The 44,857-nt window shown below is 70.5% G+C and carries 33 protein-coding genes and 1 riboswitch; of the genes, 18 read left to right on the forward strand and 15 right to left on the reverse strand.

The window, feature by feature from the left end:
* Positions 1-203 precede the first annotated feature (203 nt).
* On the forward strand, positions 204-965 hold the full coding sequence (locus tag AB0F72_RS39250) for a M15 family metallopeptidase (RefSeq protein WP_360443303.1): 762 nt from the start codon (positions 204-206) through the stop codon (positions 963-965).
* Between the two features lie 19 nt (positions 966-984).
* Here the strand turns inward: AB0F72_RS39250 and AB0F72_RS39255 are convergent, their stop codons facing one another.
* On the reverse strand, positions 985-1,368 hold the full coding sequence (locus AB0F72_RS39255) for a tyrosine-type recombinase/integrase (RefSeq protein ID WP_360443306.1): 384 nt from the start codon (positions 1,366-1,368) through the stop codon (positions 985-987).
* A 246-nt stretch (positions 1,369-1,614) separates the two neighbouring features.
* Between AB0F72_RS39255 and AB0F72_RS39260 the strand changes: the two genes are divergently transcribed.
* A complete protein-coding gene (locus AB0F72_RS39260; protein WP_360443309.1) occupies positions 1,615-2,172 on the forward strand; it encodes a GNAT family protein in 558 nt (185 codons plus the stop codon).
* Positions 2,173-2,275: 103 nt separating this feature from the next.
* Here AB0F72_RS39260 and AB0F72_RS39265 read toward each other — a convergent pair whose 3' ends face one another.
* Complete coding sequence (locus AB0F72_RS39265; RefSeq protein WP_360443312.1) at positions 2,276-3,094, reverse strand: hypothetical protein; 819 nt, start codon at positions 3,092-3,094, stop codon at positions 2,276-2,278.
* A gap of 619 nt (positions 3,095-3,713) precedes the next feature.
* On the opposite strand from AB0F72_RS39265, the gene AB0F72_RS39270 reads away from it, so the two are divergent.
* Positions 3,714-3,983: a hypothetical protein gene (locus tag AB0F72_RS39270; RefSeq protein ID WP_360443315.1), complete on the forward strand. Its 270-nt coding sequence runs from the start codon at positions 3,714-3,716 to the stop codon at positions 3,981-3,983.
* Positions 3,984-4,443: 460 nt separating this feature from the next.
* On the opposite strand, the gene AB0F72_RS39275 is transcribed toward AB0F72_RS39270, so the two are convergent.
* The 3 genes from AB0F72_RS39275 to AB0F72_RS39285 all read right to left on the reverse strand — a co-directional run bounded on the left by AB0F72_RS39275 (position 4,444) and on the right by AB0F72_RS39285 (position 10,957).
* Positions 4,444-9,498, reverse strand: coding sequence for a diguanylate cyclase (locus AB0F72_RS39275; protein ID WP_360443318.1), 5,055 nt, complete (start codon positions 9,496-9,498; stop codon positions 4,444-4,446).
* A gap of 74 nt (positions 9,499-9,572) precedes the next feature.
* Positions 9,573-10,343, reverse strand: coding sequence for an MBL fold metallo-hydrolase (locus AB0F72_RS39280; RefSeq protein WP_360443321.1), 771 nt, complete (start codon positions 10,341-10,343; stop codon positions 9,573-9,575).
* Complete coding sequence (locus tag AB0F72_RS39285; protein ID WP_360443324.1) at positions 10,343-10,957, reverse strand: TetR family transcriptional regulator C-terminal domain-containing protein; 615 nt, start codon at positions 10,955-10,957, stop codon at positions 10,343-10,345. The genes AB0F72_RS39280 and AB0F72_RS39285 overlap by 1 nt, the downstream gene beginning before the upstream one ends.
* A gap of 115 nt (positions 10,958-11,072) precedes the next feature.
* Here AB0F72_RS39285 and AB0F72_RS39290 point away from each other — a divergent pair, with 115 nt between their 5' ends.
* From AB0F72_RS39290 to AB0F72_RS39300, 3 genes are all read left to right on the forward strand, one after another.
* The gene (locus AB0F72_RS39290) at positions 11,073-11,903 is read left to right on the forward strand and encodes a hypothetical protein (RefSeq protein WP_360443327.1); all 831 of its coding nucleotides are present in this window, start codon (positions 11,073-11,075) and stop codon (positions 11,901-11,903) included.
* Positions 11,904-12,085: 182 nt separating this feature from the next.
* The gene (locus AB0F72_RS39295; protein ID WP_360443330.1) at positions 12,086-13,282 is read left to right on the forward strand and encodes an alpha-amylase family protein; all 1,197 of its coding nucleotides are present in this window, start codon (positions 12,086-12,088) and stop codon (positions 13,280-13,282) included.
* On the forward strand, positions 13,279-13,740 hold the full coding sequence (locus AB0F72_RS39300) for a hypothetical protein (RefSeq protein ID WP_360443333.1): 462 nt from the start codon (positions 13,279-13,281) through the stop codon (positions 13,738-13,740). The genes AB0F72_RS39295 and AB0F72_RS39300 overlap by 4 nt, the downstream gene beginning before the upstream one ends.
* Before the next feature lie 354 nt (positions 13,741-14,094).
* Here the strand turns inward: AB0F72_RS39300 and AB0F72_RS39305 are convergent, their stop codons facing one another.
* The gene (locus tag AB0F72_RS39305) at positions 14,095-15,180 is read right to left on the reverse strand and encodes an MFS transporter (RefSeq protein WP_360443392.1); all 1,086 of its coding nucleotides are present in this window, start codon (positions 15,178-15,180) and stop codon (positions 14,095-14,097) included.
* 185 nt (positions 15,181-15,365) lie between these two features.
* Positions 15,366-15,533, reverse strand: coding sequence for a hypothetical protein (locus tag AB0F72_RS39310; RefSeq protein ID WP_360443336.1), 168 nt, complete (start codon positions 15,531-15,533; stop codon positions 15,366-15,368).
* Between the two features lie 251 nt (positions 15,534-15,784).
* Between AB0F72_RS39310 and AB0F72_RS39315 the strand changes: the two genes are divergently transcribed.
* The 5 genes from AB0F72_RS39315 (at position 15,785) to AB0F72_RS39335 (ending at position 22,329) form a co-directional block, all read left to right on the forward strand.
* Positions 15,785-16,789: a TerC/Alx family metal homeostasis membrane protein gene (locus AB0F72_RS39315; RefSeq protein WP_360443339.1), complete on the forward strand. Its 1,005-nt coding sequence runs from the start codon at positions 15,785-15,787 to the stop codon at positions 16,787-16,789.
* Positions 16,790-16,900: 111 nt separating this feature from the next.
* Entirely contained in the window at positions 16,901-18,400 is a 1,500-nt protein-coding gene (locus tag AB0F72_RS39320; RefSeq protein ID WP_360443342.1) for an ABC transporter substrate-binding protein, read from the forward strand.
* A 4-nt stretch (positions 18,401-18,404) separates the two neighbouring features.
* Positions 18,405-19,346, forward strand: coding sequence for an ABC transporter permease (locus tag AB0F72_RS39325; protein ID WP_360443345.1), 942 nt, complete (start codon positions 18,405-18,407; stop codon positions 19,344-19,346).
* Positions 19,343-21,352, forward strand: coding sequence for a dipeptide/oligopeptide/nickel ABC transporter permease/ATP-binding protein (locus tag AB0F72_RS39330; RefSeq protein WP_360443348.1), 2,010 nt, complete (start codon positions 19,343-19,345; stop codon positions 21,350-21,352). Before AB0F72_RS39325 ends, AB0F72_RS39330 begins: the two co-directional genes overlap by 4 nt.
* A gap of 20 nt (positions 21,353-21,372) precedes the next feature.
* Positions 21,373-22,329, forward strand: coding sequence for an ABC transporter ATP-binding protein (locus AB0F72_RS39335; RefSeq protein ID WP_360443351.1), 957 nt, complete (start codon positions 21,373-21,375; stop codon positions 22,327-22,329).
* Here the strand turns inward: AB0F72_RS39335 and AB0F72_RS39340 are convergent.
* Complete coding sequence (locus AB0F72_RS39340) at positions 22,287-25,499, reverse strand: PAS domain S-box protein (RefSeq protein WP_360443354.1); 3,213 nt, start codon at positions 25,497-25,499, stop codon at positions 22,287-22,289. The genes AB0F72_RS39335 and AB0F72_RS39340 overlap by 43 nt on opposite strands.
* A 250-nt stretch (positions 25,500-25,749) precedes the next feature.
* Here AB0F72_RS39340 and AB0F72_RS39345 point away from each other — a divergent pair, with 250 nt between their 5' ends.
* Positions 25,750-27,771, forward strand: a complete 2,022-nt coding sequence (locus AB0F72_RS39345) for a response regulator (protein ID WP_360443357.1) — start codon at positions 25,750-25,752, stop codon at positions 27,769-27,771.
* An 84-nt stretch (positions 27,772-27,855) separates the two neighbouring features.
* The gene (locus tag AB0F72_RS39350) at positions 27,856-29,730 is read left to right on the forward strand and encodes a VanW family protein (protein WP_360443361.1); all 1,875 of its coding nucleotides are present in this window, start codon (positions 27,856-27,858) and stop codon (positions 29,728-29,730) included.
* A 48-nt stretch (positions 29,731-29,778) separates the two neighbouring features.
* Here the strand turns inward: AB0F72_RS39350 and AB0F72_RS39355 are convergent, their stop codons facing one another.
* Together AB0F72_RS39355 and AB0F72_RS39360 are read right to left on the reverse strand one after the other, a co-directional pair.
* On the reverse strand, positions 29,779-30,864 hold the full coding sequence (locus AB0F72_RS39355; RefSeq protein ID WP_360443363.1) for a class I SAM-dependent methyltransferase: 1,086 nt from the start codon (positions 30,862-30,864) through the stop codon (positions 29,779-29,781).
* On the reverse strand, positions 30,861-33,833 hold the full coding sequence (locus tag AB0F72_RS39360; RefSeq protein ID WP_360443366.1) for a BTAD domain-containing putative transcriptional regulator: 2,973 nt from the start codon (positions 33,831-33,833) through the stop codon (positions 30,861-30,863). The genes AB0F72_RS39355 and AB0F72_RS39360 overlap by 4 nt, the downstream gene beginning before the upstream one ends.
* Positions 33,834-34,321: 488 nt before the next feature.
* Between AB0F72_RS39360 and AB0F72_RS39365 the strand changes: the two genes are divergently transcribed.
* The 3 genes from AB0F72_RS39365 to AB0F72_RS39375 all read left to right on the forward strand — a co-directional run bounded on the left by AB0F72_RS39365 (position 34,322) and on the right by AB0F72_RS39375 (position 38,953).
* Complete coding sequence (locus tag AB0F72_RS39365; protein WP_360443369.1) at positions 34,322-35,245, forward strand: diacylglycerol kinase family protein; 924 nt, start codon at positions 34,322-34,324, stop codon at positions 35,243-35,245.
* Positions 35,246-35,285: 40 nt separating this feature from the next.
* Positions 35,286-35,501, forward strand: a riboswitch (cobalamin riboswitch).
* A gap of 114 nt (positions 35,502-35,615) precedes the next feature.
* Positions 35,616-37,958: a ribonucleoside-diphosphate reductase subunit alpha gene (locus tag AB0F72_RS39370; protein ID WP_360443372.1), complete on the forward strand. Its 2,343-nt coding sequence runs from the start codon at positions 35,616-35,618 to the stop codon at positions 37,956-37,958.
* Positions 37,958-38,953: a ribonucleotide-diphosphate reductase subunit beta gene (locus AB0F72_RS39375; protein WP_360443375.1), complete on the forward strand. Its 996-nt coding sequence runs from the start codon at positions 37,958-37,960 to the stop codon at positions 38,951-38,953. Before AB0F72_RS39370 ends, AB0F72_RS39375 begins: the two co-directional genes overlap by 1 nt.
* A gap of 61 nt (positions 38,954-39,014) precedes the next feature.
* On the opposite strand, the gene AB0F72_RS39380 is transcribed toward AB0F72_RS39375, so the two are convergent.
* A complete protein-coding gene (locus AB0F72_RS39380) occupies positions 39,015-39,965 on the reverse strand; it encodes a sulfite exporter TauE/SafE family protein (protein WP_360443378.1) in 951 nt (316 codons plus the stop codon).
* A 181-nt stretch (positions 39,966-40,146) separates the two neighbouring features.
* On the opposite strand from AB0F72_RS39380, the gene AB0F72_RS39385 reads away from it, so the two are divergent.
* Both AB0F72_RS39385 and AB0F72_RS39390 read left to right on the forward strand, forming a co-directional pair.
* On the forward strand, positions 40,147-40,500 hold the full coding sequence (locus AB0F72_RS39385) for an MmcQ/YjbR family DNA-binding protein (protein WP_360443381.1): 354 nt from the start codon (positions 40,147-40,149) through the stop codon (positions 40,498-40,500).
* An 89-nt stretch (positions 40,501-40,589) separates the two neighbouring features.
* Positions 40,590-41,150: a GNAT family N-acetyltransferase gene (locus AB0F72_RS39390; RefSeq protein ID WP_360443384.1), complete on the forward strand. Its 561-nt coding sequence runs from the start codon at positions 40,590-40,592 to the stop codon at positions 41,148-41,150.
* Positions 41,151-41,300: 150 nt separating this feature from the next.
* Here the strand turns inward: AB0F72_RS39390 and AB0F72_RS39395 are convergent, their stop codons facing one another.
* From AB0F72_RS39395 to AB0F72_RS39410, 4 genes are read right to left on the reverse strand one after another with little or no spacing between them, the layout of a single operon-like run.
* Positions 41,301-42,008, reverse strand: a complete 708-nt coding sequence (locus AB0F72_RS39395; protein ID WP_360443386.1) for a YcnI family protein — start codon at positions 42,006-42,008, stop codon at positions 41,301-41,303.
* 41 nt (positions 42,009-42,049) lie between these two features.
* On the reverse strand, positions 42,050-42,616 hold the full coding sequence (locus AB0F72_RS39400) for a copper resistance protein CopC (RefSeq protein ID WP_360443395.1): 567 nt from the start codon (positions 42,614-42,616) through the stop codon (positions 42,050-42,052).
* A complete protein-coding gene (locus AB0F72_RS39405; RefSeq protein WP_360443398.1) occupies positions 42,616-43,764 on the reverse strand; it encodes a Dyp-type peroxidase in 1,149 nt (382 codons plus the stop codon). Before AB0F72_RS39405 ends, AB0F72_RS39400 begins: the two co-directional genes overlap by 1 nt.
* 2 nt (positions 43,765-43,766) lie before the next feature.
* Positions 43,767-44,294 (reverse strand): copper chaperone PCu(A)C, encoded by a 528-nt coding sequence (locus tag AB0F72_RS39410; RefSeq protein ID WP_360443389.1) that lies wholly within the window; start codon positions 44,292-44,294, stop codon positions 43,767-43,769.
* Between the last annotated feature and the right edge of the window lie 563 nt (positions 44,295-44,857).

Below are 44,857 nucleotides of genomic sequence, written 5' to 3' on the forward strand. Positions count from 1 at the left end.
CTTTCCCTACCTCCGTCGCTGGGGGGGGTCGGCCGGCGGCCGCTGGACCGCGCTTTCGCGCGTTGTCTGGGGGGGGGGCGGGGTGCGCTTAGGGCCCCCCCGGCCGTCCGCAAATGTGAGGTATGCCACCTATAACCTATATAGGTCACCGACGCTCATTTCTGCGTTAAGGCTGGACATTTGTGTGGAAAATCGTCTCCGTCGTGCTGCTTGTCCTTACTCCCGCGGTTCCTTCGCCGGCTGCCGCTGAGCCCGCCGCTCACATCGTCCGTCCCGGCGACACACTGTGGGCGGTCGCCGAGAAGTACGGCCATCACGTCTCCGACCTGCGCGAATGGAACGCCCTCGGCCCCTACGACACGCTGCGGGCCGACGGGATGCTGCGGCTGGGCACTGCCCGGGCGCCACTGCCGGAGTTCCGCACCCGCGCCGAGACGGTCACCGAGAAAGAGGCCAACGGGACCGTCGGCCGGAAGTGCCCGGTGCCACCGGCCGAGCTTCGGCGGATCTGGGTCCGCTACATCGACTTCCAGGGCCGGGTCCACAACGGCAGCCTGATCATGCACCGGACGCTGGTGGCCCCGACGCAGCGGGCGTTCGCGCAGCTCTACCGCTGGCGGTTCCCCATCATGGTGATGCAGCCGGCCTCGGTGAACATGCCAGGCTTGACGGATAAATCAGTATTGACCGGCGGCTACGAGTGCCGGTTCGTCGCGGGCACGACCAAGTGGTCGCAGCACTCCTACGGCCGGGCCGTCGACGTGAACCCCCGCCAGAACCCGATGATCCGGGGCGACTACCTGGACCCGCCGAACACCGAACGGTGGCTGGCGCGCGAGAACTACTGGCCCGGCATGGTCCACGAGAACGGCGCGGTGGAGGCGTTCACGTCGAACGGGTTCGCGTGGGGTGGGCGCTGGAAGTCGCTCAAGGACTACATGCACTTCAGCACCACCAACCTCTAATGACCTGGTCATATGTAGGTCACTCCCCCGTCTGGGCCGTCGCTGGGCCGTGGAAACCGGCCGGGCCGTCGAACAGCGCGTCGAGGGCCTTGCGGGCACGGCCGGGACTGTCCGGCATGAGGTGGGCGTACACCCGCAGCGTGAACGCCGGGTCAGCGTGACCCAGCCACTCCGCTATCGCCTTGATGCTTTCGCCCGCGTCCAGCAGCGCCGAGGCGTAGAAGTGCCGCAACGCGTGCAACCCGTTGACACGGATCCGCTCCAGCCCAGCGCTGTCCAAGGCACGGTGCCAGGCGACCGTAGCGAACACCTGTTGTTTGAACGCGGTGCCCCGCGTCGTCGTGATGAGTAGCGGCACCGTTACCCGCTCGTCCCGGCGCGGGTCCTCCCACGGCAGTGTCACCGGGATCGGCGGGTACTTCTTGATGTGCTCCTGCCGCGACGTCGAAGGGGCAAGCGACGCGCTTGAACCAGTGCTGGACCTACCTCCGGAACAGCGGATCAACGGCATCGTGCACTCCGTCCAGCGCGTGCACCAGGCACTTACCCGCGCAGGCCTAGCGGCCGATGCCCAGAGCCTGATTGAGCAGATCGAGGACTTCACGACCACGCCACTGCGTGCCCTACCCTGTTAAGGCAAGATCGGGTCATGTATCCCGTGACCCTCACCGGCCGCGTCGTCACCCTCCGAGAATTCCGGGAGGACGACGCGGCTTCTTCGTTGGCAGTCGTCGGAGACGACCGCGTCACCCAGTGGCTATCGTTCGACAGCAGGGGACCGGCCGAGGCAGAGGCGATGATCAGGGGCGCAGTGGCACGCGCCAAGCGCGAACCTCGCGACGAGTACTACCTAGCCGTTGAGGTTGAAGACGACTTCGCAGGATTCGTGCGCCTCGGCTTCAGTGGGGTCAAAGCCGCCAAGCTGGGCTACGCCATTCGTGCCGGCCTGTGGGGCAAGGGCTTAGCCACGGACGCAGCCCGGACCATCACGCGTTTCGGGTTTACGACGCTAAGCTTACATCGCATTTCGGCCGCCATAGGCCCAGACAACCTCGCATCCATCGCAGTCGCCGATGGTCTCGGCATGACCTATGAAGGCCGCATCCGCGACCACGTCTTCACCAATGGACAGTGGCGCGACTCATTGCTCTACTCGATACTAGACAGCGAGTGGCCCGAGGCGCGTTCGAAACCGGCATCCTCTTGAACTCGGATGATCCCCCTACATGTCACCCCATCGCGCTTGCATCGAACTTCCCCCGGTCTCCGGTCACGCGGACGCAGTCTGGACGATGAGGCATCCGGTCCGGCTATTCGCCTTCGGGTGGGTTGACCGCATACAGAAACATCCTAGAATCGTCAAACCCAACGGGGGAATTACCGCCGTAGCGATGAAACCGGGAGTCTGCGGCTATGCGGATCTCAACGGCGAACGTTTCGTGCACATCTTGCTCCTTGACCGTGTAGTCAAATCGGAACGTCTCCCCCTCGCCCGCATCTATGGCCTTTTCGTCGTGGGCTCCGAAGATTGAGTCCACCTTCGGAACGACCTGCCACCTTACTGCCTTGTTTCGGGCACTGAATGCACTTCCTTCGAATGTCAGTGTCTGACCAACATCCAGACGCATAGTTCTTCGAATTCCACGCCCTTGATCAGTCTGGCCCTCACTGCCGAAGTTGTCTTTCACCGCCTCAATCAGTGGATAGTACCGCCCGTCCCTAACCTGCTGGCTCCGATAAATTGACACCTGACTTCTAATTTGTCCGGATATGCCAGAGATCAGGTCCCGCTCGAACGGAGCCAGTTCCCTACTGTGCGCCACGCTGTTTCTAATATCTTCGAGAATGCCGAAGAACGCCAGCGTGCGACCCCTATCCTTCAACGCGGGCTTGAACTTCTCCCAGCTTTTCTCCACCATCGCAGTGAGATGGTAGGTTTCGGCATAGTCGATCAAGTTCTGAGATACGAAGACGCCATCACGGCGCTTCGCTTCCTCGGACTGCTTCTCTTCGAGCCGTCCGGGATCTGGAGCGCCCGGACTGCTAAGCCACGAAGACTCGCCCAGCACATCGATTATGAGCAAGCGGAGAGCCGTCTCAATGGAGCGGAGGGCTTCGGTAGGTTCCACGCGGAAGAATCATACGCATCCATCCGCAGGGCACCAGCGAGTTTGACATTTGCCCCGCTTGTCGACCGACGCCCAACGATGGTGAGAACTTTCTCTACGTCTTCAAGGCGGGCCTGCGGCCCGCACGCCCGACCCGGATCTGCCGCCGTTCGCGCCTTAAGCTCGCAAGCTCGCACGGCGCGAGCCGGCATCCGGACGCGCGACGGCCGCTGGACACGCCGAAGCCCCGACCGTCCTCCACCTGCGGGACGCTCAGGGGCCTCAGTCCACAGACCGCCAGAAGGTCATGCCTCCGGCGGGCAGGATCTCCGACCCTGCACCCGGACAGAGCCTCCGGCGGCCGGGGCGCCGCCCCTGGACCCGGCGCTCTGGGATGCCCAGCCTGACTGCCTTCCCCTCGCACACCGCAAGAGGCCAGACCGCGTCTGCCGGGTCCAGGTCGTTCGTCCGGCAGGGCGCTCCACCTGGACCCGGCAGACGCGGCCCCGCCACGCGGGACGTGCGCGACGGGATGCCAGCCAAGCAAGGCGGGGAGGGTGGTTGAGGTTAATGCGCACGTCCCGCCCGAGATGCAGAATGATGGATGCCGATACCCAGAGTGATCCTGAAGGGACAGCCTGTGAGCTACGAGAATGACGGCAATGTCGCCTACGTGCCCGTGAAGGTCTACGACAACGGCCTTGCGGTGCCATCCGGCACCACGTTCTACTCCGATCGGGAGCAGACCCAGGCTCTCGTCGACTGCCTGAACGCGAAGGCCAAGGCCGAGGGAGACGGCAGCCGGTATCACGTCGGCGGTCTTGTCCCACTGCGAGACGTCCCCATCGGGAAGGACTACCGGGGCCCCTTTCACTCGCTCGACGACTCTTGCACCACGTCACCAGTTTGAGCCAGAGCCGAGGACCACCCGGACGCGTTCCCAGAGATCGCCAGCCGGGCCGTCTCTGGGCCGTCGCTGGGCCGTCAAACGACGACCGGCATCGACGAATGTCGCCTAGAACTGACGTTTCAAATCGCAGGTGAAGGTAGGCGCAGACCGCACCTAGCAGGCATGCGATCAAGCGCCAGCCGAGAACATGCACTTCAGCACCACGAACCTGTGAGTGCTCGCCCCCGCCTGGATGAGGGCACACGCATCGTCATCGTGAACCCTCGTCCACGCCACAGAGCAGCGGTGAAAGCGCACGCACCGTTTCGGTGCGCCCTCATCCACGCCTGCGCGGCCTTCAGTGTGCCGCCGCCCCTGCCACCGCGCGCCTACGTGCGTTCTCATCCACCCGAGAGCCGCGCGCGCCCATCCCACCCGAGAATGGCACCGCGCTGCCAACCATGGCGACGAAACTCCACCGTCACGCCGTCATCACGCGGTTGCGCCCGGCCTCCTTGGCCCGGTACAGCGCATGGTCGGCCCTGGCCAGCAGCTCGTCCAGGCTCGCGTCGCCGGGCTCCAGGCGAGCCAGGCCCACGCTTATCGTCACCGGGACCGGGCCGGCCTGGGTGAGAACCGGCGTCGAGGACACCGCCTCCCGGACCCGCTCGGCCAGCGCCTCCGCCTGACCGTCGTGGTCGGGCAGGACCACCGCGAACTCCTCGCCACCGTAACGGCCCAGCACATCCGACGAGCGCAGCTTCTCGCGGACCCGGGCGGCCACCGTACGGATCACCTCGTCGCCCACGCCATGACCGTACGAATCGTTGATGTTCTTGAATTTGTCTATGTCGAGCATCGCCGCGGCCAGCTGGCGCTCGTGCCGCACCGCGGTGTTCACCAGCGCTCCGGCGATGGCGTAGAAGTGCCGCCGGTTGTGCTGGCCGGTGAGCTCGTCGGTGGTGGCCAGCTCCTGCACCCGGCTGAACAGGCGGGCGTTCTCGTAGGCCGTCATCCCCTGCGTGGCGAGGGCGGCGGCGACCTGACGGCTGGTGTCGTCCAGACCGGACCCGCCGAGCAGGATCATCCCGGCCGGTGCGTCCCGGCCGCGCAGTGGCACGGCGAGGACGGGGACATCGCCGAGCAGATCGACAGCCGACACAAAGTCTATATCCGAAATATCCGAAACGTGGACTGGGGAACCGACAGCGGCCGGCGACGCCGCGCCCTCCACCGCCAGCACATCGCCGGCCGGACCGATCAGCACCCCGGAATCCGCCCCCAGCTGTGAATACAGCGTCACGCACAACTGCCGCAACACCCGGTCCGGCTCCAGGATCGCGGTCAGCTCGGCCAGGCTGGCCCGCAGCATCTCCGCCATCGCCTGCTGCTCCCGCGCCGCCTGCACCGCCGAGTGCAGCTGCGCGGCCCGAGCCGTCTCCAGCGACACCGCGACATGGCTGCTCACCGCGGTCAGCACCGCCACGTCGTCGTCGGTGAAGATGCCCCGCGCCAGTCGGCTGTCCAGATAGACCACGGCGATCAGCCGGCCCTTGAACTGCACCGGCGCGACCAGGATGCTCCGCAGACCGTGCACGACGGCGCTGCGTGACCCGAGCGCCGCGCCCTCCTCGGTGCCGGTGACAACGAGCGGCTCACCGGTCTCCGCGACGCGGCGCACGAGCGTGGCCCCGTAAGCGATGTCCGACGCCAGTTCACCGGACGCGTCCCGCCCCGCATAGCGCAACGGCTCCCGCGGGGCGGAGTCCACCAAGAAGAACAGGGCCCGTTCGGCGCCCAGGATGCGCAACATCTCGTCCAGGGCGACCTGTGCGAGCTGCTGCGGGTCGAGGATCGTCGCGGCGGCCGAGCCGATCTGCTGCAGCGCGTCGAGGTGCCGGTTGCGGCCGCTGGGACGGCGGTCCGCGACAGTACGGCGGTGGGTGCCGGCGCCCTCGTCCACACCGAACTCGGTACGCGTCTGCCGGCGCCGCTGCTCCCACCCGTGCTGTGCGGCCACCGCGAGGGCGTACCGCGCCTGGCGCTCGGCCTCGTTCGCCATGCCGAGGGCACGCATGGCACGGGCCCGGATCCGGAACACCTCATATTGGATGAACGGCGCGTCCAGCCCGCGCAGCCGCTGCTCGGCCTCGTCGGCGACCTTCAGGCAGCGTTGATGCTCGCCGGACGCGTAGAACAGCGAGGCACGGGTGGTCAGGTAGACCGCGCGCAGCAGCGGCGTCCCCCCGACGTCGCCGAGCTCGGCCACTGCCGCCCGGGCCGCTCGCAGCCGCTCGGACCGGTCGGCGTCGGACGCGTACCGGAACTGGATGAGCCGGGCGTGCGCCTGGTAGACGTAGGCCCACCGATGCTGCGGCATCAGATCGGCGGCGCGCAGCCGCAGCGCGTGGAACTCGGCGAGCACCTCGTCCAGCTCGGTGCCGACCTCGCCCTGCTCGAGCAGGAAACAGCAGGCCGCGGTGAGCATGTTGGCGCGCTGCACCGGGGTGCCGGCGCCGTCCGGGAACGCCTCGCGGAGTCGTTTCAGCGCCGCCCCGGCCTCACCGAACCGGCTCTGACCGGACGGGATCATCACGCTGAGCATGCCGAGCGACGTGCCGAGCGCCTGGTCGGAGTCGCCGAGGTGGCGCAGGGCGCGTTCGTACTCCCGCTCCGCCTCGTCGACGTATCCGCGCAGCAGCAGGCGCAGGCCGACCGTGGCGTATCCGGGGATCGTCTGGGCCGGCGAGTACCAGCGGGAGTACCGGGCGATCACCTTCTCCCAGGCGGTGCCGTCGTCGTAGCCGCCGAACAGCAGCGCACAGCCGCGCAGCCACTCGACGTAGGCGGTGAGGGCCGGGTCACCCAGCTCGGCGGCGACCCGGGCGGCCCGGCGCAGGCAACGCTCGCTGGTGCCGCGGAGGTGCACGACCGCTGTGACGTACCCGATCAGCGAGTAGACGCGGACGTACTCCGGGCTGGGGCCGAGACGGTTCACCGCGTACACCGCCCGCAGCGCGAGCGTGCCCGCCTCGCGCAGCCTCAGGCCGATGGCGGCGGCATAGCCGCCGGCGTCGAGAACCGCGGTGAGCGCGGCGAGCGTTTCCCGGCGGCGGCCCCGTGCGGTGCCGAACCCGATGTGGGTACGGCGGACGAAGCCCCCGCCGAACGCGACGCACAGTGCGGCGACGAGCGCGAGCAGTCCCGCACCGGGCAGCGGCCGGCGCAGTTCGCCCAGCGCGGACCGGGTCGCGTCGAGCGCCCGCGCGTCGTCCCAGAGCGTGTGGTGCAGCTCGATCCGGGTGGTGAGCAGCCGGGCCCGCCGCAGCCGGTCCGGTTCGGCGGCGAGCGCCCGGTCCAGCGTCGCGGCGGCCTCGTCGTAGCGGCCGGCCCGCAGATAGGCCTGGGCGAGCGGGTGCAGCAGCTCGAAGCCGGCCGCCGGGTCACCGGCCACCGCCTCGCCGAGGTAGTCGACGGCCTCGGCCGGCGCCTGGTCGGCCAGGGCCCGCAGCCCGGCCACGGCCACGCTGCGCAGCCGGTCGGCGGCCGGGGCCGCGTCACCGGCGCCGCGGTAGTGCCGGGCCACCGCGTACGCGTGCCCCTCGTCCCGCAGCCCGTCCGGCAGCCGTTCCAGCGCCCGCGCCATCGCGGCGTGCCGATCCCGCAGCTCGGCGGCGTCGAGACGATCGAGCAGCAGGTCACGCAGCTGCGGATGGACGAACGCGTACCGCCCGCCGGGACGCGGCTCCAGCACGTGCCGGTCGACGCCGGCGGCCAGCGCGGCCACCACCCGGTCCGGCTCCCCCAGGTCGATCAGCGGTTCCGGGCGGAAGCGGACTCCGGCGACGGCGGCCATGGTCAGGCAGTCGAGCACCTCGGCGGGCTGCCGGGCGAGCCGGGCCGCGAGCAGGTCCCGCACGTCAGCGGCGGGCGGCAGCGCGTCGGCGCCCACCATGTCCAGCCGCCACTTGCCCCAGAACGGGCTGACCAGCCCTACGTCGACCAGCCGCAGCAGGTAGCTGACCACGGCGAACGGTGTCCCGTCGGTACGCGCCACGACGTGCTGGGCCAGCTCGGCGGGCACCCGGGCGCCGGGGAGCCGGGAGGCGATCAGCGCGGCCACGTCGGACGGGCCGAGGGGCGCGCAGGTCACCTCCAGCGCGCCGTCCGGAAGCGGGGCGGCGGAGGTGAGGAGCAGCAGGATGGGGAGGGCCGGCAACTCCTCGGCCAGCTTGCCGATCAGCCGCCGGGTGCCGGAGTCGATGTCGTCGGCGTCGTCGATGGCGATCAGCAGGCCGCCGGACCGGGTGGCGAGCTCGCCGACGAACGTGATGGCGGCGGCCAGCACGTGCTCGCCCTCGCCCTCGTCGGTCTCGCCGAGGAACTGCCCGAGCAGTGCGGGACCGGCGGCCGCGTACGCCTCGTCGATCAGCTGTTCCGCCTCCGGCAACCGGCGGGCGGCCTCCAGCCAGCCGCCGATGGCCTCGCGGGCGACGGCGAGCGGGGTGGCCTCGCCGGGACGGCCGGTGGCCCGCAGCACCGGGACGCCGTCGGCGGCGGCCCAGCCGGCGACCTCGGCGACCAACCGGGTACGCCCGGACCCCGCCCCGCCCCGGATCACCGCGACCCCGCCCTGACCCTCCCGGGCCAGTTGCCACCGGCGGCGCAGACGGCCCGCCTCGGCGTCCCGGCCGACCAGCGGCCACCCGGTGACGGCCGGCTGTTCGGCGGCCGCGCCGCCCGGGCAGCCGCGCAGGTCGGCGAGGAGCGCGGCGGCGTCCGGATAGCGGTCGTCGGGGTCCTTCGCGAGCAGCCGCCCGATGACCGCGACCAGGGCCGGGTCGGCGCCGGGCCGGAGCGCTGTCAGGTCGGGCACCGGGGCGGTCAGGTGCAGCCGCAGCAGCTCACCGACGTCGCCGGCCTCGAACGGGAGCCGCCCGGCCAGGCATTCGAAGAGCACGACGCCGAGCGAGTACAGGTCGGAGCGGCCGTCGACCGGGCGTTTCAGCATCCCGGACTGCTCGGGTGACGCGTACAGAAAGGTGCCGGCCGCCTCGTCGTCGCGCGCCTGGCGGCCGAGCTGGGCCAGACCGAAGTCGATCAGCTTGGGCGGCCGGTCGCCGGAGACCATGATGTTGCCGGGTTTGATGTCGCGGTGCACCAGGCCGAGCCGGTGCGCGGCGGCCAGGCCGCGGGCCAGGTGAGCGGCGATCCCGACGATCCGCTCCTGGCTGAGCAGGCCACCGGCGATCAGGTCGGCGAGGGTGCCGCCGGGGATCTGCTCGAGCACCAGGGCGGGCATGCCATCGAGGTCGCCGGCGGCGTGCACGCGCACCACGGCAGGGTCGTCGATGCAGGCCAGCAGGGCCGCTTCGCGGTTGAAGTCGGCCCGGATAGCGGGGTACGCGTCAGGGGTGGCGAGGGGGCGTTTGACCGCGTACCACCGGTCGCCCCGCCGGGCCCGGTGCACCATCGTGAACGCGCCCCGGCCCAGTTCCTCCCCGACGACCAGGTCGGTCAGGGCTATCTCCGTCACCTACACACTCACTCCGCATCCGCCGGGTCGTTCTGCTGATCGGCCGGTGACAGTCGGACCTGAATCGGACCGCATCAGAGCGTCGCGGCGAGCTGCTGCAACGCCTCTTTCGCACCCGTGGTCAGCGGCTCGCCGTGGCCCGGGAGGATCGCCGTGACCTCGAGGCCGGCCAGCTTCTTCACCGAGGCCGCCGCCTGGGCCGGGTCGGTGGTGTACTGCGGGTTCGAGCCGGTCAGCGAGCCCATGTTGTTCAGCGCGTCCCCGGCGACCAGCACACCTGTGGCCGGCTCGAAGACCGAGATGTGCCCGGGGGTGTGCCCCGGCGTGCCGACGATCCGCAGGCCGAAGATCTCGTCGCCGTCCTTGAGGCCTTTCAGCGGCTTGCTCGCGGTGATCGCCTCGACCTCGCCGTCACCGGTGTAGATCGTGCCGCCGATCGCCGGGGCGACGCCGGCCAGGCCACCGGCGTGGTCCTGGTGCCGATGCGTGACGATCACATGTTTGACAGCGTCCCAGCCGGAGCCGGCGGCTTTCAACCCGGCCTCGATGTCGGCCGGCGAGCTGGACGTGCCGGTGTCCACGATCGCGACCTCGCTGCCGCGGACGAGTAGATAGACGGAGACGAACGAGAGGTTGACCCGCCGCCAGTCGCCGGTCACGATATTTCCGGCATTTCCCGCGCCGGCCGACGCGGACCCCGGCGCCGTCGGCGCTGTCGTCGTCTCCGGCGCTGTCGTCGTCTCCGGCTCCGCGGAGCACCCGGTCACCGTGTTGAGGACCGCCACCCCGAACACACCGGAACCGCCCGTGAGAATGAACCTGCGGCTGAGCCTGAAGTCACCCATCACCCCTCAATACCCGCTCCGGCCACGCAGCGCCATGGCAGCAGACAGAACTCGACCATCTTGAGCTGATGAGACGGCTCCGCAAGCTCGGAATCGGTCACCGCGTGGACCTGCTGGGCCACCGCGATCGTCAGCACCACGTTGATCACCTCGTCGACCGGAGTGTCCGGAACCATCGTCCCGTCCTCGATCGCCTCCTCCAGGTGCCGGCGCAGCATCGCCCGCCACTCGTCGACCACGTCGGTCTGCGTCTCGCCGATCCGCTTGTTCGCGGCGAGACGGCCCCAGAAGCCGACCACCACGTACGCCTCGTCGACGGTCCGCTTCTCCAGCGGCAGGATCTCCCGCAGCATCGCCAGAAACGCGTCCAGCCCGCGCAGCGACACGGTGGCCGCCACGATCCGTTCCGTGGTGAGGTCGCTGATCCGCTGGTAGGCCCCGGCCGCCACCGCGTCGAACCCGTCGAAGTAGTGCCAGAGCGCGCCGGTGCCGACGTGCAGCTCGGCCGCGACGGCCCGGCTGGTGGCGGCGGGCAGCCCGTCGCGGGCGACCACCGTCAGATACGCCTCGACGATCTCAGAGCGCCGCTTGTCGTGATCAACGATTTTGGGCACTTTCCACCTCCGTTGCGCCGATCGCGCGCCCTTGAAGTGTTACGCACCCGACAGCCTTCGGGACAGACGGGTGCCGTCACGCCGTGCATGCTCTCCGATACGGGGAGGAGGATCGATGGTGGTGCGTGTTCCGATCGGCGAGGACCAGCGTCTCGCCGATCATGTGGTGCGTCTGGTCGGCGATCTGGCGACCGCGGTGACCCGGCAGCGGGATCCGCTGACGGTGGCCCGGCGGCCCGAACCCGGCGGCGGGCATGCCGTGGTGGTGCCGGCCCTCGACGACCTCCTGCACCGGGTACGCGACCTGTGGTGGCAGCGCCTCGAGCCGGCCGACCGCCTCGCCGTCCACACGGCCGCCATCCACCGCGACCCGCGCCCCACGCCGCTCGGCGAGGTGATCACCGCCTGCCGGCTGGCCGCCGACTGCGGTCACCCCGTCACGGTTCCCGAGTTCACGTCGATGACCTGCGGTTCGGTGAAGCCCGGCCCGCGCGCCACCTGGCAGGCCGAGGTCGGCACCCGGCCCTACGGCATCGGGCGCATCGGTGAGTACGGCAGCATCCGGGCCGCCAACGCCGCCGTCTGGGACACCATCGAAGCCAACCGGGAAACCCTCCGCGAACGCCTCCGTGCCACGTCGCCGGCGCTTGCCGCGGTCGCCGCGCGCGGCTGGGAGGAGCCGGACGTCAGCGTCTGGGCCACCCCGGAACAGCGAGACCACGACGACCCGGCCCTGGTCACCATGCACCAGATCGCCCACCGCACCGGCGTCCGCCCGGCCGTGGCGGACCGCTGGCGAGCCGCCCACGCCGCCTTCCCGCAACCCGAGCCGGGCACCTCGATCTGGTACTGGCCCCTCGTCGAACGCTGGCTCGCCGACACCGGCCACCTGCCCGACCCGGTCCCCGACGACCGCCCCACCCTCCCCCGGGACGAATCTTTCTAGGGTACGAGCCACACCTCCCCGACCGCAGCCGACGACTCCCGTGGCGCACCGCCCCTGACGCCCCTTCCGCCGGCGCGCGCCGCCGCCGGGCCCGGCGACCCGGCAAGCACGCCGCGCCCGGCGCCCCGGCGACCCGGCGAGCATGCCGAGCCCGGCGGCCCGGCAAGCAGTAGGCTCGCCAGGTGAACCCCTGGATCGACTACGCCATCTGGTGGCACGTCTACCCGCTCGGCTTCACCGGCGCCCCTCGCGAGAGCGGCGGCAGGAGCAGCGGCAGCGGCGACGGCAGCGGGCATCGGCTTACCAAGATCGTCGACTGGCTGGACTATCTGCTGGAGCTGGGCGCCAACGGACTCCAACTGGGCCCGATCTTCGCCTCCGAGACGCACGGCTACGACACCGTCGACCACTTCCGGATCGACCCGCGCCTCGGTGACGACGACGACTTCGACAAGCTGATCGCGGCGGCCCGCGAGCGTGGCATCCGGGTCCTGCTCGACGGCGTCTTCAACCACGTCGGCCGCGGCTTCGGCGCCCCGGCGCACTGGCTGACCGGCGCCGCCTTCGAGGGCCACGGCTCGCTGCTCGAGCTCAACCACGACGAGCCGGAGGTCGCCGACCACGTGGTCCGGGTGATGAACCACTGGCTGGACCGCGGAGCTTCCGGGTGGCGGCTGGACGCTGCTTACGCCGTACCCCCGCAATTCTGGCGTGATGTGCTGGCGCGGGTGCGCCCGGCGCATCCCGAGGCATGGTTTGCCGGCGAGGTGATCCACGGTGACTATCCGGGTTACCTGGCCGCGAGCACGCTCGACGGGATCACCCAGTACGAGATGTGGAAAGCGATCTGGAGCAGTCTCAACGACCGGAACCTGTGGGAGCTGGCCTGGGCCGTCAAGCGGCATCAGGCGGTCCTCGCGGCCGGCCTGCCGATGACGTTCGTCGGCAACCACGACGTGACCCGGATCGCCAGCCGTCTCACCGACGAGCGTCACCTGGCGCACGCGCTCGTGGTGCTGTTTCTGCTGGGTGGGACGCCGAGCATCTACTACGGCGACGAGCAGGCGTACCGCGGGGTCAAGGAGGATCGGGCGGGCGGCGACGACGACGTGCGACCGGTCTTCCCGGCGTCCCCGGCGGAGTTCTCGGCGCTCGGCCGCCCCGTTTTCGAGCTGCACCAGCGACTGATCGGAATCAGACGGCGGCACGCCTGGCTGGTTCGGGCCCGCACCGAGGTCGGCGCGCTGACGAACACGACCATGGCGCTGACGTCGACGGACGGGACGAACCGTCTCACCGCCCTGCTGAACATCGGCGACGTCCCGCACACGTTCCCCGCAGGAACCGTCGCGCCGCACGACTGGATGATCGTCGAGTGATCTACGCCGTACTCGTCTATGCCCTCACCGTGCCCGTGGTGACCTCCTGGCTGGCCGGCGACCAGACGAATCCGCAGGCCAAGCAGCTGGAATCGGAGGGTGTCCCGCTGGACTACGTGATCCGCCCGCTGGGCCTCTCCCCCGGCCAGCAAGCCGCGATCGGCGTCGTGGCGGCTCTGCTCGCGGCCGCCGCGCTGGCCGTCGTGATCCGCGCGATCGTCCGGCGGCAGGTGGACGTGCTCTGGTGGATGGTGCTGCTGCCGCTCACCTGCGCCGGCGTGATCCTCGGCCTCACCTGGTCAACCCTGACGGCGGGCACGATCGGCGCGAACATCGGCGCGGGCCTGGCAACGATCTTCTTCCTGCCGTTCGCCGCGTGCATGCTGATCCTGGCCGCCCTGGCCGGCGTGGCGATCCGCAAAAGGCGGCAGCGGGTACCCGTCCCCACTGCCCCATAGCTCCCGTCGCACACGGCGGGCCAGCTCACAGTCCGGATACCTGCCCCCGCTACGGCTCGGACCCGCGAGCCGTAGCCCACGCAGGAAAAACGACCCGGATACCTGCCCCCGCTACGGCTCGGACCCGCGAGCCGTAGCCAGCGCACGAAAAACGACCCGGATACCTGCCCCCACTACGGCTCAGGACTGCGAGCCGTAGCCCACGCAGGAAAAACGGCCGGGACACCTGCCCCCGCTACGGCTCGGACCCGCGAGCCGTAGCTCGGGCAGGGCAGCGCGCCGGATTACCTGTCAGCGCTACGGCTCGGGCTTGGCGGGGCGCCTCATGACCGCGCGCGGGACGCCCGGCGGCGTTCACGCCCGTGTCACGGCGAGCAGGACGGCGGCCACCCCCTGGAGGACGGCGAGGACCACGGCGAGCAGGGTGATCGAGTAGCCGTACAGGGCGCCGGCGAGGACGCCGCCGCCGAGTGCGGCCACGCCCTGGATCGCCGCGAAGACGCCGTAGGCGGTGGCCCGGCGCGGCGCCGCGACGAGGTCGGCGACCAGGGCCTTGACGGTGGAGTCCTGCACGCCGACGGCGGCGCCCCAGAGCAGCGTGCCGGCCACGATGGCGGGCATGCTGCCGGCGAAGGCCAGGGCCGGCATCGCGGCGGCGAGGGCCGGCAGGGCGTACAGGACCTTGGGCCCCCAGCGGTCGTAGAGGTGACCGCTGAGCAGGGCCGCGACGGCGCCCGCGGCCATCGCGGCGGCGTAGAGCAGCGGCACGGTGGCGAGCGGGAGCCCGCCGGCCTCACTGGCGTGATACGAGATCAGGCCGAACGTGACGAGACCCGCGGTCGAGGCGGCCATCGCCACAGCGAAGAGGTAGAACCGAAGCGGCAAATGTCCGGAAATAATGCGGACGTCGTGTGACAGCGGTGCGGGGAACCGCGGACGCAGCCAGAACAGCAGCGCCATCGCGAGAGCGCCGGGAATCGCCAGCGCGGCCAGCGCCGACTGCAGCGTGAATGCCGCCACCAGGGCCGCCACCAGCAGCGGACCGGCGAAGGCCCCGATCTGGTCCAGGGCCTTGTGCACAGCGAAACCACGCCCGCGCCCGACCTGCCCGGCGGCCTCGGCGAGCAGCGTCGACTTCGCCGGCGACCGGATCGCCTTGCCGATCCGCTCGGCCACGATCAGCAGACCGGCCACCGCCAGCCCGGCGCCGCCGACGGCCGGGGCGAGAGCCAGCAGGGGCACGCACACCGCGGTCAGCCCGTACCCCAGGATTGTCAGGGTCCAATAGCGCGCGGTCCGGTCCGCGAGAGGACCGGAGACCAGCCGGAGCAGCAGCGCGGCGGCCTCACCGGCGCCGGTGATCAGCCCGACGACCAGGGCGGACGCGCCGAGCGTGCCGAGCAGCGGCCCGGTGATCGAGCGTGCGCCCTCGTAGACCATGTCGGCGGCGAGGCTGACCAGGCCGAAGGCGGTGATCGCCCGCCATGGGGACACGAGGGACTCCGATCGTCGTGGGTTCGATCGGCGCCATCATCCCGTCCGTGTCCTGCTGTCCTTGATCCACCCCACCAGCGCGTTGATCACCCCACTAGCCGCCGGACGGGTGCCAGACCGCCCGGCGAATCTCAGCCGTGCCGACGATGGAAGTGGGGCAGGTGGAAGTGGGGCCAGTGGAAACCGGCCCGGTGGTGGCCGTGGCCGCGCCCGTGGCGCGCCGGCGGCGGCAGCAACGCGATGCTACTGATCAAAAGACAGACCATCACCACCGTGCCGACCAGGATGTCGAGCAACATGCGGAACCTCCCCGGTACCGCTCGCTAGCTGGGACAACGGTCTTAGATCCACGGTCGCGCGCCGTCCGGGGCGCGTCAACCGGATTCGCCGAACCGGGTGGTTGGCATGTCTCCGGGGCCCGGTTGTGCCTAGGGTGGCGGTGAGGGGAGTACCTCCACCGAAGCGTGGCGGTCATCACGGGCACCCCTGTGTGCCCCCGTGCGCTGCCCGCCGATCACCGGCGGGTGAGGGAGACCTCGGACGCCGAGCCATGTCCGAGGAGGCCCCTTTGTCGCCGCTGTCCACCATTGCGTCCCCGCAACTCTGGGCGATCACCATCGTCGTGCTGCTGGCCCTGCTGGCCGCCGACTTCGCGATCACGCACCGACCGCACGACGTGGCGATGCGCGAGGCGGTCGGCTGGTCAATCTTCTATCTCGCGCTTCCGGGCGCGTTCGGGGTCCTGCTCTGGCAGGTGTACGGGCGGAGACCGGCCGTCGAGTTCTACACCGGCTGGGTCGTCGAGAAATCCCTGTCCGTCGACAACCTGTTCGTCTTCATGCTCCTGCTCGCCGCGTTCGCCGTGCCGCCGCAGCTCGCACAGCGGGTGCTGCTCTACGGCATCGCCGGCGCGCTGGTCCTCCGGGCGATCTTCATCGCGGCGGGCGCGGCAGTGCTGCAGACCGGCGCGTGGGCGTTCCTGCTGTTCGGGGCGGCGCTGCTGCTGACCGCCGGCAAGGTGCTGCGGGACGCGGCCCGGGACGAGGAGTACCACGTCGACATCGACACGATGCGCAGCGTCCGGCTGCTCCGCCGGTTGATGCCGGTGACCGGCGACTACCACGGTGGCCGGCTGACCGTACGCCTGAACGGACGCCGCACCCTGACCCCGCTCGCTCTCGTGGTCGTGGCCGTCTTCGTGACCGACCTGGTCTTCGCGGTCGACTCGGTGCCAGCGGTCTACGGGGTGACCGAGGACCCGTACCTGGTCTTCGCCACCAACGCGTTCGCCCTGCTCGGCCTCCGGGCGCTCTACTTCGTGCTGCGCAACGCGCTGGGCAGACTGCGGCACCTGGACTACGGGCTCGCGGTGATCCTCGGGTTCATCGGGGTGAAGCTGGTGCTGCACTGGGCGCACAAGGTCTGGCCGTCCGTGCCGGACATCCCGACCGAGCTGTCCCTCGTGGTGATCGCCCTGGCCCTCGCCACGGTGACGGTGACCAGTCTGGTGGCGAACCGCAGGGAGGCCGTCAAGGCGTCCGAAACCGCAAGTTGAGTTTGCAGGCCGGTGTGTGGCTGCCGTCACTCTCCGACGGCAGCATGAGAGCCAGCTCACCGAGCCTTCCGACTTGCGGTTTCTTTCCTCTTCCGCCCGAGGAGTCCGTCCATGATGGAGTTTCCCGCTGCGCGGCTGGTGGCCGCTCTCGCCACCGCCCTCGCACTCACCGCCTGTTCCGCGAACGACGATCAGCAGACCACCCCCGGCTCCGGCGCGACCCTCCGGGTCAACTGGGGCGGCTTCCCGGAGAGCTGGGCGCCCGGCGCCGAGGGCGAGGCCGGGTACACCCGCGTTCCGTACGAGAACCTGGTCGAGGTGGTGAAGGGCGAGGTCAAGCCGATGCTCGCCACCTCGTGGGAGCAGACCGACACCGCGCTCACCCTCAAGCTGCGGGAGGGTGTGGTCTTCCACGACGGCACCCCGTTCAACGCCGAGGCCGTCAAGGTCAACCTCGAGACGGTACGGGACGCGCCCGGCCCGTACGCCGGCCCGCTCAAGGTGATCAAGTCGATCGACGCCACCGACGACCTGACTGTGACACTGAACCTGACCGAGCCGACGCCGTCGATGCTCACCACGCTCTCCACCCGGGCCACCCCGATGACCAGCCCGAAGTCGATCGCCGACAAGAGCATCGCGCAGACCCCGGTGGGCACCGGGCCGTGGGCGTACGACGCCGGATCCTCGACGACCGGCACCCGGATGACCTTCACGGCGTTCGACAGGTACTGGGGTACCGCACCCGCTTTCAAGACCATCGCGCTGTACGCCATCCCGGACGACAACCAGGCGGTCGGCGCGCTCTCCAGCGGCGAGATCGACCTGAGCGACGTCGAGCCGAACGCGATCGACCGGCTCAAGGGCACGCCCGGCATGGAGACGCTGATGTACCCGGCGATCCGCAACAACCCGATGTTCTTCGACCGCGGTCCGGGCGGGGTCTTCGAGGACGTGAACGTGCGCCGGGCCGCCTGCTACGCGCTGGACACCGCCACGTACGTCAAGGTCGAGCCGGACATGGCGGTCCGCAGCCAGCATTTCGCCGAAGGCGAGCCGGGCTACAACCCGGCGGTCACCGGGTACACCCACGACCTCGCCCGGGCGAAGAGCCTCGCGGGCGGCAAGCAGATCAGCTTCGAGGTGCTGGCCGCGCCGTTCACGCAGAAGCAGAACGAGGTGTACGCGAGCCAGCTCTCGGCGCTCGGCTGGGACGTGAAGGTGCAGGTCGCGCCGCCGCCGCAGTGGGCCGCCACCTGGAACAGCGGTAAGTACCCGTACGGGCTGGGCGCCAACGACGAGCTCACCCCGTTCGACTGGTACCAGGCCTGGTTCGCCGCCGACGCGCCCGGCAATCCGTCCGGGACCGAGAGCCCGGCGCTGAAGGCCGCCGCCGACGCCGCGATCCAGGCCGGCGCCACGCCCGAGGCGAACGCGCTCTGGGCCGAGGTCACCAAGGTGATCGCGGACGAGGCGCTGACCTGTGCGCACATCGCCGGCCAGGAGACCCTCGCGTGGAACAGCGCCAAGGTCACCGGGGTCGCGGCGCCGGCCAACGCGTGGGAGCCGAACCTGGTCAACTACCGGGATCTGAAGCCGGCCGGGGCCTGAGCGAGTGAGCCGCCTCATCGCGTACCGTCTCGCCCTCGCCCTGCCGCAGCTCGCCGCGGTCTCCCTGGTGGTCTTCCTGCTCACCTATCTGATCCCCGGCAGCCCGGCCGCGGCGATCCTCGGGGAGCGCGCCGACCCGGAGAGCATCGCGCGGCTGGAGGCCCAGCTGGGCCTGGACCGCAATCCGCTGGTCCGGCTCGGCGAGTGGTTCAGCGGCGCGGCCGCCGGTGATCTCGGCACGTCGATCTCCTCGGCGCTGCCGGTCACCGACCTGCTGCTGACCCGGCTCCCGGCGACGCTGTCGCTGGCCTTCGGCGGAATGGTGGTCGCGACGGCCGCCGGGATCGGACTGGGCGTTCTCGCCGGTGTCCGGCCCGGCGGCCCGCGGGACCGCATCATCACGGCGGGCACGTCGGTGGGCCTGTCCGTGCCGGAGTTCTGGTTCGGCCTGATCCTTACCCTGCTCTTCGCAGTGGAACTGCGCTGGGTGCCGGTGGTCGGGTACGTCCCGCTCACCACCGACCCGGCCGCCTGGGCACGCGGCCTGATCCTGCCCTCGATCGCGCTCGGCATCGGCGCCGCCGCGCTCATCGCGCGGCAGACCCGCGGCGCCATGGCCGAGGCGCTCACCTCGCGCTACGTCGACACGCTCACCGCGGCGGGCGTGCCACGCCGAAAGATCATCGGGTACGCGTTCAAGAACGCGATGGTGCCCGTCCTGGCAACGATGGGCATCACGTTCCGGATCCTCTTCGCGACCAGCCTCGTGGTGGAGGTGGTCTTCGCCTTCCCCGGCGTCGGCAACCTGCTGCTGACCAGCGTGATCGGCAAGGACTTCCCGGTCGTCCAGGGCGGCGTGCTGATCGTCGCGGCCCTGGTGATCGCGGTGAATCTTCTCATCGACGTGGGCTACGGCCTGCTCAACCCCCGGGTGCGTCCACAATGACCACATCTCGCCGGCTGCTGAGCCGGTTGCGCGGTCAGCCGGTGACCCTGGCCGCCCTCGCCTTCCTCGCGCTGCTGGCCGTCGTCGCCGTGGCGGCGCCGCTGCTCGCCCCGTACGAGCAGGACCGCACCGACTTCGACGCGCTGCTCCAAGGTCCGTCCGGCGAGCACTGGCTCGGCACCGACGACCTGGGGCGCGACACGTTCAGCCGGATCCTCCACGGCGCCCGGGTGGCGCTGCTCGTGGCGGTCGGCTCGGTCACCGTGTCGATGCTGATCGGGGTGCCGCTCGGTCTGCTGCTCGGCTATCGCGGCGGCTGGTCGGACCGGATCGGCTCCCGCTTCCTGGACATCGCCGACGCGCTGCCCGGCATGCTCCTCGGCTTCGCGGTGATCGCGATCCTGGGTCGCGGGCTGGGCAACCTGATGCTCGCGATCGGCCTGATCTTCTGCGGCAGCTTCGCCCGGATGACGCGGGCCGTGACGCTCGCCGAACGGGAGAAGCTCTACGTCGACGCGGCCCGGGTCGGCGGCCTGCGCACCTCGGCCATCCTGTTCCGCCAGGTGCTGCCGAACCTGGCCGGTCCGCTCGCGGTGCAGGCGGCGATCTTCCTGGGCTCGGCGATCATGGTGGAGTCGGCGCTGAGCTTCCTCGGGCTGGGGCTGGACACCAGTCAGGCGTCCTGGGGCGGCATGCTCGGCGCGGCCTCGGAGGACCAGGCCACACAGCCGTTCCTGCCGTTCCCGCCCGGGGTGGCGATCGTGCTGACGGTGCTCGCCTTCAACCTGGTCGGCGACGGCATCAGCGCGGCGTTCGCCGGCGGCGCGGTCCGGCCGGCGCGTGGGCGAGCACGGCGCCGGCGTACGCGGCCGGCCGTCGCGCCCCTGACCACCGCGCCCCCAACCACCGCGCCGCAGGCCGCAGCCTTCCCGGCCGGCCCTCCCCCACCCGCGCCGCCGGCAGCAGCGTTCCCGGCCGCCTCTCTCCCGGCCGCCATCCCTTCTCCCGCCATCCCTTCTCCCGCGATCCCCTCTCCCGCGATCTTGGAACCTGGTGGGGTTCTGGAGCTTCGGGACGTCACCGTCGCCCTCGACTCGGGCGTGCCGCTCGTCCGGGACGTCTCGATCAGCCTGCGCCGGGGTGAAGTGCTCGGGCTGCTCGGCGAGTCCGGATCCGGCAAGTCGATGACCGCTCGCGCCGCGCTCGGCCTGCTCCCGCCCGGGATCAGCCTGGCAGCCGGCTCGATCCGCTTCGAGGGGCGGGAACTGGCCGGACTGTCCGAGAAGGAGCTGCGCGGGATCCGGGGCAACGGCATCGCCGTCGTCTTCCAGGATCCGCTCGCCGCGCTGTCACCGGTGCACACCGTCGGCAAGCAGATGTGCGACGTGATCCGTACCCACTTCCGGGTCTCCGCGGCGCAGGCCCGCACGAAGGCCGCCTCGTTGCTGGAGCGGGTCGGTGTCGAGGATCCGGAGCGGCGGCTCGGCGACCATCCGCACCAGTTCTCCGGAGGCATGGCGCAGCGGGTGGCGATCGCGATGGCCCTCGCGACCGAGCCGCGGGTGCTGATCGCCGACGAGGCGACGTCGGCGCTCGACGTCACCACCCAGAGCCAGGTTCTCGATCTGCTGCTGGACCTGCGCGACTCGCTCGACATGACGATTCTGATCATCACGCACGACCTCGGGGTGGTCGCGGAGTCGTGTGACCGGGTGGTGGTGATGTACGCGGGCGAGGTGGTCGAGGTCGCCGGCACCTCGGTGCTGTTCGACCGGCCCCGGCATCCCTACACCGCCGCGCTGCTCGCCGCGAACCCGAGCGCCGACGGGAAGGCGGACCGGCTGCCGACCATTCCCGGACGGGTGCCGCCGGCCGGCGAGTGGCCGTCCGGCTGCCATTTCGCGAACCGCTGTTCGTTCGCCGTGCCGCAGTGCTCGACCGGCGCGGTCCCCCTTGACGAGGACGTGCGCTGCGTGCGCGCGACGGAACTGGTGCTCGGACGATGACATTACTGGAAATTTCTGACTTGTCGATCAGCTACTCCTCCGGCTTCATCAAGCGCCGCCGTTTCGACGCCGTCGACGCGGTCAGCTTCGACGTGGCGGCCGGCGAGACACTGGGCCTGGTCGGCGAGTCCGGGTCGGGCAAGAGCACCACCGGACGGGCGATCCTCAAGCTCCTCACTCCGGACGCCGGGACGATCCGGTTCGACGGACGGGACATCACCACGATGGGGCTGGAGTACCGGCGTGCCGTACAGGCAATTTTTCAAGATCCGGCAGCGTCGCTGAATCCGCGGCAGGTGGCCGGTGACGCGGTGCTCGCGCCGCTGCGCCGGCATGGACTGGACCGGCCTCGGGAGCGGGCCGCCGAGGCGTTCGAGCAGGTCGGCCTCTCCGCCGGGCACATGAGCCGGTACCCGGCCGAGCTCTCCGGCGGTCAGCAGCAGCGGGTCGCGATCGCCCGGGCGCTCGCGCTCGGCCCCCGGCTCGTGGTCTGCGACGAGGCGGTCAGCGCGCTCGACCTCTCCACCCAGAGCCAGATCATCAACCTGCTCGCCGATCTGCGGGCGTCGACCGGGGTGAGCTTCCTCTTCATCGCGCACGACCTCGGCATCGTCCGGCATCTGTCCGACCGGATCGCGGTGATGCTGGCCGGCCGCCTGATCGAGATCGGACCCGCGGAGGCGCTCTTCGAGCACCCGCGGCATCCGTACACCCGGTCCCTCCTGGCGGCGACGCCGGCGGCTCATCCGTCCGAGCGGGAGGAGCATCGGGTACGGCGCGCCGCGTACCGGCCGCTGCACCGGGGCGCGCCGATCAGGCGTGGTGAGGCGGGTTGCCCGTTCCGGGCCCGATGCGGGCGGGTCATGGAGGTCTGCTCCACCGAGACCCCGCCGGTCCACGACGTCGGCGACGGGCAGCACGTCGCCTGTCATCTCTACAGCGAGGCCTTCTCCTCGCTGAACCGGCGCCGGATCTGATCCACCGCCGCGCTCACCGTCGCCACGTGCGGGCGGGCGTGCGCGAACGAGGCGACGGCCGCGTCGAGATCGCCGGCGCGGGCGTCGTCCTCCAGCCGGCCGCAGGCCAGCGTCGCGGCGCCGGCGCCCAGGTTCGCCATGATGCCCTTCAGCTGGTGCGCCTCGGAGCGCAGTTGCGCGGCGTCGTCGAAGGCGAGCGCGTGCGCGATCCGGTCGAGGTGCTCGGGGATCTTCCCGGCGAGCGCGCCGAGCAGACCGTCCAGCGCGGAGGCCGTCGCCGCCGGGTCCGGGCCCCGCAACTGGTCCAGCCGTTTGTCGATCTCGCCCATCACGGTGCCGACGTCCTGCGCCGGCAGCCGGCTGGTCCAGCGGTCCAGCACCCGGGCCACGTCGCTCGGCACGAGCGGCTTGGCGATGTGCGCGTCCATGCCGGCCGCGAGGCAGCGGGCCCGGTCCTCGGCGAGGGCGCTCGCGGTCAGCGCGATGATCGGCACGTGCCGGCCCTCCGGCTCGCGGCGGCGGATCTCCGCGGTGGCCGCGTAGCCGTCCATCTCCGGCATCAGGCAGTCCATGAAGATCGCCTGGTACTCCTGGCGTGTCGCGAGCTCGACCGCCTCCCGGCCGTTGACGGCGACGTCCGCGGTGTAGCCGAGGTTGGCGAGCACGCCGAGCGCGACCGTACGGTTGATGTCGTTGTCCTCCACGAGCAGCAGGTGCCCGCGGCCCGTCGGCGTCTCGCCCCCGGCGCCGCCGGCCGGTTCCTCGGTGCCGCCGGTGAGCACACCGACCAGGGCGTCGTAAAGCTGGGACTGCCGCAGCGGCTTGGCGAACGCCGCCGAGAAGCTCTCCGGGTCGGGTTCGCCGGGCAGACGGTGTGCCTCGTCGGCGAGCAGGATCATCTTCGGCGGCGGGCACCCGGGCGGCGCGATGGCGAATCCGGCCAGGTTTAGGTGGTCCGCCTCGGCCGTGCCGATGTCGACGATGACCAGGTCGATCGGACGTCCCGCCGCGGCGGCCTCCCGCAGGGCCGCTTGGGCGCCGGGTACGTCACCGGCCGTCGCCGCTCGCATCGACCAGCCGGTGAGCTGGTCGGTGAGCACGTTGCGGTCCTGCTCGTCGCGGTCCACGATGAGGACCCGCAGGCCGTCCAGGGAGTGCCGCTCGGTGAGGTCCAGATCGTCCCGGGCGGTACGCAGCGTGACAGTGAACCAGAACGTGCTGCCGTTGCCCGGCTCGCTGTCCACGCCGATGCTGCCGCCCATCAGCTCCACCAGGTCCCGGCTGATGGCCAGGCCGAGCCCGGTGCCGCCGAAGCGCCGGGTGGTGCCCGCGTCGGCCTGGGTGAACGCCTCGAAGAGCTCCTCCTTCCGCCCCGTGTCGATGCCGATGCCGGTGTCGCGTACCTCGAAGCGGATCGGCACCGCGTCCGGCCCGGTGCTCTGCCGCTCGTCGAGCGCGGCCGTGACGGTGACCCGGCCCTCGGTGGTGAACTTGACCGCGTTGCCGGCCAGGTTGAGCAGCACCTGGCGCAGCTTGGCCGGGTCGCCGCAGACCGTTTCCGGCAGCCGCGGGTCGCAGACGCCGTCGACCGTGACCGCGTCCCGCGTGCCCGGCGGCGCGACGAGCGACACCACGTCGTCGACGAGCCGGCCGACGCCGAAGTTCGCCTCCTCCAGCAGGACCTTGCCGGCCTCCAGCTTGGAGAAGTCCAGCACGTCGTTGATCACGGCGAGCAGTGTGGATCCGGCGGCGCTGATGCCCTCGGCGTACCGTCGCTGCTTCTCGTCGAGGTCGGAGCCGAGCAGCAGCCCGGTCAGCCCGATCACGCCGTTCATCGGGGTCCGGATCTCGTGGCTCATCGACGCGAGGAACTGCGACTTCAGCCGGGCCGTCTCGATCGCCTGGTCGCGAGCCTCGGCGAGGGCCTGCTCGGTCTGCCGCCGGGCGGTGATGTCGCGGACGAAGCCGTGGAAGTGCACGCCGCCGTCGTGGCCGATGCGCCACATGGTCAGCTCGACCGGGATCTCGTGGCCGTCACGGTGGGTGGCGGCCATCTCGGTGGGCCGGTCGAGCAGCCAGTCCCACCGGCCGTCGAGCAGCCGGCGCAGCGCGGACCGGTACCGCACCGGCAGCACGGTGTCGGCCACGTTCCGGCCGATGATCTCGTCGCGGCTCCAGCCGAAGAGGTGCCCGGCCTGCCGGTTCCACTCCGAGATCAGGCCGTCGTCGTCCATCGTGAAGAACGGGTCGCTGGCCGCCCCCATGATCATTTCGAGCTGTTCGCGTTCCAGCCGCAGGCGCTGCTCGGCACGGACCCGGGCGGTGATGTCGTGCGCGACAGTCGACACCCCGATCACCGAGTCGTCGGTGTCGCGCATCGGCGCCATGCTGAGCGAGACCTCGATGATCGAGCCGTCCTTGCGCTGCCGGCGCGTCTCGAACCGGCTCAGGGCCTCGCCGGCGAAGACCCGTGCCAGCAGCTCACGCTCCTCGTGCTTGCGGTCCGGGGGCAGCAGCCGGGTCACGTCGCTGCCGACCATCTCCTCGGCCGTGTACCCGTAGAGCCGTTCGGCGCCCGGGTTCCAGGTCCGGATCGTGCCGTCCAGCGCCTTGCTGACGATCGCGTCCTGGGAGGCCTCGACGATCGCGGCGAGGCGAGCGTTGATCTCCGACTGGAGGCGTCGCTCGCTGGACGCCTGCCGGGTGGCCCGGTTCTGCTCGGAGACCTCGGTGCTCACCCCGAAGATCGCGTACGGGCGGTGGCGGCGGTCCCGGAGCGCGTACAGGGTGGTGACGTACCGGCGGGTGCGCTCGAAGTCGACGACCTCGTCCTCGAAGGCGAGCGGGCCGTCGGCGGCGAGCACCATCCGGTCGCGCCGCCGGTACTCGGCGAGCTTCTCGGGCGGGTGCACCTCGTGGTCGTACCGGCCGGCGGCGACACCGGGAGGGACCTCGTGCAGGCGCTCGTACGCGCCGCTGACCAGCCGGTACCGGCCGTTCACGCTCTTCACGAACGCCGGCGTCGCGGTCTGCTCGAGGATCGCGGCGAGGTAGAAGTACTGGTCGAGACGGCGGCCCGCACGACGCAGCAGCTCACCGCCGATCGTCACGCCGGCGCCGGCCAGGCCCCCGGCGATCAGCCCGTACCGGACCCAGGCCGCCTTGCGCACGACGCCTCTCCCCCAGAGTGCAGTCAAGTCGATGCAGCCGACTCGGTGCAGTCGAGTCAGTGCAGTCAAGTCAGTGCAGTCAAATCAGTGCAGTCACGTCAACATGTCGCGGTCTGTTGAGTTGACTCGTCAACATGTCGCCATGAGAGTTGATTCAGAGTCAACCTACATGTGAATAAATTCTGCTTTATCCTATTAGAGAAACATTAGCCCCATTGCGGAAAAACACCACATCGTTAAGGGGTACGCCGTGGCGACAGTGATGGTCGTCGACGACGTGGCTGCCAATCGGGACATCGTCCGGATGCTCCTCGGGTTTCGCGGCCACGACGTCATCGAGGCGCGGGACGGGGCCGACGCGCTCCGGCTGGCCCACGTCCACCACCCCGACGTCGTGGTCTCCGACGTGCTGATGCCCGGCATCGACGGACTGGAGCTGGTGCACCGGCTGCGCTCCGACCCGGACAGGCTGGCCGCCCAGGCGCCGGTCATCTTCTACACCGCGAACTATCTGGAACCGGAGACCCGGCCGATCGCCGAGGCCTGCGGGGTCAGCCAGGTGGTGCTGCGCTCGCAGGACCCGCACACCCTGCTGGAGGCGATCGACACCGCCCTGGCACAGGGCCCGGTCCTGATCGACGTGCCGGCCGCCGCCGACGAGAAGTTCGCCCAGGCCCATCTGCACGCCGTCAACGCCAAACTGATCGAGAAGGTACGCGCCCTGCACGACACCGAACGGCGTTTCGAGGCGATGGCCGTCGCGTCCCCGGTCGGTATCGGCATCCTCGACACGCACGGCACCGCTGACTACATCAACGAGCGGTTCACCGAGATCATGCAGATGCCGCAGGAGAGCCTGCTCGGCCAGGGCTGGCTGGACTGCCTCGACGACGCCGCGCAGGACGCCGCGCTCAGCCTGCTGCACGGCGCCGGCGACACCGCTGAGCTGCGCTTCGACCACCGGATCACCTGGCCGGACGGGACGACCCGGCGGCTGCGGCTGCACCTGCGGCAGATCCACGACGACGATGACGGGCGGCTCGCCGGCGGCGTGCTGATGGTCGACGACGTCACCGACCTGGTCTCCGCCGAGGAACGGCTCCGCGAGGAGATCATGCGCCGGCAGGAGGACTCCCGGCATCGCGACGCCGAACGCCTGGACAGCCTGCGCCGGATGGCCGGCGGGACCGCGCACGACTTCAACAACATCCTCGGCGCGATCCTCGGCTACACGAACCTGGCCATCGAGACGATCAACGACGGGCTCGAGGACGGCACCATCCCGGCCGACACCGCCGAGTCGCTCCTCGGCGACCTGCGGCACGTGGTGAAGGGCGGCGAACGGGCCAAGGGGCTCACCAAACAGCTGCTCGCCTTCGGCCGCCGGGAGATCATCCAGCCGGCCCCGATCAACCTGAACACGCTGCTGCGCGACGCCACCCCGTCGCTGCGCGAGACCGCCGGCGACGCCGAGCTGGTCCTCGACCTCGACCCCGCGCTGCCCGACGTCAAGGCCGACCCCGCGCAGATCAGCCAGGCGCTGCGCAGCCTGGTCCGCAACAGCGCCGAGGCGATGCCGTCCGGCGGGACCGTCACCATCACCACGTCGGCGCAGGACGACATGGTCACGGTCAGCCTCACCGACACCGGCACCGGCATGCCGCAGCACGTTCTGGACCGCGCGTTCGAGCCGTTCTTCAGCACCAAACCGGCCGGCAGCACGGCCGGCCTCGGCCTCTCCACCGCGCACGGGATCATCAGCCAGGCCGGCGGCCAGCTCACCCTGCGCTCGCGGGAGGGCCGGGGCACCACCGCCACCTTCACCCTGCCCGCCCTGGTCACCGAGACGCCGGCGCCGCCGCCGTCGCCCACCGGGACGGACGAGACGGGCGGCGAGACCCTGCTGCTCGTCGACGACGAGGCGGCAGTCCTTCAGGTCTCGGCCCGGATCCTGTCCAGCGCCGGTTACGACGTGCTCACCGCGAACGACGCCGGCGAGGCCCTGCGCATCCTGGAACAGCACCCCGGACACGTGTCCGCCCTGGTCACCGACGTGGTGATGCCCGGCATGAACGGCCGGCAGCTGGCCAAGGTCGCCGCGATGCGCCAGCCCAGCCTCTCGATCGTCTTCGTCTCCGGATTCGCCGAGTCACTGATCGACGAGAACGGCAACAACCTGGAGCCCGGATCCACCATCCTGGCCAAGCCGTTCGACCGGGAAGCCCTGGTCAGCACGGTACGGGGTGCGTTGAACGCCACACCGCACAGGTGACCCACAGGTTGCCGCCGACGGGTGTCCCCTAGCATCCTTGGCCCGGCGGCCGACAGTGCCCGCCCGATCCCGAGGAGGACCCCGGTGAGCACAGCAGGTGAGCCCCGGCCCCCGGTTGACGACGCGCTGACCGTGCGCCTGCCGGCGCAGGCCACCGGCTCGACCGTGCCCACCGACTCGACGCCCACCGACTCGACCGTGCGGCTGCCGGCGCAGGCCACCGGCTCGCACGACGTCCTCGACAGCTCGGACCCGGCGCCGCCGTCCGCTCCCGAGGCTCCCCGCAGCCGCCGGCGGGCGCTGATCGCCGGCGCCGCGGTGCTGGTCCTCGCGGCCGGCGCCAGCACCGCCGTGACCTGGGCCTACCGCGGGGAGGTGCCGCTCGGTGTCACGGTTCTCGGCGCTGACCTGGGCGGATTGAGCCGTACCCGGGCCGCCGCCGAACTCCGCACCCACCTGGCCGCCGACGCCCGGCTCAGCCAGCCGGTCACGGTGAAGGTCGCCGACCGCGAGGCCAGCGTGAAACCGGCGGACGTCGGCCTGGTCGTCGACGTCGACGCCACCATCACGGCCGCGGCGAAAGGCCGCCCGTCCCCGTTCGGCGAGCGCGCGGTGCCACCGGTCGTCGCCGTCGACCCGGACCTGCTGGACGCGGCCCTGCGCGAGTCCCTCGGCAAGATCGGCGAGCTGATGACGAAGCCGGCCGTGGTCTTCGACGGGGTGAAGCCGCGGGCCGTGCATCCGGTGGCCGGTCGTGACCTGGACCCGGCCCGGACCGCCGCGACGATCCGGGAGAGCTGGCCGGCCAGCCGGGAGGTCACCGTCCCGCTGGCCGAGGTGCACCCGGCCACCACCGCCGCCGAGGTGGACCAGCTGGTCACCGACCTGGCCGAACCGGCGGTCTCCGGCCCGCTCACCATCACCACGGACGCCGGCGCCGTGCGGGTTCCGCCGGCCGCCATCGCGAAGAGCCTGGTCCTGACGTCGGACAAGACCGGGCGGATCGAGCCGCGCGTCGACGCGAAGAAGCTGCGGGCCGCCATCGCGAAACCGCTCGCCAAGGTGGAGAAGAAGGCCAAGGACGCGCGGTTCAGCCTCAAGGGCGGCAAGCCGTCGATCGTCGGCGGCGCCGACGGCACCGCTGTCGACCTGGCCGCGATGGCGCCGGAGATCCTCACCGTGCTGCGCAGCACGACGGAGCGGTCGGTCGCCGCGACGGTGACCCGCGCCGAGCCCGAGCTCACCGCTGAGGACCTGGGCAAACTCGGCGTCAAGGAGAAGATCTCGACGTTCACCACCAAGTTCACCGGTGGGCTCTCCTCGCCGCGCAGCCAGAACATCGTGCAGGCCGCGAAGCAGGTCGAGGGCACGCTGGTGCTGCCCGGCGAGACGTTCTCGCTGAACAAGCACACCGGCGAGCGCGGCTACAAGCAGGGTTACCAGGACGCCCCGGTGATCCTCGGCGGCAAGCTGACCCCCGGCGTCGGCGGCGGCGTCTCCCAGTTCACCACGACGCTCTTCAACGCCACGTACTACGCCGGCCTCAAGGACGTCGAGCACAAGCCGCACTCGTACTACTTCGACAGGTACCCGGCCGTCATCGAGTCCACGATCTTCTACCCGGACCTGGACTTCAAGTTCAAGAACGACAGCCCGTACGGGGTACTGCTCGACACCGCCTGGACCAGGAACAGCATCACCGTCTCGGTGTGGAGCACCAAGGTCTGGGACAAGGTGTCCACCGAGTGGAGCAAGCGGCGCAACATCACGTCGCCGCGGACGATCACCCTGCCGGCCGGCCCGAGCTGCATCGCCACCGGTGGTCTGCCCGGTTTCACCCAGGACGCGTACCGGCTGTTCGAGCGGGACGGCAAGGTCGTGAAACGGGAGAAGTTCACCTGGAAGTACGACGCCGAGCCGAACTACATCTGCGGCGGAGCGGACGACTCAGCGGGCTGACCCGGCGCGCCGGATCAGCCCGTACCTGATGGTCAGTTCTTTGTCTGATCAGTTCTTTGTCCCTGAGACGACCAGGTTGAAGCCGGTGTCGGCGGCGACGATCGGATTCTCGAAGCCTGCCTCGGCCAGCAGGGCCAGGCGCGTGGACGGGCCGCCGAGCGTGCCGAGCCCGTAGGCGCCGGGCTGCCCCAGCGACGTCGGGGTGCAGAGGGCGGTCGACGAGGCGTACCCGATCCGGGTGATCGGCATGCCGATCGTGCTGGTCCAGTCGTCGGCCGACCACGGCTCGACCGCCACCACGATCCCACCCGGGTTCAGCGACGCGTGCGCGGCCCGCAGTGCGGCGACCGGGTCGCCCATGTCGTGCAGCGCGTCGAAGAAGACCACCACGTCGAACGGCCCGTGCCCGGCGACGCCGGCCGAGTCCGCGACGTGGAACGAGACGTTCGCCGGGCTGCCCGCCTCGATCGCCCGGGCCCGCGCGGTCGCGACCGACGGCTCGTGGAGGTCGAATCCGGCGACCGTGGACGACGGCCAGGCGCGGCCGATCAGCAGGCTCGCGAACCCGTGCCCGCAACCGACGTCCGCGATCCGGGCGCCCGCCTCCAGCTTGGCGATCAGACCGGGTACGGCCGGGAACCACGCCTGGGCGAGCTGGTTCACGTACGCGGTCCGGAAGTACCGCTCGATGCCGTGGTAGGTGCACCCCGGCACCTCGTCGCCGCTGAGCCCGCCGGTGCCCCGGAACGCCACCTCCAGGTTCTCCAGCGACTGGAAGTACCCGGCGATGATCTCGCCGGCCGCGACCAGGTAGGCCGGCGAGTCCACCACCGACAGCGCCAGCGCGTGCTCGAGCGGCAGTTCGTAGGTGTCCCCGTCGATCGTCAGGTACCCGGAGACGGCCTGCTGCCGGAGCCATTCGGTGACCAGCCTCGGATGCAGGCCGGTGCGCCGGGCCAGCTCCGCGGCGGTGATCGGGCCGGCGCCGGTCAGAGCCCGGTAGAGGCCCAGGCGGTCGCCGAGGACTGTCATCGCGGTGCTCGCCGCGCCGGCGAAGTCGGTGATCAGCTGCCCGGCGAAGGCCTCCACGCGGGCCTCGTCGATGGTCGGTGTCTGCTGCGTGTCTGTCGTCATGCCCTCACGATGCGGCCTGGCGCTTGCTGATCCCTTGCGGCGCCCTTGCCGGCCCCTGTCAGCCCCGGCCCGGGGCTTTTGGCGGCCGCAGTCAGCCCAGGCCCGGGGCTTTTGTCGGCCCCTGTCAGCCGGTCCAGCGCGAACCGGACCGGATCGCGCATCTCACCGGGCGTGCCGATGCCTGGGCTGGTGGCCGGGCCGCGCAGGCGGGCCAGCCGCTCCCGGTCCGGGCCCATCACCGCGGGCGCGAACGGGTCGGCGTCGGCCGCTGCCACCAGCGCCGCGGCCGCCTCCGGATCGCCCAGAGCGGCGAGCAGCTCGGCGATGAGCCGCACCATCGTCCACACCTGGGCGGTCATGTTCACGTTGCGGACCGCGACGATCGTCTCCCGGCAGGCGGTGACGGCCTCCTCGTACCGCCCCAGCCGGATCAGGACGGCGGCCCGCGCGACCCGGGCCACGTTGCCGCCGTAGACCTGGTTCACCCGGTCGTTCGCGGCGATCGACCGGTCGTACCAGGCGAGCGCCTCCGCGGGGGCACTGCCCGCGACCAGCTCACCGCGGGTGAACGGGACGAAACCGTCCAGGCCGTCGGTGTCCAGGTGCGCGGCGTACCGGTCCAGCCAGGCCAGCCCGGTGTCCGGGTCGCCGCCGTACACGTCCATCAGCGCCGCGCAGCAGATCCCGGTGGCCCGGGCCCAGCGCGGCGAGCCCGGGTCGGTCGCCATCCGCTCGGCGTCGGCGCGCACGTCGGCGGCCCGGCCGGCGAACATCGCGTTGGAGATCCGGACGACCAGCGCGCCCCAGCGCAGCGGATGGTCGCCCGGCATCCGGTCGAGAACCGCGGTGAGCAGCCGGTCCGCCTCGGCGAGGTTGCCGCGCAGCCACTCCGCGTTGCCGGCGGCCAGGCCGCGCAGGATCTCGCTCTCGGTCTCGACCCGATCCGGTTTCCAGCCGGCCAGTTGCTCGGTGAGTCCCGGATCCGGCGCATCCGAATTGATCACGGCAAGCAGTGCGGCCATCCTCGCGCCGTCCCGGTCGTCGTGCTGGTCGTCGTGCTGGTCGCCCAGCCATTGCAGGGCCTCCTGCAGGTTCGCCAGCTCGCGGCGCATCGTGGGCGTGGTCCACGGGTCGCGGTCCCGGCCCCGGCGGACCAGCTCCTGCGCCAGGTCGAGCATCCACCGGGCGTGCGCGGCGCGGGCCTTTCCCTCCTCGTCCGGTCCGAGGTGACCGATGCCGACGTGCCGCACGGTCTCCAGCAGCCGATAGCGGGGCTGCTCAGCGCTGAGATCACAGGTCACCAGCGAGGCGTCGACGAGCTCCGCGAGCAGCGGCTCGGCGTCAGCGCCGGCTCTCGACGCGCCGGTTTCCGACGCGCCGGCTCTCGACGCGCCGGTTTCCGACGCGGCGCTCTGGAAGTAGGGCAGCGCGTCCAGGCCGAAGCCACCCCGGCACACCGCGAGGTGGTCCAGCAGGCGTTGCGCCGCCGGGTCCAGCAGACGGTACGACCATTCGACGGTCGCCGAGACCCCGGTGGCCCGATCGCCACCGCGTGCCGGGTCGAGCACGTTGAGCCCGGCTCCCAGCCGGTCCCGCAGATGCGCTAGGCCGAACACCGCCTCACGCCGTGCCGCCAGCTCCACCGCCAGTGGCAAGCCGTCGACCAGCTCGCAGATCTGGGCGGCCAGTTCACGCGTACGCACATCGTCCCGGAAATCCGCACGCAGCAAGGCCGCGCGGTCGCAGAAAAGCGCGACCCGGTCGGAAGCCGGCAGCGGGCCGATCCGGATGACCCGCTCCCCCGCCACATCGAGGCGCTGGCGGGACGTCGCCAGCACCCGCACCTCCGGACAACGGGCGATCAGCTCGCTGACCAGGGCTCGGACCGCGTCGAGCAGATGCTCACAGTTGTCCAGCACGAGCACCGACGGACTCGCCCCGAGCCGCTCGGCCAGCGCCGTGACACCGCCGCGCGGTGCGGCGCGCATGCCCAGCGCCCCGGCGACCGCCGCCGCCACGTCCGCCGGAACCGAGCGCTCGGCCAGCTCCACGACGAGCTCGTCGCCGCTGAGCGCCTCGGTCATCAGCCGGGTCTTGCCGACCCCACCCGGACCGATCAGAGTGATCACCCGGTCGGTGTCCAGCGCGGTGCGGATCGCGGTGAGCTCGGCGGTCCGGCCGAAGAAGCGGTCCGCGCTCCTCGGCCGGGCTCGGCGGTGCGATCCCGGATCCTCTTCGAGGATCCTCCGCTGCATGTCGATCATGGCGGGCGACGGGTCCAGGCCGTAGTCCGCCGACATCCTTTCCCGGTACGCCCTGACCACCGCCAACGCCTCCGGGGTACGGCCGGTCGCGTGCAAGGCGCGCATGAGCAGCAGATGTGGCCGTTCCCGCAACGGTTCCGCGAGGGCGAGGGCCTCGATCTCGGGTAGCGCCTCGGCCGCCCACCCCGCGTCGATCCGCCGGTCCAGACACTCCTCGCGCAGGTGGCGGCGCCACTCGGCGAGCCGGGCCACATCCGGCGCGAACGCGAGCCGGTCCGCCACGTCCGACAGCGGATCCCCCCGCCACACGTCGAGCGCCGCGGCGAGCGTGGCGGCGGCCAGGTCGGCGGGCTGGTGACGGGCCCGGGCGATCAGCCGCTCAACCCGGTCGACGTCCAACCCGTCGCCGTCCCCGGCGTGGTCGTCGCTTGTCAGCGCGAGCCGGTAGCCGCCCGACTCGCGGCGGATCACGTCACCACCGGTGTGCCGCCGGAGCCGGGACACATAGCTGTGCAGATTGCCGAGCGCGTTGTCCGGCGGCTCACCCTCCCAGAGCGCGTCGATCAGCTCGGCGACCGAAACCGGGCGGCCGCCGGCGAGCGCGAGACGGGCGAGCAGGACGCGCTGCGGCATTCCGGTGAGCGGGATTGGGACACCGTCACGGGTCAACTCGACCGGTCCCAGCACCCCCACCCGGATCCCCACCGGGCCATTCTCCCCGGCCGTCACCACCGATGACCAGTAGTTATCCGCTCCCCGACACAGCACTGTGCACCAGCCGGACCAGCCGGACCAGCCGGACCAGCCGGCCCGGAGCGCGCCGGCTGAAAGCAAGACCGGGCCGTAGCTGGCGCAGGTCATCACACCGGATAACCGCGCTCACCTACGGCTCGAACCACCCAGCCGTAGCTGGCGCAGGCCACCACACCCGAATAGCCACGCTCAACTACGGCTCGCACCACCCGGCCGTAGCTCAATCAGGTCACCGGCCTTGATGACCTGCCTGCGCTACGGCTCGGCGGCAGCGCAGCGCAGCGACGGCCACGGCCACGGGCACGGCCACGGCAACGGGCACGGCAACGGCCATGGCCACGGCAACGGGCACGGCGACGGCAGCGGCAACGATCGCGGCCTGGGGACTGTCCAAGGTCACCCGCGACGCTTCCGGGACGGGCGCCGGATAGGGTCGGGCGGTGCGGACGAAGCAGCAGCTGACCGACGACATCCGGAGCGAGCGGCGCGCCGCGCTCGTGGTCAACGCGCGGTCGCGGCGGGGGCGGCAGTTCTACGATGACGCGCACGCCCGGCTGCAGGCGGCCGGGTTCAAGCTGCTCGGATCCTACGGCGTCGAGGGCGATCTGGAGCGGAGCCTTCAGCAGGCGATCGACCTCGGCCCGGACCTGCTCGTGGCCGGTGGCGGCGACGGGACGATCAGCACGGCGGGGCGGATGCTGGCGCACCGGGACATGGCGCTCGGGCTGCTGCCGCTCGGCACCACCAACAACTTCGCGCGGACCGTCGGCATCCCGCCGGACCTGGACACGGCCGTCGCGACGATGACCGAGGGCGCGGTGATCGATGTGGACCTCGGGATCGCCGGTGACATGCCGTTCACCAATCATGTCGGCGTCGGCCTCTCCGCCGAGGTGATGATCAACGCGCCGAGCCGGCTCAAGAGGGCGATCGGGCGGTTCGCGTACCCGATCACCGCGCTGGGCCTGTTGAGAAAGCACAGACCACTGCGGGCGACGGTTCGCGCCGGCGGGCGGGAGATCGTCTTCGCCACCCACCAGGTGTACGTGGCGAACGGTGGTTTCCACGCCGGCCGGCCGATCACCGCTGACGCGCACGCCGACGACCGGCTGCTGGTGGCCTACCCGGTGGGCGGCGCGACCCGCCGTGAGCTGCTGCGCGAGACGGCCCGCAACGCGTTGACGGGCCACCGCCGTACCCTCCATGAACGTCCTTTTCTCGCGGTCGGCGAGCTGTGGCTGGAGACGGATCGGCCGGCGGCGGTCGAGGTGGACGGTGAGCCCTGCGGGCAGACGCCGCTGCGGATCGCCCTCGATGCGAACGCGCTGCGGATCATGGCGCCTCCGGGTACTGAAGATCACTGACACAGCATGTTGGGTTGCGCGAACGAACGCCCGCCCAGATATGGTGTCTCCCGCAGCTGGTTCGGCCCCGCGCGAGCGGACGCCGAGGCAAGAGGGAATCCGGTGGAAGTCCGGAACTGCCCCGCAGCGGTTAGTGGGAACGACCGCCGTCAACGAAGCACTGGACCGCGAGGTCTGGGAAGCGACGGCCATTAGGCGATCTTGAAAAGGATCACGCCCGCGAGTCCGAAGACCTGCCAGCGCGCCGCATGCCACCTGGCGTGCGGCGGTCGAAGGTCGCGTGGGACGACCGACGCCGAAAGCCGGCCGCCACGCGTGCCCGGTGGCGTCTCCCCGTGCCCCGAGACCATGGGCTCGCGAGGAGAGAGCAATGCACACCGAGCAACGACGGCACACGATGCAGGTCCGCAAGCGCAACGGCGAGACCGAGCCGGTCGACGTCAACAAGATCGTCAAGGCGGTCGAGCGCTGGGTCGCCGACCTGGACGAGGTCGACCCGCTGCGGGTCGCCACCAAGACCATCAGCGGGCTCTACGACGGCGCCACCACCGCTGAGCTGGACAAGCTGTCGATCCAGACGGCCGCCGAACTGATCAGCGAGGAGCCGCAGTACTCCCGGCTCGCCGCCCGGCTGCTCGCCGCGTTCGTCGAGCAGGAGGTCGGCGAGGAAGGCGTCACCAGCTTCAGCGAATCGATCAGGCTGGGGCACCAGCAGGGTCTGATCAGCGACGAGACAGCGACATTCGTCGCGGACAATGCGACAAACCTCGACCGGGCGATCGATGACGCGAACAACCTGCGCTTCGAGTATTTCGGGCTGCGCACCGTGGCCGACCGTTACCTGCTGCGGCACCCCACCAAGCGGACGGTCATCGAGACACCGCAGCACTGGCTGCTCCGCGTCGCCTGCGGCCTCTCGCAGACCGCCGACGAGGCGATCGGTTTCTACCGCCTGATGTCCAGCCTCGCCTATCTTCCCAGCTCACCGACGCTGTTCAACTCGGGCACCCGGCACACTCAGATGTCGAGCTGCTTCCTCGTCGACTCGCCGAAGGACGAGCTGGACTCGATCTACGAGCGGTACCACCAGGTCGCGAAACTCTCCAAGTTCTCCGGCGGCATCGGCATCTCCTGGTCGCGGGTCCGTGGCCGCGGCGCGCTCATCCGGGGCACGAACGGCAAGTCGAACGGTATCGTCCCGTTCCTGAAGACGCTCGACGCGGGCGTCGCGGCGGTCAATCAGGGCGGCCGGCGCAAGGGCGCGGCCTGCGTCTATCTGGAGCCGTGGCACCCGGACATCGAGGAATTCCTGGAATTGCGGGACAACACCGGCGAGGAGTCCCGGCGCACCCACAATCTGAACCTGGCGAACTGGATCCCGGACGAATTCATGCGCCGCGTCGAGGCCGACGAGGACTGGTCGCTGATCGACCCCTCGGACGCGCCGATGCTGCCGGACCTGTTCGGCGACGAGTTCACCGAGGCCTACCAGGCGGCCGAGAAGAACGCCGTCAAAACCGTCAAGGCCCGCGATCTGTACGGGCGGATGATGCGCACCCTGGCGCAGACCGGAAACGGCTGGATGACGTTCAAGGATCCGTCCAACCGGCTGTCCAATCAGACCGGCGCGCCGGGCAACGTCATTCACCTGTCCAACCTGTGCACCGAGATCCTCGAGGTGAACAACGACGACGAGACAGCGGTCTGCAATCTCGGCTCGGTCAATCTGGGCGCGCACGTCACAGCGGACGGGGTGGACTGGGAGAAGCTGCGGGAAACGGTGCGGACGGCCGTGGTCTTCCTGGACCGGGTCATCGACATCAACTATTACCCGGCGCAGCAGGCCGCCGCGTCGAATCCGCGCTGGCGGCCGGTCGGGCTGGGCCTGATGGGATTGCAGGACGCGTTCTTCACGCTGCGGCTGCCGTTCGACTCGGCCGAGGCGCGGGAATTGTCGACACGCGTGCAGGAGGAGATCTTCCTGACCGCGCTGGAATCGTCGGCCGCTCTCGCGGAGCGATTCGGCCCGCATCCCGCGTACCCGGAGACCCGCGCGGCCAAGGGCGATCTGCACCCGGATCTGTGGGGCGCCACGGTGTCGCAGACGTCGCGCTGGACCGCCGTGAAGGAGCGGATCGCCGAGCACGGTCTGCGGAACTCGCTACTGATCGCGATCGCTCCGACCGCGACCATCGCCTCGATCGCGGGCTGCTACGAGTGCATCGAACCGCAGGTCAGCAACCTCTTCAAGCGCGAGACGATGTCGGGCGAATTCCTTCAGATCAACACCTATCTGGTACGGGAATTGAAGTCCCGCAATCTGTGGACCGGCCCGATTCGAGAGGCGATCAAACGCGCCGAAGGCTCGGTGCAGGGCATCGCCGAGCTCCCCGCCGACGTGCGGGAACTGTTCCGCACCGCGTGGGAACTGCCGCAACGCGCGCTGATCGACCTGGCCGCGGCCCGGGCGCCGTACATCGACCAGTCCCAGTCGCTGAACCTCTTCATGGCCGCGCCCACCATCGGCAAGGTCTCGTCGATGTACCTGTACGCCTGGAAATCCGGCCTGAAGACCTCGTACTACCTGCGGTCGCGCCCCGCGACCCGCATTCAGCAGGCGACCGTCTCGGTGGCACCGAGCGTCATCCCGGCGCTCACGCCCGCCGAAGCCTGCTCCCTGGAGAACCCCGAATCGTGTGAGGCCTGCCAGTAATGCTGCTCGACCCCGGAATGGACCTGACCCTGCGGCCGATGAAGTACCCGCACTTCTTCGACCGTTTCAAGGACGCCATCAAGAACACCTGGACCGTCGAGGAGGTCGACCTGCACTCCGACCTCGCCGACCTGGCCAAGCTGACGCCCGCCGAACAGCACCTGGTCTCCCGGCTCGTCGCGTTCTTCGCCACCGGCGACACGATCGTCGCGAACAATCTGGTGCTCAACCTCTACCAGCACGTCAATTCGCCGGAGGGCCGGCTCTACCTGTCCCGGCAGCTGTTCGAGGAGGCCGTACACGTCCAGTTCTATCTGAATCTGCTGGACACCTACGTGCCCGATCCGGACGAGCGGGCGGCGGCGTTCGCGGCCGTCGACAACATTCCGTCGATCGCGCGCAAGGCCGAATTCTGCTTCCGGTGGATCGACTCGGTCTTCGAGCTGCGCGAGCTGCGGACGAAGGCGGATCGTCGGGCGTTCCTGCTCAACGTGATCTGCTTCGCCGCCTGCATCGAGGGGCTGTTCTTCTACGGCGCGTTCGCGTACGTCTACTTCCTGCGCTCCCGTGGTCTGCTGCAGGGGCTGGCGTCCGGCACCAACTGGGTGTTCCGCGACGAGAGCATGCACATGGCGTTCGCGTTCGACGTGGTCGACCAGGTGCGTGCCGAGGAGCCGGACCTGTTCGACGCGGAGATGGAGCAGCAGGTCCGCGACATGCTGGCCGAGGCCGTGGAGTGCGAGGTCCAGTTCGCCGCCGACCTGCTCGAACAGGGCGTCAGCGGGATGTCGCTGGGTGACATGCGGGAGTACCTGCAGCACGTGGCGGACCGGCGGCTCGCCGCGCTCGGCATCGCGCCGGTCTACGGCAGCGGAAACCCGTTCGCCTTCATGGAGCTGCAGGACGTCCAGGAGCTGTCCAACTTCTTCGAGCGGCGCGTCTCGGCGTACCAGGTGGGCGTGACCGGCACCGTCAGCTTCGACGACGACTTCTAGGGCTTACGGCCACGGAAAACGCCCCGGGAGATCAGCTCCCGGGGCGTTCGCCGTCGATGGATCAGGCCCGGGCCGAGGCCTTCTCGTCAGGGGTCTCGCCGGCGGCTGCGGCGGCCTCCGCCTCGGCGAGGATCCGCTCGTCCTCCGCCTTGTGGCTGCGGTACTGGTTGATCGCGTAGACCAGGGCCGCGGCCCAGGCCAGGTAGATCACGGCGTAGATCGAGTAGCGGACCGGGTCGGACGCGTCGATCCAGTCGCTGCGCAGCAGGGACCGGGTGTTGGTCAGGATGATCACACCGCCGACCGCGGCGCCGAGCACCCTCGGCGGGATGTGCCGGACCAGCCAGGCGGCGATCGGCGCGGCGATCATGCCACCGATGAGCAGCGCGCCGACCCAGCCGTAGTCGATGTTCTCGTCGCTGAGGCCCCAGAGGAAGCCGAGGCTCGCGGCGACCGCGATGAGGAACTCGCTGGTGTCGATCGAGCCGATCGTCTTGCGCGGCTCGAGGCGGCCGCTCGCCAGGATCGCCGGGGTGCCGACCGGGCCCCAGCCGCCGCCACCTGTCGCGTCGACGAACCCGCCCACCAGGCCCAGCGGGGCGAGGAACCGCTTGCGCAGCGGCTTGCCGAGGTGGCCCTTGGGCAGCCCCTGGAAGGTGAAGCGCAGGAACACGTAGAGGCCCAGCACCAGCAGGATGATCGCCATGAGCGGCGCCGCGGTCTCGGTCGACAGGTTGGAGAGGAGCGTCGCGCCGGCGAACGCGCCGACGGCGCCCGGCACACCGATCCGAAAAACGACCTTCCAGTCGACGTTCCCGAACTTCCAGTGCGAGAAGCCGGAGACCAGCGTGGTGCCGATCTCGGCTAGGTGCACGGTGGCCGAGGCGGCGGCCGGGTTGGTTCCGATCGCGAGCAGCAGCGTCGTGGACGTGACGCCGTACGCCATGCCGAGGGAGCCGTCGACGAGCTGAGCGCCCAGGCCGACGAGCGCCAGGAGGAGAAGTTTCCGCATGTCTCTACCGCCAGTGGTGGATGGGGTGGATACGTGCCCCTGCGGGTTGGCTGCACTGCCTACCTTCGGCTGTATCGCCGACCGAGCCTGCATTTCCTATTTATTGGATCGGAGATTAGTTGCTGAAGTGGCGGACGGCAAGATGTGAGCCACGCAAGGTGCTGTGTGAGGGGGATCATCAGTGGCAGACGCGGACGATGTGCGCCGCCTCGCGCTGGCGCTGCCGGAGGTCGTCGAGATCGACAGTGACGGCTTCGACTTCCGGGTGGGCAACAAGGGTTTCGTCTGGTCGTACCCGGAACGTGTGCCCGGAAAGCCGCGCCGGATCCGCACCGACGTGGCGGTTCTCTTCGTCGGCGACGAGGCGGAGAAGCAGGCCCTGCTGCTCGGCGAGCCGGCGCTGTTCTTCACGACACCCGGCTACGACGGCCTGCCGCTGGTGATGCTGCGTCTTCCCGAGGTCTCGGTGGACCGCCTCGAGGAGCTGATCACCGACGCCTGGCGGATGCGCGCGCCCGAGGATGTCGCCGGCTGACTGTGCGCTCCCCGGACTAAGTTACCTGTGGGTTGCCTGTGCAGATCGTTTTTGATTAGGTGAGCCTTACCTTATCTGGGAAGGCTTTCATGTCTCTGGAAGTGGACGGCGTCAAGAGCGCCGTGGAAATCACCGACCGCGTCGACCTGGAGGCGCTGGCGGACGTCTATCGACGCGTGCACGCCGCCGACCTGCACCTGGTCGATCACAGCGACCCGTCGCTGGAGGACCGGCTGCGCTGGACCGCCGAGGCGCCCGGCTTCGAGGCCGCTGTCGGCTACGTCGACGGCGAGATCGTCGGCACCGTGATGGGGTGCCCGCTGCCGGCGGAGACCCTGTGGTGGCGGGACCTCACCGACGCGCAGGATCCGGAGCTCGCGGTCGAGTGGGAGGGGCGCACGTTCGCGGTCTGCGAGGCGTTCGTGCTGCCCGAGTACCGCAAGCACCGGCTCGGCGTACGGATGATGAACGACCTGCTGGAGCGGCGTTCCGAGGAGCGGGTCTGCCTCGCCGTCACGGAGACCAACACCCGGGTCTGGCACGCGCTGCAACGGCTGCGGTTCCAGCACGTCGGCGACCTGGTGCCGTTCCCGGGCTGGCGCTCACACCGGATGCTGGTCCGGGCACTCCCGCTGAGCGCGTCCCGCTGACCCGCGTCCCGCTGATCCCACCCCGATCTTGGCGGTTTCCCGAAGACGGCTGAGCAAATCGCCAAGATCGGGCGCGGGCGGGACGGGCGGGACCGGCGGGACCGGCGGGACCACGGGACGCGGGACGAGCGGGGTCGCGGCAGCGGCGGACTAGGCCTTGGTGGCGGCCTTGCGGTATGCGAGCAGGCCCAGGACCAGGCCGGCCAGGCCGGCGACCAGGCCGGCGATGCCCCACGCGGTGCCGTTGCCGGAGTCGCTGTCGTCCGCGTCGTCGGCGGCGACCGCCTCGGTGGTCGCCGCGGCCGAGGGAGCGGCTTCCGCGGCGCCGGCGGCGGTGAGCTTCAGGACCGGGGCCGGGGACTCCGGCTCGGTGCCGTCGGAGGCGGGCTCGTCGATCCAGCGCACGATGTTGCCGTCCGAGTACGTCTGCAGCGCCTTGAACACCATCTGGTCGGTCTTCGGCAGCGGGCCGAGCGACACGTCGAACTCCTGGAACGTGCCCGGCTTGATCTCCGAGCCCTTCGCGGCGGTCCAGGTGATCTTCGAGACCGCCTCGGTGAGCGGGGCGCCGTGCACCTCGACCGGGGTGGCCAGCTTCGACTTCTCGGTGGTCGCGGTCCAGCCCGGCACCGGCTTGAGCGAGACCGAGCCGATCGGGGCGTCGGTCGGCAGGCTGACCTCGAGCTTCGTGGTCAACGCGGTGTCACTCTCGTTCGGCACCCGGAACGACACCTTGGTGTAGCCGCCCTGGGTGGCGGTGCTCGGGTTGACTGTCACGTGTGCGGCGGCGGGGGACGCCACGGCCAGCACGAAGGCGGCCACCACGGTGGAGACGGCGGCGGTACGGCGGAGATTCATCGGGAACCTTTCAGGCCTCACGGCGACGGACATCAGGGAGATCACGCCTTACGGCGACGGATGAACACGAAACCGGCCAGGCCGGCGAAGATCAGGATCAGCACGCCCGCGACCCAGGCCAGGGTGGACGAGCCGCCCGAGTCCGAAGCGGGAGCGGCCTCGACCGGGGGAAGCTGCGTGGGCGTGCCGTCGATGGTCAGCTGCGAGCTGTAGGCGTCACTCTGCGGCGTCACCGAGACGACCGGGCTGGGTTCGGCCGCGGACGGGTCGTCGAGGGTGAACGTGTAGGACCCCTTCACGGTGTGCCCGTCCGTGGAGACGACCTGGTAGGCGACCGTGTAGACACCGTTGGTGAGCGGCTCGTCGAACGTCACCGACCCGGTCGCCCCGTCGATCTTCGGCTCGGACGTGGGAACCTTCTGCTTCCCCGCGTCGGTGACCGAGATGACCGTGTAGTCCGGGTCGAGCTTCTGCAGGAACTTCAGCTTCACGCTCGACGGCGCCTCGGCCAGCGTGGCGTTCTTCGCCGGGGACGCGTCGGTGAGCGCGTTGTGCGCCCAGGCCGGGACGCCAGGCAGGAGCACGGCCAGCATGGCGGCGAGCGCCATCACGATCCGAGGAGCGCTTCGCCGATCCACCCGCTTTCCGGGCAGCCGGGCGGGATGGCGAAGACGGCGGATCCGATCGGTGTCGTCCATTCGTTCAGCAGGTCCTTCTCAGCGAGTCGCCGTTGGATGGGCAGGTACTGGCGGTTGATGTCAGCTTGGTACGAGGCGAATATGAGCCCGCTGTCGGGTCGGCCGTCCGCGTCCGGCGCCTCGTCGTAGTTGTACGGCCTCCGCAGGATCTTGAACCGGGGATCGGTCATGTGCGCCCGGGTCACGTGCGCGAAGTCCGGCATCACCGGCAGCCCGGTCTCGTCCGCCACGGTGAAGTCCGGCTCCTCGTGCTCCGCCGTGCCGGTCAGCGGAGCTCCCGACTCCATCCGCCGGCCCACCGCGGCCTCCTTGTCGGCGACGCTCAGCAGGTCCCACGTCTCGATCTCGGCGCGGATCCGGCGGACTACCAGCGTCGTGCTGCCGTCCGGCGCCCAGACCGCTGTCTCCATCGCCGTGTCCCGCGGGTTGGCCGTACCGTCCAGCTGGCCGAGCACATTACGCTGAGTGAACCCGGCCGGGTGCACGCCGGGGCTGCGGCGGAACCCGCGCTGCACCCAGCGGACCGCCGCGAACGGCCGGGCGTCCTTGATCAGCATCCGCTGCGCGTGCGTGACGGTCAGCGCGTCGTCCGCGCAGACCTGCAACAACAGGTCGCCGCCGGTCCAGCGGTCCTGGAGCCGGTCGATCGGGAAGCCGGGCAGGTCGGCGACCGGGGAGGTCAGGCCGGCCGCACGGTAGAGGCCGGGACCGAAACCGAACGTGACGGTCAGCGCGGCCGGAAGCACCGCGAGCGGGGCATCGGTGTCACCCAGCGCCGGCTCACCGCGGGTCAGGCGGGAGGCGTCGTCGGTGAGCAGGCGCAGCATCCGGCGCAGGGCGTCCCGGTCGGAACCGCGATGCAGCGTGAACGACAGGAAAGCGGCGTGCGCGGGCGGTTCCGTGGTGACGCCCGCCTGCCTGACGCCGTGGAACGGGACTGTGGCTTCCCCCGTACCCACCGCGGCAGTCGGGTTTTGATCTGCCAGGGTGACGCCGGCCGCGGCCGCGGCACCCAGCCCGGCCACCGCCGCGGAGGCGAGCGCCACCCGGCGGGACATCGTCACGAGTGGCCCATGCCTGGGTCGTAGCTCTCCTGGGCGCCGGCGAACGGCTTCGCGACTGCGGTGAACGCGACGGTGCCGCCGCCGGCCAGCGTCAGCGTGAACGACAGCTCGTCGCCCGGTTTGATCGCCGCGGCCGGCTTCATCAGCATCAGGTGATCCCCGCCGGGCGCCAGCTCGTGCGTCGCCCCGGCCTTGATCACGAAGCCGCCCTCCTTCGGCTGCATCACCATCTTGCCGTCCTTCATGGCCATGGTGTGCAGCTCGATCGGCGAGGCCGGGGACGTCGCCGACTCGACAGTCACGTCCGCGCCGGTGCCATTGACCAGCGTGCCGAACGCCGCGGTCATGCCGCTGTCCGCGGCCTTCACCCAGGGGTCACGCACGGTGAGGGCGCTCGCCGGCGCGGCGGCCTCCGCCGCCGGCTCGCCGCCGTTCTCCGTGCTGGCGCAGCCGACCGCGAGGGTTGCGGTCAGTGCGGAGACAACTACTGCGAGGGTACGGCGGGACAGGACGACAGTGGGCATCGGGCTTCCTCAGGCTCGGGATCGACCGTTAGTCGCCACTCGGCGGGCTGTGGTTCCCGCGAACTTCCGCTGAAAAGTCGCTGGGAGATTTCCGCAGGTCGGCATCGCGGTAGAGCCGGCGCTGCGCGGTGAAGCCGGCGCTGCGCGGAAAGGTGTGGACGCTCTGGCCCCACAGAATGACATCGCGGCCCCTGAGCCGTAGCCCAGCCAGGTCAACACGCCGGTTAGCCTGCGCCAGCTACGGCTCGGAGTCGCGAGCCGTAGCCCAGCCAGGTCAACACGCCGTTTAGCCTGCGCCAGCTACGGCTCGGAGTCGCGAGCCGTAGCCCAGCCAGGTCAACACGCCGTTTAGCCTGCGCCGGCTACGGCTCGAAGTCGCGAGCCGTAGCCCAGCCAGGTCAACACTCGGTTTAGCCTGCGCCAGCTACGGCTCGCGGTGGGCGGCCGTAGCGCAGAGCGGTTATCGAACCTTGGAGTCAATCAGTGGTTGCAACACTCGATTGATCAGGGGTTTTGATGGGGAAGATGGTGCCTCGTGGGGTGCAGGTGCGGTTCTGGGAGCA

This window comes from Actinoplanes sp. NPDC023936 (assembly GCF_040639325.1).
Classification (GTDB): Bacteria; Actinomycetota; Actinomycetes; order Mycobacteriales; family Micromonosporaceae; genus Actinoplanes.

Coding starts and splice junctions, on each gene's coding strand:
- AB0F72_RS39260 (WP_360443309.1), top strand. CDS start 1,615: ATGTATCCCGTGACCCTCACCGGCCGCGTCGTCACCCTCCGAGAATTC.
- AB0F72_RS39280 (WP_360443321.1), bottom strand. CDS start 10,343: ATGGGTGACTTCAGGCTCAGCCGCAGGTTCATTCTCACGGGCGGTTCC.
- AB0F72_RS39290 (WP_360443327.1), top strand. CDS start 11,073: ATGGTGGTGCGTGTTCCGATCGGCGAGGACCAGCGTCTCGCCGATCAT.
- AB0F72_RS39305 (WP_360443392.1), bottom strand. CDS start 15,180: ATGGTCTACGAGGGCGCACGCTCGATCACCGGGCCGCTGCTCGGCACG.
- AB0F72_RS39310 (WP_360443336.1), bottom strand. CDS start 15,533: ATGTTGCTCGACATCCTGGTCGGCACGGTGGTGATGGTCTGTCTTTTG.
- AB0F72_RS39315 (WP_360443339.1), top strand. CDS start 15,785: ATGTCCGAGGAGGCCCCTTTGTCGCCGCTGTCCACCATTGCGTCCCCG.
- AB0F72_RS39320 (WP_360443342.1), top strand. CDS start 16,901: ATGATGGAGTTTCCCGCTGCGCGGCTGGTGGCCGCTCTCGCCACCGCC.
- AB0F72_RS39330 (WP_360443348.1), top strand. CDS start 19,343: ATGACCACATCTCGCCGGCTGCTGAGCCGGTTGCGCGGTCAGCCGGTG.
- AB0F72_RS39355 (WP_360443363.1), bottom strand. CDS start 30,864: ATGACGACAGACACGCAGCAGACACCGACCATCGACGAGGCCCGCGTG.
- AB0F72_RS39370 (WP_360443372.1), top strand. CDS start 35,616: ATGCACACCGAGCAACGACGGCACACGATGCAGGTCCGCAAGCGCAAC.
- AB0F72_RS39375 (WP_360443375.1), top strand. CDS start 37,958: ATGCTGCTCGACCCCGGAATGGACCTGACCCTGCGGCCGATGAAGTAC.
- AB0F72_RS39380 (WP_360443378.1), bottom strand. CDS start 39,965: ATGCGGAAACTTCTCCTCCTGGCGCTCGTCGGCCTGGGCGCTCAGCTC.
- AB0F72_RS39390 (WP_360443384.1), top strand. CDS start 40,590: ATGTCTCTGGAAGTGGACGGCGTCAAGAGCGCCGTGGAAATCACCGAC.
- AB0F72_RS39395 (WP_360443386.1), bottom strand. CDS start 42,008: ATGAATCTCCGCCGTACCGCCGCCGTCTCCACCGTGGTGGCCGCCTTC.
- AB0F72_RS39400 (WP_360443395.1), bottom strand. CDS start 42,616: ATGGCGCTCGCCGCCATGCTGGCCGTGCTCCTGCCTGGCGTCCCGGCC.
- AB0F72_RS39405 (WP_360443398.1), bottom strand. CDS start 43,764: ATGTCCCGCCGGGTGGCGCTCGCCTCCGCGGCGGTGGCCGGGCTGGGT.
- AB0F72_RS39410 (WP_360443389.1), bottom strand. CDS start 44,294: ATGCCCACTGTCGTCCTGTCCCGCCGTACCCTCGCAGTAGTTGTCTCC.